This is a genomic window from Grimontia indica (genome assembly GCF_000333895.2).
In the GTDB taxonomy this organism is placed as follows: Bacteria; Pseudomonadota; Gammaproteobacteria; order Enterobacterales; family Vibrionaceae; genus Enterovibrio; species Enterovibrio indicus.
Map to the genome: position 1 here is coordinate 1 of NZ_ANFM02000031.1, position 57671 is coordinate 57671.

41 protein-coding genes and 1 riboswitch (1 of these 42 running past the window's edge) are annotated in these 57671 nt (G+C 48.7%); of the genes, 19 read left to right on the top strand and 22 right to left on the bottom strand.

Going from position 1 to position 57671, the window contains the following annotated elements:
• Nucleotides 1–155 precede the first annotated feature (155 nt).
• The 12 genes from D515_RS16800 to D515_RS16850 all read right to left on the bottom strand — a co-directional run bounded on the left by D515_RS16800 (nucleotide 156) and on the right by D515_RS16850 (nucleotide 13509).
• Nucleotides 156–1133, bottom strand: a complete 978-nt coding sequence (locus D515_RS16800) for a LysR family transcriptional regulator (protein WP_002540225.1) — start codon at nucleotides 1131–1133, stop codon at nucleotides 156–158.
• Between the two features lie 133 nt (nucleotides 1134–1266).
• Nucleotides 1267–2910: a pyridoxal-dependent aspartate 1-decarboxylase PanP gene (panP, locus tag D515_RS16805; protein WP_002540226.1), complete on the bottom strand. Its 1644-nt coding sequence runs from the start codon at nucleotides 2908–2910 to the stop codon at nucleotides 1267–1269.
• A gap of 163 nt (nucleotides 2911–3073) precedes the next feature.
• Nucleotides 3074–3607 (bottom strand): hypothetical protein, encoded by a 534-nt coding sequence (locus D515_RS16810; RefSeq protein WP_002540227.1) that lies wholly within the window; start codon nucleotides 3605–3607, stop codon nucleotides 3074–3076.
• A 194-nt stretch (nucleotides 3608–3801) separates the two neighbouring features.
• Nucleotides 3802–4869 (bottom strand): sn-glycerol-3-phosphate import ATP-binding protein UgpC, encoded by a 1068-nt coding sequence (locus D515_RS16815; protein ID WP_002540228.1) that lies wholly within the window; start codon nucleotides 4867–4869, stop codon nucleotides 3802–3804.
• A gap of 33 nt (nucleotides 4870–4902) precedes the next feature.
• Nucleotides 4903–5751: a sn-glycerol-3-phosphate ABC transporter permease UgpE gene (gene ugpE, locus D515_RS16820; RefSeq protein WP_002540229.1), complete on the bottom strand. Its 849-nt coding sequence runs from the start codon at nucleotides 5749–5751 to the stop codon at nucleotides 4903–4905.
• Entirely contained in the window at nucleotides 5751–6632 is an 882-nt protein-coding gene (gene ugpA / locus D515_RS16825) for a sn-glycerol-3-phosphate ABC transporter permease UgpA (protein ID WP_002540230.1), read from the bottom strand. The genes ugpE and ugpA overlap by 1 nt, the downstream gene beginning before the upstream one ends.
• 69 nt (nucleotides 6633–6701) lie before the next feature.
• On the bottom strand, nucleotides 6702–8006 hold the full coding sequence (ugpB, locus tag D515_RS16830) for a sn-glycerol-3-phosphate ABC transporter substrate-binding protein UgpB (protein ID WP_002540231.1): 1305 nt from the start codon (nucleotides 8004–8006) through the stop codon (nucleotides 6702–6704).
• 320 nt (nucleotides 8007–8326) lie between these two features.
• Nucleotides 8327–9580, bottom strand: coding sequence for an ABC transporter substrate-binding protein (locus tag D515_RS16835; protein ID WP_002540233.1), 1254 nt, complete (start codon nucleotides 9578–9580; stop codon nucleotides 8327–8329).
• 3 nt (nucleotides 9581–9583) lie between these two features.
• Nucleotides 9584–11026, bottom strand: a complete 1443-nt coding sequence (locus tag D515_RS16840; protein WP_039850251.1) for an ATP-binding protein — start codon at nucleotides 11024–11026, stop codon at nucleotides 9584–9586.
• Entirely contained in the window at nucleotides 11016–11738 is a 723-nt protein-coding gene (locus D515_RS16845; protein WP_002540235.1) for a response regulator, read from the bottom strand. The genes D515_RS16840 and D515_RS16845 overlap by 11 nt, the downstream gene beginning before the upstream one ends.
• A 170-nt stretch (nucleotides 11739–11908) precedes the next feature.
• Nucleotides 11909–12007, bottom strand: coding sequence for a MetS family NSS transporter small subunit (locus D515_RS25730; RefSeq protein ID WP_152442386.1), 99 nt, complete (start codon nucleotides 12005–12007; stop codon nucleotides 11909–11911).
• A complete protein-coding gene (locus D515_RS16850) occupies nucleotides 12004–13509 on the bottom strand; it encodes a sodium-dependent transporter (protein WP_002540236.1) in 1506 nt (501 codons plus the stop codon). Before D515_RS16850 ends, D515_RS25730 begins: the two co-directional genes overlap by 4 nt.
• A 923-nt stretch (nucleotides 13510–14432) precedes the next feature.
• Between D515_RS16850 and cydH the strand changes: the two genes are divergently transcribed.
• The 7 genes from cydH (at nucleotide 14433) to D515_RS16880 (ending at nucleotide 23519) form a co-directional block, all read left to right on the top strand.
• A complete protein-coding gene (gene cydH / locus D515_RS25735; protein ID WP_152442387.1) occupies nucleotides 14433–14525 on the top strand; it encodes a cytochrome bd-I oxidase subunit CydH in 93 nt (30 codons plus the stop codon).
• An 85-nt stretch (nucleotides 14526–14610) separates the two neighbouring features.
• On the top strand, nucleotides 14611–15828 hold the full coding sequence (locus D515_RS16855; protein ID WP_002540237.1) for a patatin-like phospholipase family protein: 1218 nt from the start codon (nucleotides 14611–14613) through the stop codon (nucleotides 15826–15828).
• Between the two features lie 35 nt (nucleotides 15829–15863).
• Complete coding sequence (locus D515_RS16860; protein ID WP_002540238.1) at nucleotides 15864–16421, top strand: sugar O-acetyltransferase; 558 nt, start codon at nucleotides 15864–15866, stop codon at nucleotides 16419–16421.
• Between the two features lie 182 nt (nucleotides 16422–16603).
• Nucleotides 16604–17203 (top strand): GTP cyclohydrolase II, encoded by a 600-nt coding sequence (locus tag D515_RS16865; RefSeq protein ID WP_002540239.1) that lies wholly within the window; start codon nucleotides 16604–16606, stop codon nucleotides 17201–17203.
• A gap of 316 nt (nucleotides 17204–17519) precedes the next feature.
• Nucleotides 17520–18731: a multidrug efflux MFS transporter EmrD gene (emrD, locus tag D515_RS16870; RefSeq protein ID WP_002540241.1), complete on the top strand. Its 1212-nt coding sequence runs from the start codon at nucleotides 17520–17522 to the stop codon at nucleotides 18729–18731.
• A gap of 249 nt (nucleotides 18732–18980) precedes the next feature.
• Nucleotides 18981–20378 carry a peptide MFS transporter gene (locus D515_RS16875; protein WP_002540242.1) on the top strand — a complete coding sequence of 466 codons (1398 nt, stop codon included), beginning with the start codon at nucleotides 18981–18983 and terminating at the stop codon, nucleotides 20376–20378.
• Nucleotides 20379–20727: 349 nt separating this feature from the next.
• Nucleotides 20728–20816: riboswitch (cyclic di-GMP riboswitch) on the top strand.
• 30 nt (nucleotides 20817–20846) lie between these two features.
• Nucleotides 20847–23519, top strand: a complete 2673-nt coding sequence (locus D515_RS16880) for a calcium-binding protein (protein WP_002540243.1) — start codon at nucleotides 20847–20849, stop codon at nucleotides 23517–23519.
• 55 nt (nucleotides 23520–23574) lie between these two features.
• Here D515_RS16880 and D515_RS16885 read toward each other — a convergent pair whose 3' ends face one another.
• Both D515_RS16885 and narQ read right to left on the bottom strand, forming a co-directional pair.
• Complete coding sequence (locus tag D515_RS16885; protein WP_002540244.1) at nucleotides 23575–24204, bottom strand: response regulator; 630 nt, start codon at nucleotides 24202–24204, stop codon at nucleotides 23575–23577.
• Between the two features lie 17 nt (nucleotides 24205–24221).
• The gene (gene narQ, locus D515_RS16890; RefSeq protein ID WP_002540245.1) at nucleotides 24222–25925 is read right to left on the bottom strand and encodes a nitrate/nitrite two-component system sensor histidine kinase NarQ; all 1704 of its coding nucleotides are present in this window, start codon (nucleotides 25923–25925) and stop codon (nucleotides 24222–24224) included.
• A gap of 186 nt (nucleotides 25926–26111) precedes the next feature.
• Here narQ and napF point away from each other — a divergent pair, with 186 nt between their 5' ends.
• From napF to napC, 5 genes are all read left to right on the top strand, one after another.
• Nucleotides 26112–26597, top strand: coding sequence for a ferredoxin-type protein NapF (gene napF / locus D515_RS16895; RefSeq protein ID WP_039850252.1), 486 nt, complete (start codon nucleotides 26112–26114; stop codon nucleotides 26595–26597).
• Nucleotides 26590–26865 (top strand): chaperone NapD, encoded by a 276-nt coding sequence (locus tag D515_RS16900; RefSeq protein ID WP_002540248.1) that lies wholly within the window; start codon nucleotides 26590–26592, stop codon nucleotides 26863–26865. The genes napF and D515_RS16900 overlap by 8 nt, the downstream gene beginning before the upstream one ends.
• Nucleotides 26862–29348: a nitrate reductase catalytic subunit NapA gene (gene napA, locus D515_RS16905; protein WP_002540249.1), complete on the top strand. Its 2487-nt coding sequence runs from the start codon at nucleotides 26862–26864 to the stop codon at nucleotides 29346–29348. Before D515_RS16900 ends, napA begins: the two co-directional genes overlap by 4 nt.
• Before the next feature lie 72 nt (nucleotides 29349–29420).
• The gene (locus D515_RS16910) at nucleotides 29421–29855 is read left to right on the top strand and encodes a nitrate reductase cytochrome c-type subunit (protein ID WP_002540250.1); all 435 of its coding nucleotides are present in this window, start codon (nucleotides 29421–29423) and stop codon (nucleotides 29853–29855) included.
• Between the two features lie 9 nt (nucleotides 29856–29864).
• Complete coding sequence (napC, locus tag D515_RS16915) at nucleotides 29865–30461, top strand: cytochrome c-type protein NapC (RefSeq protein WP_002540251.1); 597 nt, start codon at nucleotides 29865–29867, stop codon at nucleotides 30459–30461.
• 49 nt (nucleotides 30462–30510) lie between these two features.
• Here napC and D515_RS16920 read toward each other — a convergent pair whose 3' ends face one another.
• Nucleotides 30511–30834: an HI1450 family dsDNA-mimic protein gene (locus D515_RS16920; protein ID WP_002540252.1), complete on the bottom strand. Its 324-nt coding sequence runs from the start codon at nucleotides 30832–30834 to the stop codon at nucleotides 30511–30513.
• A 181-nt stretch (nucleotides 30835–31015) separates the two neighbouring features.
• On the opposite strand from D515_RS16920, the gene D515_RS16925 reads away from it, so the two are divergent.
• Nucleotides 31016–31813, top strand: coding sequence for a hypothetical protein (locus D515_RS16925; RefSeq protein WP_239643991.1), 798 nt, complete (start codon nucleotides 31016–31018; stop codon nucleotides 31811–31813).
• 338 nt (nucleotides 31814–32151) lie between these two features.
• Complete coding sequence (locus D515_RS16930; protein WP_002540255.1) at nucleotides 32152–33468, top strand: YjiH family protein; 1317 nt, start codon at nucleotides 32152–32154, stop codon at nucleotides 33466–33468.
• Nucleotides 33469–33527: 59 nt separating this feature from the next.
• Here D515_RS16930 and D515_RS16935 read toward each other — a convergent pair whose 3' ends face one another.
• On the bottom strand, nucleotides 33528–33770 hold the full coding sequence (locus D515_RS16935; protein WP_002540256.1) for a hypothetical protein: 243 nt from the start codon (nucleotides 33768–33770) through the stop codon (nucleotides 33528–33530).
• 198 nt (nucleotides 33771–33968) lie between these two features.
• Entirely contained in the window at nucleotides 33969–34331 is a 363-nt protein-coding gene (locus D515_RS16940) for a hypothetical protein (RefSeq protein ID WP_002540257.1), read from the bottom strand.
• 196 nt (nucleotides 34332–34527) lie between these two features.
• Between D515_RS16940 and D515_RS16945 the strand changes: the two genes are divergently transcribed.
• Both D515_RS16945 and D515_RS25390 read left to right on the top strand, forming a co-directional pair.
• Entirely contained in the window at nucleotides 34528–35121 is a 594-nt protein-coding gene (locus D515_RS16945) for a PGAP1-like alpha/beta domain-containing protein (protein WP_039850257.1), read from the top strand.
• A gap of 87 nt (nucleotides 35122–35208) precedes the next feature.
• Nucleotides 35209–35574: a GFA family protein gene (locus D515_RS25390; RefSeq protein ID WP_083939920.1), complete on the top strand. Its 366-nt coding sequence runs from the start codon at nucleotides 35209–35211 to the stop codon at nucleotides 35572–35574.
• Between the two features lie 65 nt (nucleotides 35575–35639).
• On the opposite strand, the gene D515_RS16955 is transcribed toward D515_RS25390, so the two are convergent.
• Complete coding sequence (locus D515_RS16955; protein ID WP_002540260.1) at nucleotides 35640–36923, bottom strand: DASH family cryptochrome; 1284 nt, start codon at nucleotides 36921–36923, stop codon at nucleotides 35640–35642.
• A gap of 453 nt (nucleotides 36924–37376) precedes the next feature.
• Here D515_RS16955 and D515_RS16960 point away from each other — a divergent pair, with 453 nt between their 5' ends.
• Nucleotides 37377–37718, top strand: a complete 342-nt coding sequence (locus D515_RS16960) for a hypothetical protein (protein ID WP_002540261.1) — start codon at nucleotides 37377–37379, stop codon at nucleotides 37716–37718.
• 88 nt (nucleotides 37719–37806) lie between these two features.
• On the opposite strand, the gene D515_RS16965 is transcribed toward D515_RS16960, so the two are convergent.
• The gene (locus D515_RS16965) at nucleotides 37807–38445 is read right to left on the bottom strand and encodes an OmpA family protein (protein ID WP_002540263.1); all 639 of its coding nucleotides are present in this window, start codon (nucleotides 38443–38445) and stop codon (nucleotides 37807–37809) included.
• Nucleotides 38442–39848, bottom strand: a complete 1407-nt coding sequence (locus D515_RS16970) for a TolC family outer membrane protein (protein WP_002540264.1) — start codon at nucleotides 39846–39848, stop codon at nucleotides 38442–38444. The genes D515_RS16965 and D515_RS16970 overlap by 4 nt, the downstream gene beginning before the upstream one ends.
• 458 nt (nucleotides 39849–40306) lie before the next feature.
• On the opposite strand from D515_RS16970, the gene D515_RS16975 reads away from it, so the two are divergent.
• Nucleotides 40307–53485 carry a retention module-containing protein gene (locus D515_RS16975; RefSeq protein WP_002540265.1) on the top strand — a complete coding sequence of 4393 codons (13179 nt, stop codon included), beginning with the start codon at nucleotides 40307–40309 and terminating at the stop codon, nucleotides 53483–53485.
• A 153-nt stretch (nucleotides 53486–53638) separates the two neighbouring features.
• Entirely contained in the window at nucleotides 53639–54622 is a 984-nt protein-coding gene (locus D515_RS16980) for a chemotaxis protein CheV (protein WP_002540266.1), read from the top strand.
• A 69-nt stretch (nucleotides 54623–54691) separates the two neighbouring features.
• On the opposite strand, the gene D515_RS16985 is transcribed toward D515_RS16980, so the two are convergent.
• Nucleotides 54692–56827, bottom strand: a complete 2136-nt coding sequence (locus D515_RS16985) for a TRAP transporter permease (protein WP_002540267.1) — start codon at nucleotides 56825–56827, stop codon at nucleotides 54692–54694.
• A gap of 92 nt (nucleotides 56828–56919) precedes the next feature.
• Nucleotides 56920–57671 carry the 3' portion of a TAXI family TRAP transporter solute-binding subunit gene (locus tag D515_RS16990; protein WP_002540268.1) on the bottom strand. 262 nt of this gene lie beyond the right edge of the window, so 752 of the gene's 1014 nt are visible here — the last part of the coding sequence; its start codon lies off the right edge, out of view; the stop codon is at nucleotides 56920–56922.

The window sequence follows — 57671 nt, forward strand, 5'->3', positions numbered from 1 at the left end:
GAATTGAACGCATTGATGACCTCTGAATGCGAGCATCTTCAGGTCGTTTGGGTATTACTTTAAGGTAGGAGAGAGTGAAAAACTTTTACCACCACAATCACACAGGGTGGGATAACACTATTAGGAATTTTAATAGTGTGAATTTGAACGGCTTGTTAGGTGTACTTTCCAATGCGTATTTTTCCATCCAGCCAGGGGTAATGTTGGCGGATTTTGGCAAGGAAATGTTGGCGTAGGATTTTGCAACTTCCATCGGCGAGTTTTTCCGGTAAATCACCCAACTCATTGCGTCTTGCAATCAGGGTTAAGTACCTGAAAAAAGAATCCTTTTCCGGAAGTGGAATACAGCTTATCTGGTTGCGGAAAACTTCACCCTGAAGAAGACACAATGGTGTGGTTAATGCCCAGCCAAGTCCTTGAGCTACCGCAGAAAGTACGGCAAATGTGTTATCGAGTTGCATGCGGTCTGGCACGGTTAACCCTTGGTGATGTAGGTAGGTTTCGATGGATTGGCTGATAAGGCTTTGTTCACTGTAGCGAATCATATCCAAATGTTGACTCAATGCGACAAGCGAGTGGCAGGTGTCGGGATACTTTTGCTGGAACTGCTTGGGAACAACCAGAACAAAGGGTTCCTTCAGAATCTGCAGACGGCGAAGGTCGTCCTGCCTTTCGAGGACATCATCAGAAATAATAATATCAATGCTACGGCTGAGAAGACCTTGCTGATGAAGGTGAGAGTAGCCCGTCATCATGGTCCAGTTTTCGGTGTGCGCTTTTATCACTTCAATCAGCGGTTGTCCTACGGTGGCAGCCAGTGAATCCACCATAGCAATTCGCACCAAGTGCAGACTGTTAAAACTCCCTTTGGTGATGACTTGCTGGGTTTTATAGGCTTGTTCGAGCAGGTGGACGGATTGGTCGTAGAAATAGCGTCCAGCGACAGTAAGCTCAACGGGGCGCACACTGCGATCAAGGAGCTTCACGCCGAGGCTACTTTCCAGATTGGCAAGAATTTGTGAGACCGAAGATTGAGAAATATCCAGATGCTGAGAAGCGGCGGTCATGTTGCCGGTTTTGGCGGTTGCCACAAACACTTCCAGCGATTTCAGCTCAAAGCCTAATGTCCCCATCTCACATTCCCTATGATTTCAATCTTCCTTATTGATCAGCTTAGCCAAGCGATTTGAAATCAGCATGTTGCAGCAATGAGTCGTAAGCAGTGAGAAACAAAAAAGCCGCTTTCGCGGCTTTCTTTTATGAAGATTAATGCAGGATTTGTTCGGCAAGTTCCAGAAGCTTGGGATACGCGATTGTGCTTTGTTTCGCCAGTGCTCTCTGTTCCTCTAACACTTCTTCTAGGATGTTTTTGGTGGTAAGCGGGTTGGCTAAAACCACACGGAATACGATAGTGGCGCGATTGTCCAATTGGACGGGCGTTAACGTGGTTCGGGAGACGAAAGTGTTTCCGGCTTCGCGTTGGTGCTTCTGAATGAAAATAGTTAGGTCGTTCAAATGCTGGTGGAGTTTTTCGCGCTGCGTATCATTGGCGATTTCGAACGCTTTCGTAACTACTTCAGGAACAAATCGGTAGGTGAGCAGGCAAAGCTCGGGCTTGCTCACCACCTCAAAATCAGACTGCTCTGCAATCAATGAAGCAAAGTACTCGGCTTTATCGACGCTTTGATCTATCAGCAGTTCGTAACCTTCACGTCCGATGATGTTCAGGCTGGCGTATAGCAACATCGCCATGCCACTGCGAGAGCCTTCGAGTGTGTGGCTGCCGAGGTCTTTAGAACCTTTGCGCAGAATGTAGTTGGCGTGATGCTCAATCGCAGAGACCATAGAAGGGTCTTTGAAAATCACCATGCCTGCACCCATTGGCACGTACAGCTGCTTGTGAGCATCAATGGTCACCGAATCTGCTCGTTCAATGCCTTTGAGTTTGTGTCGCTGGTTGCTGGACATCAAACTCGCACCGCCCCAGGCAGCATCCACATGAAAATGAATGCCTTCACGCTCAGCAATTTCTGCCATGGCGTCAAGCGGGTCGATATTCCCGGTTTCGGTTGTGCCAGCGACGCCAACCAGTGCAAATACCTTGGTGCTTTTCGCTTTCAGCTCAGCAACTTTCTCTTCGAGCTTATCGATGCGGATGCGGTTGTTTTCGTCAGTTGGGATAGCAATCAAGGATTGTCGGCCAATGCCAAGGACGTCAGCGGATTTTTTAAGAGAGTAATGGCCGCGATCGGAGACGAGAATGGCTAAGTCGTCATAGCCGTAATGGCGCATGGCGCGGAACAGGCCTTCTTCCGCCACGCCTTTGAAATCGCCATCCGCTTTCAGTGCAGCATTGCGCGCTACCCACAAAGCCGTGATATTGGCGATTGTCCCGCCGGAGCAAAATGCCCCAAGGGAGTGTTCAGCGCTGTGCATCCAGCTTTCATAAAACGGGTCATCACGGCCGTAAATCAGGTTGTGGAGCATGCCCAGCACCTGACGCTCGAGTGGCGTGAAGGCCTTTGAGGTTTCGATTTTGACCGTGTTTTGGTTAAGGCCAATCATGATTTTGGACAGCGGCATCAGGAAGTAGGGAAGCGCTGATGTCATGTGACCAATAAAGCGTGGCGATGAGGTATGAACCGATTGGGCAACCAGTTTATCCAGCAAAAACTCGGTGTGTTCGGAAACGAAGGTTGGTTTTTCGGGGATCAACGGGTTGCTGAAATCTTTTTCGATATCAGTGAGAGATGAATCTGTCGCAGCAATATGATTCTGCAAAAAGCGATTCAGGTTTTGGGAAATTTCCTGCTCGATTTTGCCCAAGGTGGAATCGGGCGCTTCGGGCACGGTAAAAATACGGTGGAGGCTTTCCAGGGACGCTTCCGCCGTCTTAGTTTCTGTAACCATCCGAGGTTCTTTATTTTCTAATAATGGGCTTTTCTACACGATGTTCGCCGAAGTTACAACACAGGAAAAACGTGGGCTTGGTCGATGTCAAAGGGTAGAAATCTTGGGGGTTGAGACAAAAGCCACCATTTAGGTGGCTTTTGTAAAGCTTGGCGCGAGGCTGTTATTGCTTGTCGCAGCTGGTTTCGGCCAGTTTCAACATCGCATCGTTGTACTGAGTCAACGGTACATCGATTTCTTTAGGGTGGCTGAGCAGAGAGGCGAGGGCAGAGCGAAGATCGTAGTTACCTTCGTGTGCTTTACCCTGACGGAATTCGAATACTTTCTTCGCTGCATCCGCGAGTTCGCCTTGTGAGCTACTAAGTGTCTTTACGTCCTCTTGAGACAAATTCAACCAAGATTCCACAGGGGCATCAAAGTTAAGTTTGCTTGGGTCGTTTTCCAGATAGTAGTCAAACGCTTCTTCGTTAAGCGTGAAGTGGTTACGGCGACCTTCAAGGAACCAACCCGCAACGCCTTCCAGTTTAGGGTCTTTCTTAATGGTCAGGTCTACGAGGTTTTCGTACCAAGTGATCGAAGCATCCACATAGTTGTGATACTTCTGGCTAACACAGAGCTTGTCCAGTTGTTCGATGTCTTTCGCAAACGAAATGCCAGGCACCAAAGTGGCAATGAGGATCAGGGCTAAACGACGCATTTTTAAATCCTTTTGGTCGAAGGTTGTTTCTGTGGCGTTCTTTCTTTGGCATTGACGCTACAGATATTTTTTATAGTCGTAATGGTAATGTTAGCGACCGAAGAATAAAAACGAAAATTTTCTCTGGAATTAGTGGATTGTCACAATCCAAGCGAGAGATCTCTCAGTTGCTCAGATTGTGACAAATAGAGGGGTTAGCTTTCGATGCGTTTTTCAGTTTCTCTATCGAACAGGTGAATGTTTTTAGTGTCGATAGTCAGAGGTAACGATGCGCCATCTTCAACCACCACATGACCTTCAACGCGCAGCGTCATTTGCTGGTCAGAGTCACCCAGCGTACCGTAAACCAGCAAGTCTGCACCTAAAGATTCGGTTAGCGTGACCTTCATGGTGAGTTGCTTGTTGTCCGGGTTCTCAGCAATCTGGAGATGCTCAGGACGCAACCCGATGTAAAGGCTACGATCTTCAAGATTCGAATCCGCAATGGATTCACCATTGCTCAAGGTCAGCTTTCCGCCATTCACTGAGCCCTCAAGAATGTTCATCGACGGGCTACCAATAAATGTCGCTACGAACAGAGAGGCAGGGGTGTCATAAACTTCCAGCGGTGTGCCAACCTGTTCGACGTTGCCCGCACTTAGTACCACCAGACGATCCGCCAGCGTCATGGCTTCCACTTGATCATGGGTCACGTAGATGGAGGTGGTATTCAGCGAGCGCTGAAGCTTTTTGATTTCCAAGCGCATTTGCACACGCAGCTTTGCGTCGAGGTTGGAAAGCGGTTCATCAAACAAAAACGCTTTTGGACGACGCACAATGGCGCGCCCCATCGCCACACGTTGACGCTGACCACCGGAAAGCTGAGACGGTCTGCGTGTCAGCAGATGATCGAGCTCCAGCATCTTAGCGACTTCGTTAACGGATGTTTCTATTTTATCTTTCGGTACGCCACGGTTTCTTAGGCCATACGCCATGTTGTTGAACACTGTCATATGCGGATACAGCGCGTAGTTCTGAAAGACCATGGCGATATCACGTTCACCCGGTTCTTTCTCATTAACGCGGTCTCCACCTATTGATAAGGCGCCGTCCGATATGGTTTCTAACCCTGCAATCATGCGGAGTAGAGTGGATTTGCCGCAGCCACTTGGGCCTACCAGTACAATCATTTCGCCATCTGCGATGTCTAAATCTACCCCGTGGATCGCTTTAAAACCGTTGGGGTAAACTTTTTTAATTTGGTCGAGTGTCATTGTCGCCATTCACGCATCCTCTGTGTGAAGCTTAATTCTTTATTATTTTTCAGTTTCTACCAGGCCTTTCACGAACAGCCTTTGCATGCCAAGAACCACGAGTACAGGCGGGATCATGGCGAGCAGTGTCGTTGCCATCACCTTGTTCCATTCCACTTCGCCATCACCGACAGCCAACATGCGTTGGATACTCATCACGATGGTGTAGTAGTTATCTTCGGTGGTGATCAGCAGAGGCCATAGATATTGGTTCCAGCCGTAAATGAACGTAATCACGAATAAAGCTGCGATATTTGTTCTTGAGAGCGGCAGGAGAATATCAAAGAAGAATTTGATTGGGCCTGCGCCATCAATTCGAGCTGCTTCCAATAGCTCGCCCGGTACCGTCAGGAAGAACTGGCGGAATAGGAAAGTCGCGGTCGCACTGGCGATTAGCGGGATAGTCAGGCCGGACATAGTGTTGAGCATGCTGAGATCGGCAATGACCTGGAAAGTCGGCATAATGCGAACTTCTACAGGCAGCATCAAAGTCATGAATATCACCCAAAACGCCAGCATGCGGCCAGGGAAACGGAAATACACCACGGCATACGCGGACAAAATGGAAATGGAAAGCTTGCCAAAGGCGATACCAAGCGCCATCAACGTCGAGTTCCATAGCATGCCGGCCACGCTGATTTTTAGTTCACGCGATGTGCCTTCGGTCAGAATTTCATGGAACACTTCAAAGCCACGGTCGCCAAACCAAAGCGGTGTCATTCCACTCACAAACTCTTTACTGTCGTGTGTCGCTGCTGTCAGTGCCAGCCAGACAGGCAGGGCAACAGCAAGGACGCCCAGAATAAGTACTAAGTGGCTGAAAAGTGTCAGTAAGGGTCTTCTTTCTACCATCAGTAAGCCACCTTCTTCTCAACGTATTTAAACTGGATAACGGTCAACACACCCACCAGAATCATCAGCAGTACTGACTGAGCGGCGGAGGAGCCCATATTCAGTCCGACGAATCCATCGGCGTAAACCTTGTAAACCAGTGTGGTGGTTGAGTCGCCCGGGCCACCTTGTGTCATTGCATGGATAACGCCGAAGGTGTCAAAGAAGGCATAAACCAAGTTCACGACCAGAAGGAAGAACGAGGTTGGCGAAAGCAGTGGGAACACAATGGTAAAGAATCGTTTCGCTGGGCCTGCGCCATCAATCGCTGCCGCTTCAATCAGTGAACGGGGAATGGACTGCAATCCGGCGAGGAAGAACAGGAAGTTGTAACTTATCTGCTTCCAGGTTGCCGCGACGATAACCATAAACATGCCATCGCCCCCATTGATAAACGGGTTCCAATCTATCCCCACTGCTGCCATGGCGTGCGCCAATACGCCCACCGTTGGGTTAAACATAAACAGCCAAAGCACACCGGCAACCGCGGGAGCAACCGCATATGGCCAGATCAATAAGGTTTTATAGGCGGTAGCGCCTTTGATGATGTGGTCAGCCATCACCGCCAGCAGCAAAGAGACGAAAAGCGCTAATGCTGCGACTGCGAAGCTGAAGAATAAGGTGGTGCCAAATGACGAGAAGTAAGCACTGTCTTCAAGAAGCTCAAAGAAATTCTCTAAGCCAACGAATTCTGTACTTAAGCCGAAGGGATCTTCCAGTAGCGTGGATTGCCATACTGCTTGTCCCGCTGGCCATAGGAAAAAAATAAAAGTGATGACCAGCTGGGGGGCGAGCAGCAGTACGGGTAACCAGACGTTGTGAAAGACGGGTTTGTTATCCATAACAACCTGCTTATTGTAATTGTGTGGATCAGCGGGGGGATGTTTCCCCCCGGTTTTACGGTGAGCGTATTACTTGTTCGCTTTTGCGAACTTCGCCAGAAGCACGTTACCGCGCTTAACGGCTTTATCCATCGCATCTTGTGCAGAGGCTTCGCCAGACCAAACGTTTTCCAACTCTTCGTTGATCACGTCACGGATCTGAACAAAGTTACCGAGGCGAATACCTTTAGAAGCAGGAGTCGGTTCAACAGATGTCATCTGAACAATCGCTACGTCAGTACCTGGGTTTTCGTTGTAGAAACCTTGTTTCTTACTCAGGTCGTAAGCTGCGTGAGTGATTGGCAGATAGCCAGTGAACTGGTGCCAGTCAGCTTGGTTTTCCGCGCTGGACATGAATTTGAAGAACTTAGCGACACCGTCGTAGTCTTTCTTGTCATGGCCTTGCAGTACCCACAGTGTTGCACCACCAATGATGGAGTTCTGTGGGGTTTTGATCTTAGAGGCGTAGTAAGGCAATGGTGATACGCCAAACTCAAAATCTTTCACGTTGCCTTTTATGCCCGCGTAAGACGCCGAAGAGTTGATGTACATGGCACACTCACCGCTGTAAAACAGTGGCGCACTGTCTGAACGGCGGCCGCCGTATTTGAACGTACCGTCTTTTTGCCATTCTGCCAGTTGAGCGATGTGGTCAACGAAGATTTTGTCATTAATGAGTAGCTTGGCATCAGTGCTGTCGAAACCATTGTTGGCGGTTGCGATAGGAGCGTTGTGGCGAGCACCGAAGTTCTCGATTTGTGTCCAGGATTGCCAGCCTGTGGTGAAACCACATTTCGCACCGTTTGCCAGCAGTTTATCTGCTACGGCATCCATTTCTTCCCACGTTTTTGGTGGCTCGACACCGGCTTTAGCGAACAGATCTTTGTTGTAGTAAAGCACAGGTGTGGAGCTGTTAAACGGCATGGAAAGCATGTTGCCGTCGCTGTCGGTGTAATAACCGGTTACTGATGCTAGGTAAGCAGAAGGGTCGAATTCTGTTTTGGTGTCTTCCATCAATTGGTAGACAGGATAGATAGCACCTTTTGCGCCCATCATGGTCGCAGTACCTACCTCAAAAACCTGAACAATTTCCGGTTGCTGTTTTGCACGGAATGCGGCAACAGCACCTGTCATGGTTTCTGTGTAGTTGCCTTTGTAGACAGGCTTAACAACGTAGTCGCTTTGGCTTGCATTAAACTTCTCTGCAATCTCGTTCACTTTTTCACCGAGATTACCACCCATCGCGTGCCACCACTCGATTTCTGTTGCAGCGTAAGATGGGGATGCCAGCAGCAGTGATACAGAGGTGAGTGCTGCTAATTGACCTAGCTTCATGGTTTACTCCTTGTCTGACGAACTTCTATTGCCTTTTTTGGCTTTCCATTTCGAAAGTGTGCTCGCTCGTTCGAGCGGGAAGGTAGAGCATATGAGTGCTATGTTACAAATTTGTTATATCACCGTCGACATTGTGTGTCTTTAGTCGCAAATAAAATGTGTGATTTCCCGCTAACTTAGAGAGCACTGCAAAGAGTAGATAATTGAATTGACAGGATTATTAATTTTCGATTTCGAAAATGCGAATTGTGAGCGAGACGCTCGAATCAACAGATTGGGGGAATTGCGCCCTCAGAGTTGAGGGCGCAATAGAGTCACAATTAGAGTTTATCAGCGAGCACTGCGGCGCGAATATGTCGCATGGTCTCGTCGATATCAACGTTATCGTCATTGAAGAAACGACTGATCACATCGAACAGCGCGAATTGGGAAGCTCGGCCAATGGCCATATTGTGGGACAAGCTGGCAACGAGATTATCCGTTGCTGCAGCACGCAGAAACGCCTGCATTGATTCCTGAGCACAGGGATCGAAGTCTTGCATATCAATATCAACGCGGACTGGGATGGAACCTTTACTGAGATTAAACTCCCGCTGGAACTCTGGTTCCAGGATCAGTCTGGCTAGCATCTTCTGCGACTCTGAGGTCTCAGAGGCACCATTTTTGAAGAACACGAAGCTGTCGATGTTGAACGAAAATTGGTTGGCGGTTCCCGGCGCAGGAATGCAAAGAAAGTCTTTTCCTGCCTTCTTGTCTGCTGCGAGAAATTCGCCTTTTGCCCAGTCGCCCATCATTTGCATCGCCGCTTTACCATCGATCACTAAAGACGTGGTATCGCTCCAACTGCGTCCCGGCGAATTAATGTCTGTGTATTGCTTCATCTTACGGAACACGTGAAGTGTTTCCCGCATTTTGTCACTGGTTAACGCGTCGCTGTCTTGTTCGATAAAGGCTTTGTGAAAATCTTCTGTACCTAAAATAGCGAGTGCAATCAGCTCGAACAAAGTGGCTTCTTGCCAAGGCTCGTTACCCAGCGCGAGCGGAATGTAACCTGCCGCTTTGATCTTCTCCGCAGCGTTGAAAAACTCATCCAGCGTTTTAGGAGGCTCAACGCCCGCTTTCTTTAATACGTCTGCATTGGCCCATAGCCAGTTTACGCGGTGGATATTAAAAGGTACCGCCACATAGTGATCATCGACTTTCAGAAAATCGCTGACACGACGAGGCACTAACTCGTTCCAATGCTGTTCTTTAGCGACATCATCCAGTGTGGCGAGAAAACCCAGTTTTCCCCACTCCTGAATTTCTGGACCTTTGATTTGCGCAGCATCCGGTGGATTACCGGAAAGGGCGCGGATGCGAAGCGTATTGATAGCACTTTCGCCGGCACGCCCCGCAACGGCGAAGTCTGTCCAAACGTGGCCTTCGCGTTTCATCATTTCTTTGAGTGTATCGACGGAGCGTGCTTCGCCGCCACTTGTCCACCAGTGCAGCACTTCGACGTTATTGGTTTCGTTAGCCTGAACAGAGAAAGCGAGGGCTGAGGCAAACAAAAGGGATGGAAAACATTTCATGAATCAGGTCCTGGGGAATGCGATGTCAATTTGCAGACCGCCTTCCTTGCGGTTGGACAGAATAATTTCACCACCATGTGCGCGAATGATGTTTTTGGCAATACCCAAGCCGAGACCTGTGCCATGTAAATCAGTATGCAAACGGAAATAAGGGTCGAAAACTTTCTTTAGAAAATCTTCAGGGATGCCGGGACCTTTGTCCATCAGGGTGATATCCAGTGATTTTTCACCGTCATGGACATACACCATGACTTCATCACCGTATTTCACACCGTTGTCGATGAGGTTGGTCAGGCAGCGCTTGAATGCAAGAGGTTTGCAGTAGAACGGGCGTAACTGCTCGCCGGTAATGTTCACACGCAGGCGCTGCTGGTTGTGAACCTCTGCAATACTGCTAAGGATTTGGAGCACATCCAACGCGGTGACGTTTTCATGAATATCGGTATCTTTTACCGTTTGCAGCGCACCTTTTACCATGATCTCGAGTTCGTCGAGATCTTTGTTGATTTTCACAGCCTGCACTTCGTCATCAATGAGCTCTGCACGAAGACGCAATCGGGTGATTGGCGTTTTCAAATCGTGGGAAATGGAACCAAACAGTTTTTCCCTGTCGTGCATATAACGCTGAAGTCGCTTTTGCATCAGGTTAAAAGCGCGGGTTACTGTGGTGATTTCACTGGCACCTTCTTCCACCAGTTCTGGCTGTTCTATGTCGGTACTCAGGCGGTTTGCTGCTCGTGCGAGCCGCTTTAATGGTCGGGTCTGATTGCGTATCAACGTAAAGGTAAAGACCAGTAACAGGGTGGTGATCGCAAACAGGAAGACGATTTGGTCTGCGTTAATCAGATCGTTTTCCAGGGTGACATAAGGCGCAGGCAAAATAGCGGCGATGTATACCCATTGCCCTTCGGTGAGCTCTATCTGCACGACGAGAATCGGCGGGTTTAAGGGTTCCAAGCTAAGTGTGTGGTGCGCCCAAGACTTCGGAAGATCAGACAGCAATAAGCTGTTGTTCAGCACGCGCAAGGTTTCAGGGCGGGAAAAATCCACTTTGATTTGATCAACATTGGGCAATTCTTTTTTTAGCACGCTTTCGATGGTGCTAATCGCCTCGAGTTTTGAACGTGTATCCGGAATTGGTGTAATACGAATTTCTTCCGTGTTAAATGACACGAAAAAGCGTGCACCACCCATATTACGGAGTTGGTCCAGAGCGATATGTCGATATTCGAGGGGCAATGACTGGAAGAAGGTAGTGGTGGAAGCAAACATCTGCGCCATGCTTTCAGACGCCGATTTCAAACCTTCCACTTCGCGTTCCTTGGACTGGGTGTACCAGAAGAAACTGGCCACACTTTGTGCAAGGATCACCGACAGTACCGTGAGTAACAAGGTCCGCGAAAGCAGCGAACGCGGCCAGAAGTAAGATTTTAAGTTAAGACTCATAGGTAATGTCTGCGACAAACATGTAGCCGTTACCACGAACGGTTTTGATGATGGTGGATTGGCGGCCGTTATCTTTCAGTCTTTGGCGTAGTCGACTGACCTGAACATCAATGCCGCGTTCTTGAGGTTGTGCGTCGCGCCCGCGGGTCGCGTTAGAAATCGCGTTTCTGTCCATCAGCGAATTGGGGTTTTCAATAAACAGCATCAGCAGGGTAAAATCTGCTGAGGTCATTTCTACTTCCTGACCGGTAACCTGATGATTGAGCCGCTGTGTGACGGGGTCCAAGCGCCACTGTGCGAAGCGAATCGCTTTTGGCTTGGACATGGTGGTTTCCTGCAATTGCTGGGTGCGGCGAAGCAGGGCGCGAATTCGGGCAACCAATTGGCGAGGGCTGAACGGTTTGGCGATATAGTCATCCGCACCGAGTTCCAGACCGATGATCTGGTCGGTTTCATCGGAAACCGCAGTGAGCATGATGATTGGAACGCTCGAGTCTTGTCGAACATATTTACACAGCGTGAATCCATCATCACCGGGCAGCATAATGTCGAGAAGGATGAGGTCCGGGTATTGAACGGCGAGTTTCGCTTTCATTTCCTGCCCGTTTTGCGCGGTCATGACATCGTATCCCGCTTTGGACAGATACTCTTGAAGCAGTTCGCGGATTTCTAAATCGTCATCCACCACCAGGATCCGCTTCTGATTAACCATGAAAGGTCTTCCCCTTATTCTCGACAAATATCACGTTATTATCTTAGAGAAAATGTCTTGATTCTAGCGAGGCACGCCCAAATTGAGTGGATGGGATCAAACAAATGGTTGATTTGGACAAAAAAAGAACCCCGGCATTGGCCGGGGTTCTGTACTTTTCTGGGTTCGGATTATTTATCCGAGTTCATTGCGCGGCTGATGCAGTATGCTGCGCCGCCCCAGGTAATGCCGAAACCAATCAGCATCATAATGATTGCACCTGTTGTCATGCGTTTGCCTCCTGTGCGTCTTCTTCTGCTGAATCCTTAGCAGGACGAGATACGATATTTACGATGATACCTACGATAACCAGTGCTGCTGTCAGGCCCCAGCCCAGCATCAGCAGGTCGCTTTGCTCGTAGCCGCCGTAACCTTCTTTGAACGTGTTAACCAGGTTAGTACCGACGATCCAAGCCAGCATCAGTGGGCTTACGAAACGTACACACACTTCCAGCCAAGCACCTACAGAGAACTCAGAGACTTTGTTCACGTGGTCACGGATGTCAGACACTTTGATCAACCAGCCCAGGATAACCAGCTCAATCAGACAGCTTGCCAGCAGAGCGACGTTGTTCATGAAGTAGTCAACCAGATCCAGCAGTAGCAGACCGCCGTTGGTTGCAAACGCCATAGAAACAACGAAGCCAGTACCACAAACAACAGAGGCAGCGACTTTACGGCTGATGTTCAGCTTGTCGATAATCGCTGACGTCACCGCTTCAATAATTGAAATGTGTGAGCTCAGACCCGCAACAACCAGTGCCAGGAATAATAGTGGACCAATGATGTAAGGTGCCGGTAGCAGGTTGATAGCCTGAGGCAGCGTAATAAACGCCAAACCTACACCGCCACTAACCACTTCAGTGACCGCTTTACCTTGCTCTTGTGCCATGTAGCCCAAGATAGAGAAGATAAGTACACCGGCCAGAATAGAGAAACCACAGTTGATCAGAACGGTCATGAACGCATTGTTCGTGACGTCAGATTTCTTCGGCAGGTAGCTCGAGTAAGCCAGCATGATGGCAAAGCCAACAGACAGTGTGAAGAAGATCTGGCCGTAAGCCGCTGACCAAACTTTCGCGTCAGTCAATTTGCTGAAATCAGGCGTGAACAGGTAGTTCAGACCTTCAACAGCACCTGGCAGGAACGCAACGCGTGCAATCAGCAACAGAACCATGATGAAGAGTACAGGCATCAAAATCTTGTTTGCGCGCTCGATACCGCCTTTGATGCCGGTAAATACTGCAGCAAAAGTGATCGCCCATGCGATAGTCATAGGAATTGCGATGTGAAGCTGCCAGCTACCCAGATTACTTGGTGAGTTTTCGCCCAGCTTCAGGTATTCGCTGAAGAAGAAGGCGTTAGTGTCTGTACCCCAGCTTTGATCAAATGCAAAACCGACGTAAGACATTGCCCAGCCGATAACCGCGACGTAGTAAACTGCGATAACAGCAGCAATACCAACCTGGAACCAGCCCAGCCATTCGAACTTAGTGTTCAGTTTTGAAAAGACAACCGGTGCAGAACCACGAAGTTTATGGCCAAGGCCAAACTCCATGATCATAAATGGAATACCCGCGGTCAGCATGGCGAAGAGGTAAGGAACAAAAAATGCGCCGCCGCCGTTTTCGTAAGCCATATATGGGAAACGCCAGATGTTCCCCAAGCCGATTGCGGAGCCTACTGCCGCGAGGATAAATCCAGCGCGAGAGCCCCAGACTTCTCTAGTCATAACTTCTCCTTGTTGGTGATAACACCCGTCCTTTTATGTACGCAGACAACGTCTTGTTGTGCTGCGCTGTGTTATCAGCGTCGACGTGAACAGATTTGAATGGTTTTGTTACTGCTCTGGAAGCGCTTGGTTGCGGGTGCTGATTCAACCATGTTGTGTTTGGAATTTTTTCCCATCACGATTTGGCAAAATAATCTTCTGCCTGTGAGGTTAAAGGCAGATTAAGCATTGGTTTCAACTAAATCAATAGCGTGAATCTCTTATGATCGTGCTGTTTTGATAGTTATCATTCCGCGTAAACGCATACGGATGGTGTGTTTCTGGATGTAAATGACGTATTAATAGTGATATGAACTATTGATGATGTTTCTGTTAGCAGAAAGTTGCGATCTATTTCCCGTGTTTGTTTGAGTGAAAAATGAACAAAAATGCGTATTGGTTCGAATTTGAAGTTTAAACCTTAAAAAGTCGTTAAAACTGCACAAGGTCTTATTGATCACCGATTGGTAATATCAAGGTTGACGCGTTTTATCTAAATCTAATTCACTAAAAAATAGGGTTAATTTGCAACTGTTTTCAAAATGATTCCAATAGTTATAGTTAATGGTCTGTTAAATAAAGTGTGGTGGTAAAATGAAGTTTACTGTTCTTTTTTTAGCCAATTGGTGGAGTTTAAGTTCAAATTTTTTCAATCCACCCTTGAGGAAGAAGATGTTTCTATGTGTTTGCTAAGTCTCTCGCAAATACAGCGAAAGATTCTGTAGAGGCTTTGTAGGCAGGGGTTTTGCTTTGTGTCACATAATGAAACATTTGCTTCAATGACTTAACGATCTTAGATAGGAAACTGAATATTTGGCCTTGCAGTGATAATCTCCCTACATTATGTATATGTAACGTAAGTGTTATCGTTAAGGGGTCGGAGAATGGACACTAATTTAAAAATCGCGCTGGTTACCGTTTTTTGTGCATTGAGCGGCATCATTACTTTCGCGACTGTAGCTATCGTTTTCTCATAGCGTTCAGTTGTATAAAAACATTGGCTCTTGGCAAGTGAGAAGGCGTAAGATAACGCCTATTCAATGATGACACCGAGAGGTGCTTGTGAAGAGCCCTAAAGACACTGCCTTTTCAGCGTCTTATCCATCCAACAGCGTTTCCGCTACTCCTGTGAATGACCACACCCTTAAACGCAAAAAGCGCATTGCTTTGGTTGCGCAAGGTGGGGGACAGAAAGGCGTCTTCACAGCAGGTGTATTAGACAGTTTTCTCGATGCAGGTTTCGACCCATTTGAAATCTATATTGGTACTTCTGCCGGTGCACTCAACCTCGCTTCTTATATCACCCGTCAACGTGGGTTCGGGCATCATTTCATTACTCAGTACACCACGCACGATCGCTTCTTCAACCTGATGAAGTATGTGCGTCGCCAGCAATTTATGGACTTGGACTGGGCGTTGGAAATGGCAAGCCCAAGCCACCCGGAAGGGCTACGTTTAGAAAATGCACTGACTACCTTGTCTAACCGAAGTGCTTACGCCTGCGCGACGAATACGCACACCCTCGAGCCACAATTCTTCCGTATGTTTGAAGACAACTGGCTTGATGTCATGAAAGCCACTTGTGCGATCCCCATGTTGTATCCCTCAGCGGTGGGCATTAAAGATCAATTCTTTGTTGATGGCGGTGTCACGGGCGCGATTCCCGCAAGAGAAGCGTTCAACCGTGGCGCTGATATTATTGTGGTGATCCGCACTGAGCCTGTTGCTGAAGACAAATCGCCAATGAGTTCTGCTTTTGCAGAAAACTTACGCGGAAGAATGGAAAAGCGGCTTCCTGAATATCTTGCGAGATTGAACATTGAAGATCGCATGGAGAAACTTTCAGAATTCCATGACCAGCTTTCACACCGGTTGGAAGAAATCAGGGAAAGGTATAGGGAAAAGACGCCAGAACCGATTTGGCATCGACTCAAAGACATGATGCCAAAGCACAAAAGCCAGAATGGTGGCCGTTGGCTATTTGGTGGTGATGCGATTTATCGTCTTCATGCTCTGTCTGGCCAGAAGTTGAATGCGGATATGCTGGAAATGCTAACCCGGCATTTTCAAACCTATCAGGAAGCGATTGAATTTATGTCCCATCCTCCCGTCCGGACAGAACTTATTCAACTCGCGCCAAAACAGCCTCTTTCAAGCAGTGCGTTATTGAGTAAGCCTTTCCAACTGGAACACGATTACCAGGATGGTCTCGAAGCGGGACGACATTTCGTTGACCAATATGCAGCGGCGTTCAATGACGTATCATCAGTAACGGGCTAACTTTAAAAAATCACAATGTTTTCAAGGAAGAAAGATTGACTGAATTTGAAAAGATGCAGCAGGGAATGCCTTATAGTCCCGCAGACCCGGAACTTACTCAATTCCGCTATGCATCCAGACGGCTTTGCCAGCAATTCAACACCATTGACCCGGCAGACGTTGATGCCAATGAAATGGTGATTACTAAGCTGTTTGCCATTCGCGGCAAAGGCGTGGTGGTAGAGGCTCCGTTTACCTGCACCTACGGCATGAACGTCAATGTGGGTAACAACGTGGCCTTTGGTCCAAACTGCACCATCATCGACAGTGGACACGTAGAAATAGGGAACAATGTCCTCGTCGGCCCTGGCGTGGGCATATACACCATTACCCAAAGTCTCCTGCCCTTGGAGGTACTGAATGGTGAGATGGAAATTTCATTGCCTATAATTATCGGCAACAACGTTGTTATTGGTGGCAACAGTGTTATCAAAGCCGGGGTATCGATTGGCGAAGGGGTTGTGGTTGAAGCGGGTTCCGTGGTCGAAGGTGATATCGAACCGTTTTCCGTGGTGTCTGGAAACCCTGCAAGCGTGATACGCCGCCTCCGCTGAGAGGTTGGCAGTCCTGTTAGAGTTCTGATACGATTGCCCGCCACAGCGTTAGAATTGTTATATTATAACAATTGCAGTACGAGTATTTTGATATGTATCCGGCGCTTAACACTAAGCGGCTCAACCCGGATAAACAGGGCAGTACCATTCAGCGAAGCTGAATAAAAAGAGAATTGCAGTCGATGGCAAAAGTTAGAGCAAGAGTTCCATTGAACGTGGGTGTAGGTAGTAAGATCCCTGCAGAGATTCTTTCGTTCGAAGGTTTGGGCTCAGATAAAGAGCACGTCGCTATTATCTTCAAAAGTGCAGATCAGCAGCAGGACGCACCGCTGGTCAGAATGCATTCAGAATGCCTGACAGGCGATGTATTCCATTCCTCTCGCTGTGATTGCGGCGAACAACTGGAAGAAACCATTCAGAAAATGGGTGAAGAAGGCGGGGTCATTCTCTATCTTCGCCAGGAAGGTCGTGGAATTGGTCTATACAACAAGCTGGATGCCTATAAGCTGCAAAGCGAAGGCATGAACACTTATGAAGCCAACAATCATCTTGGGTTTCCCGATGATTTGCGTTCCTTTGAAGACGCGGCAGCGATGCTGAAGGCGCTTGATGTTGATACCATCCGCCTTATCACAAACAATCCGAAGAAAATCCGTGAGATTCAGGAGCACGGCATCGAGTTAGAAGATGTCGTTGGTACACAAGCTCATATTAAAGATGGCAATGAAATGTACCTGAAAGCCAAAGTATCACATGGTAAGCATAAGCTGACCATTGATTGATTCCCTGCCGGGTGATGGGTGTAAAAGCAGCGCATTGTCGCTGCTTTTTTGATCTTGAAGATCTATTCTTAGTTGGCGAATAATCAGGCAAACCAATGGTTGCAAATAAGCATTAGTAAAACTAATCCTTTCTATGATTTCTTATCGTGCTTGAATGACGTTTAATTGGTTGTTTGAAGCCTCTCACGACACTAAACTCTGCGAAAAATTAGAGGTGGTGGCGTACTATTCAACGAAAGCGTTAAATATCCCTTTTATCGTCCACTTCCTCGCATAAAAGATTCTTAGTGATTATTTGCTTCCGGGAGTGCTGGTGATGTCATCGACAACGCCTTTATCCAAAATTTTACTCATGATTATCATTCTGGCTGCTGTTGGTCAGATGACCCAGACCATGTATGTGCCTTCCATGGCCATGATGGCTGACAGTTTTGCTGTGCCGCCAGCGTGGCTGCAAGCTGTCATGGCGTGCTACTTGATCCCTTACGGACTCTCCCAGTTTATCTATGGTCCGCTGTCTGATCGCTTTGGTCGTAAACCCATCATTCTTGTCGGTTTGGCGATTTATCTTGTTGGTACCATCGTGGCACTCATGGCTCCAAGCTTTAGCATTTTCTTGCTGGGTAGCGTGATTCAAGGTGCTGGTATTGGTTGTGGTGGCGCTATGGCGCGTACCCTGACCCGAGACTGTTTTGACGGTAGCCGTCTTCACAAAGCGAACAGTTTGGTCAGCATTGGCCTGATTTTTTCTCCACTGATGGCACCCGTGATTGGGGGCTTACTGAGCACCTATTTTGGCTGGCAGGCGAGTTATGGATTCTTGTTCGTGTTGGCAGCCGTGGTGTACTTGATCATGTCGCTGTATTTTCAGGAAACATTGCCGCCTGAAGCACGTCGCCAAGATTCCGTGTTGAAGAGCTATCACCATGTAATGAGTAACCGCCAGTTTCAGGGTTACTTAATCTGTTTGATAGCGGTTTTCTCTGGTATCTCAGTGTTTGAAGCGGCAGCTGGGGTGCTGTTAGGAAGCACTCTGGGTCTGAGTGCGACGACAGTAAGCCTGTTATTCGTGATGCCTTTACCGGGTTTTATGGCGGGCTCTTGGCTTTCAAGCGTGATCGAGCAGCGAAAGTCATCAGGGAAATCTCTGCTGGTAGGCTCGGTGATCTTGTTAGCGGGCGCGTTGACCGTTGTGATCCCTGGTTATTTTGTCACCGTGACCGTTGAAACCCTGATTGGCGGTGCATTTATTTACTTCATGGGTGCGGGTGTCCTTTTCCCAGCGGCAACCACAGGTGCTATCTCGCCGTTTCCACGTCATGCAGGCACGGCGGGTGCGGTGATGGGCGGGGTTCAAAACATGGGTGCAGGTTTGTTTACCTTGCTGGCGGCACAGATGAACGTGAATGATCAGTTCTCGCTGGGTGCAATTTTGCTGGCTATGGCAGTGGTATCAGGACTGGGCTTGCTGCTGTGTCGTCGCCAGAATATGGCACCGGATACACCAGTGACGGCGCTATCAGACTAGGGAGCTGTAAAGTAGAAAATACAGACGAAATTGATAAAAAGGCAGGAAATCCAACAGGATCTCCTGCCTTTTTCTGTTTTAAGCTCTCCTGATAGAGATCAAAGCAAATATGGAAATATTAGATTTGTTTATTTAGTAATTGCGACGAACATCAAATTGGTGCAATGTGTACCGCCTGTAGCGGAGTCATAGAGGAAAAGGAGGACCTGAAACTCCCGCTTTGATAACGATAAAGGCGGTAAACACACAATGAATGCAAGCAGACAGTCTGAGTGGCTGGGTCATCCTCGCGGTCTGTTCCTCCTCTGTGGTACAGAGCTTTGGGAACGCTTCTCCTTTTACGCAATGCGCGCCATTCTGGTGCTTTACCTCACAGATAAAACCATTAACGGCGGTCTCGGATGGACAACACAAGACGCGCTGAATCTCTACGGTATTTACACCGGACTTGTTTACCTGACGCCAGTGCTTGGCGGCTGGATTGCAGATAATTTTCTTGGTCAACGCCGATCCATCATTATTGGTGGCGCACTTATGGCGATTGGACAGTTCACGTTAGCTTTGCCAAACAGCGTGATCGACCCGTTTGAACTGCAGGCTTTTTATGTTGGCCTTGCCTTCCTGATCATCGGTAACGGCCTATTTAAGCCCAACATTTCAACCATGGTGGGACACCTCTATAAAGATGGGGATAACCGTCGCGATGGCGCATTCACCATCTTCTATATGGGTATTAACCTGGGTTCGCTGCTTGCGGGTATTATTGCCGGCACCGCATCTTTGCATTACGGATGGAAAGCTGGCTTCCTTTGCGCGGGTATCGGGATGTTGCTGTCACTGGTTATCCAGTTGTTTTTTGCAAACCGCTATTTGGGCAACATCGGTATTGAACCCGCGGCAAAAGTACATCGTGACAAGAGTGGCAGCCAAGGAAAACAACCGCTGACAAAGATTGAGCGCGATCGCCTGAAAGTGATTGTCGTGATGAGCCTGTTTGTCATCATCTTCTGGGCAGGCTTTGAACAAGCGGGCGGCCTGATGAACATCTATTCGCAGGAATACACCAACCGAATGCTGGGTAGCTTTGAAGTGCCTGCGGCCTGGTTCCAGTCGTTGAACCCAATGTTCATCATCATTCTTGCACCTTTGCTGGCAGTATTCTGGCGTCGACTGGGTGCCAACGAGCCGAGCTCGCCAATCAAATTCGCGATGGCTATGGGCTTTTTGTCGCTGGGCTTTGTCTGCATGGTGGGTGCGGCAATGCAGCAGGGCGGCGATATGTCAGTAAAAGCCTCAATGTGGTGGCTGGTAGGGGCATATTTCTTCCACACGCTGGGTGAGCTGTGTCTGTCTCCAATTGGTCTTTCCCTGATCACTAAACTGGCGCCGCTTCGCCTGATGTCTGTAATGATGGGAACCTGGTTCTGTGCGAACGCAGTGGCTAACTATGTGGCAGGTTTTATTGGCAGCCATGTGGGTGACGCTGGCCCATTGGCTATTTTCGGCGGTATTGCAGCGACATCTGCCATTGCGGGTTTGCTGCTTATCCTATGTTCAAACAAGCTGGTGGACTGGATGCATGGTGCGGAAGGAAACATACAGGATTCTGACATAAGTTTGACAGAAGATGATGCAACCATCGCCTAGTATTTACTAAGTCATTCGTATGTCTGAAAAAGCCATCTTATGATGGCTTTTTTGTATGTGTCCTCTTACAGGCCAGCAAAAACGTCACATACAGCATACGGTATCATACCAATTTCCCTCGACAGTACTGCTTTTTACGTAGTGCTTTTCTAATGCCTGTTCATTTTTTTTTAAACGTAGGCTCATCCCTCGTCCGCCCCTAGCCTTATATTCTGACTAATTCCCTTTGCAACGCTTGATGAGTGGTCATCTTTCAGCCAACCTGACTACGCATTTGCAATAGTGGTGCCGATGATTTTGTTGTGCACAAGGCGCCCATTTTTTCATACCTATCAATAGGACAACTATTCGGAGTTAAAGCCAAACCTGTTGTGAAACAGGGACGGAAAGTTACGGGTCTCAGGTTTATGGTGGTACTGAGATGGCTGGACCGCCTCTAAGCTTGGTTAGCTAAAAGAGGGACAGACAATGTCGGATTTTATCGGAACAAATAACGCAGACACCATCAACGGCACACTTGGAGATGATTACATCGAAGGTAGAGACGGCAACGACGTTATCTACGGTGATGTGGGTGATTCAACGGGTACGGGTTATGTTGGTGCTGTTTTTGTCATGGGAGCGGATTTTTCTGCATCCAGCGGTGAGTTTCATACGTTTAACTTTCCACCAACACTCAATTTCTCTGGTTCAACGACAACCGCGACATTTAATGATGACGACGGAAAATTGAACGGCGATGACAACTGTAATGAGTATTCAGATGATTCAACTCAGTCGGTAGAAATTGGTGGCCAAGAGTTCAACGTAAACGTCGACTACCAACTCCAATATTGTGATTCTGCAGGCAACATCTATACCTTCGCAGTGGTTGATATCGATGCGGACAATTCTGGTAATCACTACAACAACGTTGGTGAAAACGGCAAGATCCTGATTCAAACCGATGGCCCAGAAATCACTTCGTCTACTGATCTTACTTTGGTACCTAACTCTTACCAAAACATCAGCAGCCTGGATTACTCTTCTTTCACTTCTCCAGAAACTGTCGATCCAAGCGTTGGTGGTGATGACGTTATCACTGCGGGTAATGGCGATGACACCGTTTATGGCCAAGGCGGTAATGACTACATCGAAGGTGATAACGGCCAGGACGAGATTTACGGCGGTGATGGTGATGACATCATCTACGGAAACACAGCGGCTCCAAACTTCAGCGATGACCCATGCGTCAATGTTTTCCAGATGGGTGCTGATTTCACCATGCCGAATGGTGGTGAGTTCCATACTTTCTGTTTCCCACCAAAGCTGTCTTTCGACGGTGGCTCAACGAAAGTCACTTTCCAGGATGATGATGGTTACCTGAATGGCGATGATTACTGCAATGAGTACTCTGATGACAAATCTCAGACCGTAACCATTGACGGTAATACCTATGCGGTCAATCTGGATTACACCCTGCAGTACTGTGATTCTGAAGGCAACATTTACCAGTTCGCTATTCTGGATGTGGACTTGGATGGCAACGGCCACCACTACAACAACCTGAACGAAAATGGCAACCTGCTGCTGCAATTGAGCGGTCCAGCTATCACAGACATGACTGACCTGTCTCTGGTGCCGAACTCTTACTGCAACATCAGCTACATCGATTACAACAGCATCTCAGAAGACACCACTCAGGTTTCCAACGATGAAGATTACATCGACGGCGGTGCAGGTAACGACACTATCTACGGCCAGTGGGGCGACGATGTTATCTACGGTGGCGAAGGTGATGACGTTATCTACGGCGGTACTTATGGCCATCAAACCATTGAACTGGATCGTGGCCAAGATGGCTACTGGGATATCAGTAGTGGTGACGCTGTCACGCTGGATCTGTCCAGTATCACTTCAAGCGCGTCATACAACAACAGCGTGGGTTACTACGTGTTGGATGAAAATGGCAACGTGCTGAAAGCGGTGATTATGGCGGATAACGCCAAGCTGGATAACGAAGCGCAAGCGATTATCGACGTGGAAGGCGCAGATCGTCTTGGTCTGTTCATCATCCCGGATGGCGACACCAAAGGGTTTAACGAAGGTGAAGTAACACTGAGTTTTGCTAGCGGCAGCCCAGTCTTTGGTCAGGGTAGTCTGTCTGCCGGCGGCTATGTGTCGGAACAAGGTAAAAACGGCGACCGTCAGGATCATGAAATCAACTCGGGCGAGAATTCTTGCTGGGAAGATCTGTGGTGTCTGGGCGACAAAGACTACAATGACGTGGTCATGAAAGTTAACGCGACTCAAGTTATTGAAGAGAGCGACGCTGATACCATCTACGGTGGTGAAGGTAACGACACGATTTTTGGTGGTGACGACGACGACCACATCATGGGTGGCGTTGGTGATGACCTTCTTTACGGTGGCGAAGGCGACGACGTGATTGAAGGTGGTGAAGGTAACGACCAACTGTTTGGTGGTTTGGGCAAAGATACGCTGTTGGGCGGTGCGGGTGATGACCTCCTGCACGGTGGTCCAGGTAACGACGTCACTATCGATGGTGGTGAAGGTGTTGACTCTTATCGTGGTAGCAACGGTGATGATGTGCTCATCTTCGGTCAGGACGACTTTGTTGGTTTGACCACTACTGCCAATGGTGAAGTGATCAACCAGCACATGTACTACGGTGATACCGGCTTCGATACCATGCTGGTCAACGGCGATGCCATTGTTGACTTCACGGGTGTGGCTTATCAGTCAGATTCAAGCGTTACCGGCAACGTGATGGCGCAGATTGAAGCAGTGATTGGTGATGAAGGTAACCAAATTCTGACTATCAATCCAAATGCTATCGAGGCGCAGTCTGACGTACCAGCTGGCGAAGACTTGGGCACACCTGACGATTGGGACGGCTTCATTGCTCACTTGGGCGCTGGTGATGACGTTTTCGACGTATCTGGTGTTCCTTGGAACTTTGTTGAAGACGGTACAGTGAACGCACCGATTTCAGCAGAGATGATCAGCTTGATGGGCCTGACCGATACCCAGGTTGGTGAGTTGAATGCGTACGTGTTCGAGCATGATTACCTGGATCGCACCATCACTATCTGGACAGATGCAGAGACAGTAACCCTTAACGGTAACGATCTGTTCTAAGTTGTACGGTTAAACGGAAAGGGCGGCCTTATGGCCGCCCTTTTTTATTGCAATGTCAGATGCCAGGTTCGTTTTCCAGATACAACACGGTGGCAGCAACACGGGATTCCACCCCCAACTTCTTCAAAAGGTTCTTCAGGTGCACTTTGACTGTCGCTTCTGAGATATACAACGTTTCCGCTATTTGCTTGTTCCTGAGCCCTTTTGCTACCTGATGAAGGATTTGCATCTCGCGTTCAGTCAGTACGCTGAGTGGTGAAGTCTGATCACGACTCTGGTTGAGAAATTGACGAACTTGGTCGCTGTAAGCTTTTTCGCCGGTCATGGCGAGTTTTAGCTGATCGACCAACTCTTCCGGCTCACCGTCTTTGAGAAGGTAACCATCTGCGCCGGCCTGCACAATGGCGTGAATATCGCTGGGGCTATCAGAAACCGTGAGAATAACGATGATAGAAGTACAACCGTCGTTCCTCAGCGCTTTCAGCGTATCGAGACCAGAGAGACCTTTCATGTTGAGATCGAGAATAACAAGATCTGGTTCATTGCGCAGGACTTCGGCAATGGCGTCTGCGCCATTGCTGGCTTCCGAAATAGCAGAAAATTCCGGTTCAAATTTCAGTAGCTGCGAAAGACCCTTTCTCATCAGAGGGTGGTCATCGACCAGCAATACGCTCCATGTTTCCATGTGAAAGTCACTCCGTGTTAGTTAAGGTCAAAGGTCAGTGTGACCTGACACCCCTGGGAAGGTGCCGTAGTAATTTTTAGTTCGCCACCCAGCATCTCCGAACGTTCCTGCATGATATTCAGCCCGTAATGATCAGGCTTTTCTTCCCGCAATGAAAACCCAACGCCATCATCCATGATTTCGACACAGGCTTGATGATTGTGTTGGAAGCAACGCACCTGTATGTGCTGTGCATTGGCATGCTTGATGGCGTTTGAGCACGCCTCACGGATGATTTGAAGTATATGCATCTGGCGCTGCGCATCCATCGACAGCGTATCCATGTCCGCTTTCACCGTCAGTTTTGCATCGGTTTGCCCCTGTAAGGCATCAATCATTTCCCGCAGGGCAAGGCCAAAATCCGCATGTGTTAAAGAGAGTCGGAAGGCGTTCAGAAGCTCACGCAGTTGGTCGTAAGCAATACGCAGTTGCTCACTAATGTCGTCTGCAATCTCTTTGCAGTCTGGTGCATCAACCGCTTTAAGGTGACGTTTCAGTAAACTGGTTTGAATTTTTAAGTAAGACAGGGATTGAGCAATGGAGTCGTGTAGCTCCCGAGCCAAAGTGGCGCGCTCTTCCATCACGGCCAAATGCATCGCCTGTTTCTGGGCGTGATTGTAGTAAACGCCACGGGCGAGAATTGAGGCCAAATTGGCAAGCAGGGCATGGTCAACAAGTGTCTTATCACCTTGCCATCTGAGCGTTCCCAGTTTGTCTCCATCCAGCTCTAGTGGCAGAGCATGCCATTCAAGCCCGGTAGGCGTTCCGGCGGAGAGTTCCCAGTCTGTCTGGTTTTCGTTGTGAGCTTGCAATGCCAGTGCTTCTACCCCGTCAGCTTTCAACGTGATGGCTAAGATTTTCTCGAAGCTCTCCCGCGTAAGGAAGGTGGAAGAAAGTTGGGTTGAACAATCATAAAGCACATTGAGTGACTGGTTGGCCTTGGTGATCTTTTGGGTTTTGCTCTCAATTTTCTGCTCTAGGTTGCTATACAGGCCTTTTAGTTCGTTAGCCATCAAGGCGAAGCTGTTGGAAAGCACACCCAATTCGTTGTTCTTAACAGGCGGTAATTCGGCATCAAACTCGCGGTTTTGAATCTTCTGGCTGGCTTTCACCAACATGTTGAGAGGATTCACGATATGACGTTGAGTGTAGTGAATCAGAAACAACACCAACGCCAGAATCAGCCCAAGACCAACACTTCCGACCATGGCGAGCACTTGCAGTTTGTTTTCTGAGTGCTGCTGAAGGGCATATACAAAACGGTCGATATCATTCACAAATAAACCGACTTGCTCAACGTAGAAGCCTCTATCTTGGCTCTCCAGCTCTGGGCGGAGTAGAACCCAGCGAGAAATGAGCGAGTTATAACGTTCTCGGATTTCCATGGGCACGGCGAAGTTATCCAGAATAACGAGTTCCGGAGAAAGCAGTGACGCTTCGAAGCTTTCGATATGCTCAGGCAGGCGAGGGGAGTCCAATACGATGTCGTAAGCAATTCGGTAGCTTTGCATTCGCAATGAACCAGAGGTATTGATGGCCGCAGCGTCATTCAGGCTGGAAGCAAAGGTAAAGATTGCAAAACCCGTGATAATCACCGCGAGGAAGAGTATGCCAATAAGAGAACGGGCGACGATAGTGGTAACGGATTGTTTTACAGCTATATCTTTCTTTTGAGCATTCATTTTAAGATTCAAGCGTACGGTTTTGATTTCATAATGTGAGCTATATCAATTCGATAAATTGATCTAGCGCAATACCACCCCCTATATACCCCCTAAGAGGTATATATACACCTCTCATTTCTTCATAACGTGGCCTTAATTAAGAAGTAGCTCATGAAATATGAGCTTTAAGGATTAAGGTCCAAGATGGTCGATACTCGTCGCCTATTCTTTCTGAGAAGCACCGCCAAAGCAAAGGTTCAGCCTTTGCCATGGATTGCTGACCGCGACAATTTCACTGATCAATGTACCCGCTGTGGTGAATGTCACCTCGTGTGTGAGGAACAAGTGATCGTGAATGGCGATGGCGGTTTCCCTTCTATCGATTTCTCAAAAGGCGAATGCACCTTCTGCTATGCCTGCGCTGACCACTGCCCGGAGAAACTATTCCGCTCAGAAAATGAGAAGCCGTGGGAGCAGGTCATCACCATCAAGGATACCTGTCTTACCTACAAAGGCGTGGAATGTCGCAGCTGCAGTGATGTGTGTGATACGCGCGCCATCCGATTCCAACTGACAAAAGGGCAAGTCGCCCAACCTCAATTTAACCTACAGGACTGCTCTGGCTGTGGTGCATGCATCTCGCCTTGTCCTGTCAACGCCATCGCCATGGAGAACACTGGCAATGAATGAATATCACGTAAGCAGTCTGGTGGTTCACGCTGCGGCTGATCAAATAGAAAGCGTTACCTCAGAGATTGAAAAGATCCCCGGCGCGGAAGTGCCAGCTTCCAGTGAAGTTGGAAAGCTGGTCGTGGTGATTGAAGGCGAAAGCCGTGGCGGTTTACTGGATAAATTTGAACAGATTAAAGCGTTGCCTGGCGTACTGGCAGCGACACTGGTTTTTCATCAGGTCGAGGAAGAAGAGCCTGAGAATGCATTGGAAGGAGTGGGACAATGAACCTAACACGACGTAAATTTTTAAAAGCAAACGCCGCTGCTGCGGCTGCAAGCGCAGCAGGCGTGACCTTGCCCGTTTCAATCGCGCAAGCGGCGGGATCTGATGAGCAGGTAAAATGGGATAAAGCGCCTTGCCGATTTTGCGGCACTGGCTGTGGCGTATTAGTAGGCACTCAGAATGGGCGTGTTGTTGCGTCTCAAGGTGATCCGGAAGCCCCGGTTAACCGAGGCTTGAGCTGCGTGAAGGGCTATTTCCTGCCAAAAATCATGTACGGAAGCGACCGTCTGACCCAGCCTTTGCTGCGTAAAAAAGACGGCGTTTACGACAAAGACGGTGAATTCACCCCGGTCAGTTGGGATGAAGCACTGGATCTCATGGCAGACAAGTTCAAAACTGCCATTCAGCAAAACGGCCCAACCACAGTGGGTATGTTTGGCTCAGGTCAGTGGACAGTTTGGGAAGGTTATGCCGCAGCCAAACTGATGAAAGCGGGCTTCCTTTCTAACAACATTGACCCGAATGCACGCCACTGTATGGCATCCGCGGTAGTGGGCTTTATGCGTACCTTTGGTATGGATGAGCCAATGGGTTGTTATGACGACATCGAGCAAGCCGATGCATTCGTGCTTTGGGGCTCAAACATGGCGGAGATGCACCCAATCTTATGGACGCGTCTGGCGGATCGTCGCTTGTCCGCTGATCATGTTAAAGTCGCTGTGCTTTCCACCTATGAACACCGCAGTTTTGAGCTGGCAGACAACGGCATTATCTTCACGCCGCAGACAGACCTTGCGATTCTGAACTTTATCGCCAACTACATTATTAAAAACGATAAAGTCGACAAATCCTTCGTTGAAAAACACGTGAACTTCCGCCAGGGCGCGACCGATATCGGTTATGGCTTGCGCCCAACGCACCCACTCGAGAAATCCGCAGCGAATGCAGGCAGTGGTGCGTCGGAAGCAATCGACTTTGACACCTTTGCTAAATTTGTTGCTGATTACGACGTGAAGTCGGTTTCTGAGCTATCAGGTGTGCCGGAAGATCAACTGATCGCACTGGCTGAACTCTATGCCAACCCGGAAACCAAGGTGGTCTCTTACTGGACCATGGGCTTCAACCAGCACACCCGCGGTGTATGGGCAAACAACCTTTGCTACAACATCCACCTGCTAACCGGAAAAATCTCGAAGCCAGGTTGTGGTCCGTTCTCACTTACTGGCCAGCCTTCTGCTTGTGGCACCGCGCGTGAAGTGGGGACTTTTGCTCACCGTCTACCTGCGGACATGGTGGTCGCGAATCCTAAGCACCGCGCCATGGCTGAGAAAATCTGGAAACTGCCGGAAGGTACCATTCCACCGAAGCCGGGCTATCACGCGGTTCTGCAAGATCGCATGCTCAAAGACGGAAAGCTGAATGTGTACTGGGTAATGTGTAACAACAACATGCAGGCAGGCCCGAACATTAACGAAGAACGTCTGCCGGGCTATCGCGACCCTCGCAACTTCATCATCACGTCAGACCCATACCCAACGGTAACGGCAATGGCGTCTGACCTTATTCTGCCTACGGCAATGTGGGTAGAAAAAGAAGGTGCCTACGGTAACGCAGAGCGTCGTACTCAATTCTGGTACCAGCAAATCAAAGCGCCGGGTGAGGCTAAGTCTGATCTTTGGCAAATTGTTGAGCTGTCTAAACGCATCAAGGTTGGCGAAGTGTGGCCTGCAGATCTGGTCGCGAAAATGCCGGAGTACAAAGACAAGACTCTGTTCGACATCCTGTTTGCTAACGGTCAGGTCAACGAATACAAACTGGATGAAATCCCGGCTGACCGCCTGAACGACGACGCGCGTGATGCTGGCTTCTACATACAAAAAGGTTTGTTTGAAGAGTATGCGGCGTTTGGCCGTGGTAAAGCACATGACCTTGCACCGTTTGAGACTTACCACCAAGCCCGTGGTCTGCGTTGGCCTGTGGTCGATGGTAAAGAAACCCTGTGGCGATATGCAGAAGGTCATGACCCATACGTGAATGCTGGAGAAGGTTTTGCGTTTTACGGCAAACCTGACAAGAAAGCAGTCATCTTCGCACTGCCTTTCGAGCCTGCTGCAGAAGAGCCGGATGAAGAATACGACCTGTGGCTGTCAACCGGACGTGTGTTGGAACACTGGCATACAGGCACCATGACACGCCGTGTCCCTGAGCTCTATAAAGCCTATCCGGATGCCGTGGTTTACATGCACCCGTTGGATGCAAAACGTCGCGGTCTGCGTCGTGGCGATTCGGTGAAAGTGATTTCCCGTCGTGGCGAGGTGGCAACGCATGTGGAAACACGCGGACGTAACCGTGTGCCGGAAGGACTGGTATTCATGCCGTTCTTCGACGCCGGACAGCTCGTTAACAAGCTGACATTGGATGCAACTGACCCGCTTTCTAAAGAAACCGACTTCAAGAAAGCGGCTGTGAAGATTGTAAAGGCGTAACGACTTATCCGGGCAGTGCTGTGGGAACGCCCCGCAGCACACTGAAAGAATTTGATTCGAAAGGATCCGACAATGAAAAAGAAAATCTCCATTTCCCTGATTGTTGCGGCATTGCTCAGTTCTGTCGCCATCGCTGAAGTCACATCACTACGTGGCGATCAGGAGATAGGCGCGAACAATGAAGTGCCAAAAATCAAAGCGGTACCTAAACATCAGGAACGCTTTGCGCTGAACTATGTAAACCAGCCGCCGATGGTTCCCCATTCGGTCGACGGTTATCAGGTCAATCAATCCAACAACGCGTGCCTGCAGTGCCATGACGTGGATGTTTACCGTAAAACGGGTGCGCCGCGTGTTAGTCCAACCCACTTTATGGATCGTGACAACAAGGTGCTGACGGAAGTGTCACCACGCCGTTATTTCTGTCTTCAGTGCCATGTTCCACAAGTGCAGGCTGAAGCGCTGGTTGAGAACGAGTTTGTTCCAGCCGGTAAGTTTGGCCAGTAGGAGGTGATGATGAAACTACCGGGATTCATCACCAAATTCTGGACCTGGTTCAGAACGCCGAGCGGCTTGGCTATCGGCACGGTGCTGACACTGGGCTTTGTTGCGGGGATCATTTTCTGGGGCGGCTTTAATACCGGCATGGAAATGACTAACCGCGAAGAGTTCTGTATCGGCTGTCATGAGATGCAAGACAATGTGTATCAGGAATATGTCGGTACCATTCACTACAGCAACCGAAGCGGTGTAAGGGCGACGTGTCCTGACTGCCACGTGCCTAAAGAATGGGGTCCGAAAATGGTGCGAAAAATCCAAGCGAGTAAGGAGCTTTATGCAAAAGCGTTTGGTATTGTTGATACACCTCAAAAATTTGAAGATCACCGACTGGAAATGGCAACCCGAGAGTGGAACCGAATGAAGGCAAACGACTCTCAAGAATGTAGAAACTGCCACAATTTCGAGTTTATGGATTTCAGCGCCCAGAAATCAGTGGCGGCGAGTGTGCACGACAAGGCGGAAGAAGCAGGGCAGACTTGCATTGACTGTCACAAGGGCATTGCGCACAAGCTGCCAAGGAACCACGACGCGTCAAAAGATTTTCAGTTTTAACTTGCCAACGGGCCAGCGGTCGTTTTTGCTGGCCCCCATTTTTTCCCAATTATTCTGCTGCACGCTTCCAAAGCATATGACAGAACTTCTGCTCTGGGTCTCGGCTGATCAGCATGCGAACCAATACATCGTCCAACGTATCGCCTGATGTCAGGCCAATACGGATTTCAACAAACACTTCGCGGTCTACTTCAAACGCAACGTGTCCTTCCCAGTCACTTTCAGCTTCTACGGCAACACCAGCGCCTTCTTCGTCGAAGCGTTCTTGATAAGCCAGCATGTCATCGTAGTCGAGATTGTCTTCTGCCATTTCGTAGAAGATTTCAAAGGCAGTATCGAGGGTTTCGTCAATTGACAGTAAAGGCGTTTCCATGGAGGTCTCTCAGGATGTCTGAATTTGTGTCATTACACCACGGTGTCGAAGATTTCCCAATCACCACAAACACCAATTGGCGATAAAGGCAGCGATAAGTCACTCGATTTCATATTGATACCAGCATCTTGAACCTCATTGGGTATAGAATAGAGAAAACTAAAGCTGCCCGAACGAGGACATGCCTTTGTACAAGAACAAGCCGCGTGGTGGCCTGTTACCTGAGTTGGATAACGAAAGACCATTTCAAGCTGATTATGTTGAACCGATAGCGGCTTCTGTCCGCCAGATTAAGTCAGCGATGGGTGACGAACTTTTTCATAGCCTTTATCTGTCTGGCGATGTGGCTAGAAGAGAAGCAGGGGAGACTGCTGACCTCACCTTGCTGTTGGTCTGCACACGCGCTTTAAATGTGCAGGAGTATGCAGCGCTGAACACTGTTCGTTGGCGTATTGAACAATCCAGCGATGCCTTAAAGCGTGTGCTTATTGATGTCGTACCACTAAAAGATGTGACCAATCTAGCCAATATTTTTCGCTGGGGGTTCTTCCTGAAACATTGCTCGGTGAACTTGGCAGGAGAAAACCTCAGCAAGAGCTTTGGACACTTTGAAGTGAGTTGGGAAGTGTCGAAGGCAATGAATGATGATTTGGCCCCGAGACTCAAAGATTTACGGCAGAAAATTGCGGTCGCAACCAAATGGGGGACGCAACTCGACGCCGCTCAGGAAGCCGCCGAGCGGTTAATCAAAGCCAGCTTTGGGTTGGTCGCACATAAAGAGCAGAACTGGCAGTTTGAATTGAAGCCCGCTTCTGAGGCTTTTCTTCAACATTACCCTAATAAATCGCTAGAAATAGAGCGACTTTTCTATTTGATCGAACGTAAGCCCGTGAAAAAACGCGCTGTCGTTGCCCTGATGGACAGCTTCGGTGCATGGGTTGAATCCGAATATGCAAAGATCGATCGTAAAATAGGGTAGTTATTCACTTTTGTGACTAGGGGAAGCCCATCATAAACCGGCTATTTAAAGCCGGTTTTTTTATGCGTCCGATTAGGTATATTTACATGCTATTAACACTTAATGTGTTAAATATATACAATATTTGAATTCATAATAGTCAATTGAGCTAATGTGGTGAAATTATTCAAAACAAATGACTATTTATTGTTTACATGGAAAACGGGTTGCATTAATCTTGCGCTCAATTAGTCACTTTTAGTGAATATCTATTTCGCCCAACGCATTGCTCAGGAAGTATTGCCATGCAAAAAACAGAAGAACTAAAAACATCGTCTTCATCAACACGGAATCTGTTGATGTTCTTGATCCCATCACTGCTGGGCGTACTGCTGTTTATGACGCCAATTATGATCGATGGTGGCTTTACGATCCCTATTGCCGTGCTTGCGAAGTCACTTTTGGGGCTTCTTGGTCAGAGCGCGACCATCGTGGTGACTAGTATCATCCTCATTAGTGCATTGGGTTCAGTGCTGGCGCTGGCGACAAAGCCACGCTTCATTACAGAATCAAAGTTCCTGTCAGGCTTGTTTTTGGCAACACCTGTTTGGCTGACAGTGCGTTTGTTGGGGGCTGCGTTTGTCGTCATGTCGTTTTTCGGTTTTGGTCCTGAACACGTGATTGGCGGTGCTACCGGCGGTTTCGTCCTGGGCGATCTGCTTCCGACTCTGCTTTCTGTCTTCGTTTTTGCAGGTCTGTTCCTGCCGTTGCTGACCAACTTTGGCCTTCTTGAACTGATTGGTACCTTCATGACCAAAATCATGCGTCCACTGTTTGGTTTGCCTGGCCGCTCCGCGGTGGACTGTGCCAGCTCTTGGCTGGGTGATGGCAGTGTGGCAATCCTGATGTCGAGCAAGCAATACGAGCAGGGTTACTACACCGAACGCGAAGCAGCCATTGTTGGCACAACTTTCTCTGTTGTTTCAATCAGCTTTAGCTTGGTGGTCATTGCACAGGTCGGTCTGGAACACATGTTTGTCCCATTCTACCTGACAGTGTGTCTGGCGGGATTTGTGGCTGCGGTTGTTGTGCCGCGTCTACCTCCACTTTGTTGGAAAAAGAACACCCTGGTGAATGGCGAAGAGAAAACCTTTGAGCATGAATCTCTTCCAGAAGGCGAAACCCTGTTCTCGTTCGGTGTGAAAAGTGCCGTCAACCGCGCTTCTCATATCCGCTCTTTGAGTGATGTACTGAAAGAAGGCTTCCAGAACGCTGCTGATATGGTGTTTGGTGTTCTGCCTGTGGTGATGGCGATTGGTACTTCTGCACTGATCATCGCTGAATACACGCCAGTATTCACCATTCTGGGTATGCCATTTGTTCCTCTGCTGGAATTGCTGCAAATCCCTGAAGCGGTAGCTGCATCTGAAACCATGCTGATTGGTATAGCAGACATGTTCATTCCAGCGGTTCTGGCGGCGAACATTGACAACGAAATGACCCGTTTTGTTGTAGCAACCCTATCTGTGACCCAGCTGATTTATATGTCTGAAGTTGGCGCACTGCTGCTGGGCAGTAAGATCCCGGTGAAGGTTTGGGAATTGGTGATGATTTTCATCCTGCGTACTTTAGTGACTCTGCCAGTCATCGCCGGTGTCGCGCACCTTATCTTCTAAAAACCCAATAAATCAGTAAGAAGGCGGTCGGTTGACCGCCTTTTTGTTTCTTTGCAATACTACTCACTGACCGCTTCTTTTGCGTCTTTCTCTGCGTCTTCGGTCATCGCTTCCGTCTCTTTTTTGGTTTCCTCTAACAACAACTTTGCTTCGGATTCGGCAGAGTCGGCTACCGCTTCCATTTGGGCTACGCGTTCCTGTGCGACTTGTTCAGCCTGTTGTCCGGCAGTTTCTGTGGCTTGAGAGCCAAACGGAGCGACAACAAACAGCATGCTGAGAAGGGCCAATTTGGATGATTTCATTGTGACGTTCTCCATGTGAGATATTTATGCAGCCAGATATACCCAAACAACCTGAATCCAGCACCTTAAGGTTGTTTGGGTATAAGAATATGCAGCGAGCGGAATATCAGAGCGTCTCATTGTCGGCAATCCCACTCAAATTAGGGCGAAAAAAAGCGACCGCGTTGTGGGTCGCTTTTTCATCTTCAAGAAGTAGGTTTAACTTACGTTTTCGCAGGCTTTTTCTTTGCCTTTACACTTCGCCTTGTTTTTCAGGTGCTCACGTTTCTTTTCGGCTTCTTTTTTCATCATTTCGCGTTTTTGCTCGGCGGCTTTCTTTTTATTTTCAACCATTTCTTCTTGAGATTGTTTCTGCGCTTCGCGCTCCATTTCAGAAATGTCTTTAGCCGACTCCCGCTCAATTTCCGCCAGATCACGCTTTGCAGCTTCTTCAAGTTTTTTCAGTTCATGAACTCGCGCTTGTTCAATTTTTGCCGCTTCTTTTGACGCATCGTCTGCGCTCGCGGTAAAAGGTAAAGCAACAAAAACTGATGAAATGAGGAGGAGGTGTCGTAAATCCATTATGTCGGTCCTTCAAAGTGTTAATACATTGCCCGTGGACGATGTTTGTCGATATAAAGTACCTATTCAAAGAGTGTACGCAGCGTCTCAGTTGAAAGACTTGTTCTGAGGTTATGATGAATCTGGTGTTCCGTTTGATGATTACCTCGCGGGTATGACGGACAATGACTGGTTCAATGAGAATAAGAAGAACATTATGAAAATCATTCTATTACACGGACTGTACATGCATGGTGTTGCCATGTTGCCCTTGGAAAAACGCTTGGAAAGTGCAGGTCATAAGGTTTTGAATTTGTCTTATAACACCATCATGCCCGATCTGAGCGGGTTGTTCAGGGCGATGGACAACTTTATTGATGGTGATGACATCGCGATTGTTGCGCACTCCATGGGAGGTGTTATTACGCGGGCTTATCTCGAAAATGGCAGCGACATGTCTAAGTGTGTAAAAACGGTTATTACCTTGGGCACTCCACACAAAGGCTCAAAGGTCGCCGCGTTTTTTAAAGACATAGGGATCGGTGACTTTATGTTTCAGGAGTCCAGCCGCTTTCTGATGCCGGAACAAGAACCCACATGGCCGGAGGGCTCAACGCTTTATAGTATTGCCGGGGATATGCGTATTGGCCCAGCAACGGTGTTGGTTCGCGATGAAGAGTCAGATGGCACTGTGCTTGTAGAAGAAACGAAAATAGACGGAATGACCAGCCATGAAGTTTTTCCATTAACCCATTCAGCACTGATTTTTGCCAAGCGGGTGAGTGAGCGCATTTTGGAAATTCTCGAGTAAAGAGAAACGCTCAATAAAGGGACGTTTATTCATTGTTTCGGTTGCTATCGTGTCAATGTCAGTTAGCGAATGGATGCATGAATAGATATGGAACCGAAACGTCAGGTCAATACATACAGGGGCAGTTGCCACTGTCAGGCAGTACAGTTTGAAATAGATTCCGATTTTCCTGAGCTCACAACCTGTGATTGTTCAATCTGTATCAGGAAAAATGCCTTGATGGTGAAAGTGCATGAATCGTCGATGCGTATTCTTAGCGGAGAAGACGCACTGACGGCTTATCAATTTCATACTCACACAGCGACACATTACTTTTGCAAAGTCTGCGGTATTTATCCGTTCCACCGAAAGCGTGTGACGCCTGACCATTTTGGTGTGAATGTATTCTGTCTGGAAGGATTTGATCCGGATGGAATTCCGGCTCGGGCCACGGTAGGCAAGGGCATGGCTTAGTCATCTCTGGTTTCTGTTGGCAAAGAAAAAGGCGACATAAAGTCGCCTTGCACATTCTTTGAGATTCAATACTTCAACAAGCTTTCTGACGATTTCGAGTTGGCCCATTTTTCAACGAAAGTACCCTCAGGATCATAAATCTCTGTTTGCTTCTCCAGATTGAAATGACGTTGACCACGGGGATCTGCGCCAACACCTGCCAGGTATTGCCAGTTGCCGTAATTGGTCGCAACGTCAAAGTCTATCAACTGTTGTTCGAAGTAAGCTGCACCGAATCGCCAATCCACACCCAGCTCATTGACCAGACATGAAGCGACAATCTGACGTCCGCGATTCGACATGTACCCGGTCTGGTTCAGTTGACGCATGCAGGCATTCACAATGGGATATTCTGTGGTGCCTTGTTCCCAGGCCTTGTAGTTTTGACAATAGTAAGTGGTAAGAGGGCGTTTGTTCTTAATGCCCTCAAATGCAAACATGCTGGCGCCATGGTAATGCATCATCCATTGGAAGTATTCGCGCCACAGCAGCTCAGCATACATGGATTCGGTGGAATCAGACCGTCCGTGACGATACTCGTAGTTGTCCAATTCCGCAGCGACAATACGGGGAGATATTGAACCGTTTGCCAACCATGCGGATAGACGGGACGAGAACTGCCAGCCATCCAATCCGTTGCGGGTTTCTTTGTAATTTTTCAGCCCTTGGGTTTTCCAGAAAAATTGGTTCAGTTGGACCATGCCGGAATCTTCACCGCCATGATACGGCGTCAGGTCGTAAACAAACTCTTGGCCACCCCAGATGTCACGACGCTCATCAATGTGCTTAGGCAGTGATTCGGGTGCGCTAATAGGAATGCAGGGGAGGATGTTCTGCTTTTCTACGTGTTTTCTGAACTGGCTGAAAGTTTGCGGGAAAGTGGTTTTATCAAAAGTGAGTTGGCTACGAAGAAAAAGTGAGAAGCTTTCGCTGACACTGACCTCACAACCGAGAGTTCGTGATAAGTAAGCCACTTGCTGGCGTTCATAAACACCGGGATGGTCAGTCACAGCCAGAAGATCGATACCGTGCTTTTTGCAAAGGTCTGGTATCACTTGAAGGGGATTCCCCACTTTAACAACCAGACGTTGTTTACGCTTTTTGAGTTCACGTTCCAGTGCACGTAGAGATTGGTATAAGAACTCTTCCCTGAATCTTCCCAAGTGACGCGATTGAAAATGAGCGGGTCTAAACCATTCTGGGTCAATCACGTAAACCATGAGGGCTTGGTCACAGCGCCGGGAGAGGGCGACGAGTGCAGGGTTGTCTGCCAATCGTAAATCATGTCTAAACCATAGAAGCCCTTTCATACCGTCTCTCCTTTGTAATTGGTCATTGCGAACAGAAGGGTGGTTTCTAGTTGTCGATTCACCTCCTAAATCATGAGTACGCAATTAAACGTCAACGGAGTGCAGACGATTAAACAGGTGAGATGCATGTCTCACAGTTAAAGCGTAGCCCAGCATTGATAAAGTCAAGAAGCCTTGAGAATGAAATGTGTGCGAGATCAACCTGATGCTTATAGCGGGTTAATGCCCCAATGCCGCATTGCGCGGTGACTTGGATTGAGAGGGTTTAGTACTCAAGCCTGATACTTTTTTCAAAACACAGGATATTTATGAGTACAGTTTTACGAAGTTGATTATAAGTCTGTCAGACTTTTTAACGGTTTTCGTCCCAATGTGCGCCCCTTAGGATTAACAGATCGTTTCATATCACTATATTGGGAATGATTATCGTTGAAGTTAATACGGAACAATCCAATGAGTGTGACTGGTCAAGATTTATCGGGCTTCGTTCGCCGGGCGCTGCTAGGCATTTCAGGTATTCGGGAAGAAGTCGACAATGAACGCATTTACTTTTTCCAGCATGATAGACTGTTCAGCATCGTAGATGATGACGGCTTGCAGTTCATTGTTGGCGATGAGTGCATGAAAGAAGCACTGCGAAGACCTGGAGCGTTGCTTGAACAGCCAAGCGGCAAGCGCTGTAAAGGCGTTATTCGGGTTACCCCCGACAAGTGTACCGAGACAGATTTGGATTTCTGGTTGTTGTTGGCGTTACCTACCAACCAAGGAACGCTTGATCCGGTTGTCCTGCATTAAAAGCAGTGAATGAGCCAATCAGCGATAAAGAAATAAGTGATAAAAGAAAAGGGCCGAATCGGCCCTTTTTCTGTTTCTAAACGTCGCATCATTTTGCGGATGATGACGTGTAAATCGTCCATTTGTTAACGACTTCGGTTTCCGATACTTTCACACTCGCCGTCACGCGGCGACTGAGTATGTCCGACTGCTCCTGAGACTGGGCAAGAACGGGGTCGGATTCGCCAAAACCGATGATTCGAACCCGATCCGGCCTAATGCCTTGTTTGATCAGCGCGCTTTTTACGGCATTGGCTCGGCGTTCTGAAAGCGCTAGGTTGTAATCTGGGTTGCCCACCACACTCGCGTAACCGTTAAGCTCAACCACGATGTAAGTGAAAGACTTCATGAAGCGGGCGAGGTCATTCACTTCGGTGACAAAGCTTGCTGGGATCTTTGCTGAATCGTTAGCAAACAGAATATGCAGGTCATCACGGGCGCTGATTTCCAGTTCTTCGGAACAACCATCATTATTAATGATTGCACCAAGAGGGGTGCCTTCACAGGCATCCCGGGCGTTAATCACACCATCACTGTCATCATCCAACAAATCGGCATGCTGTTTGGCAACAGGGGCTTGCGAAGCGCTGGTGGAACAACCCGCCAGCACCAGAGCCGCGATGATCAGAAATACACTGCTGAGAGCTTGCCGAGACAGGCCAGCGTATCGCTGAAAAGCGTTCATCATTCGGTGTCTCCTTGTTTATCTTTGCCGTCCTTGCCGTAGACCGAAGTTTGCCACTCTTCTGGTGTATCAACGCGCAGTTCATCAAGCAGCAGGCCAGTGGCGTTCAAGACGCGGTACTTTGAATAAATACCGGTGTAATGAGAATCAATGTATGAGCGGCGCGCATCAAACAACTCGTTTTCTGTGTTGAGCAGATCAAGCAATGTGCGTCGGCCAATCAAATATTGCTTTTCGTATGCTTCAAGCGTCTTAGAGGCTGAATCAACATGTTGTTGTAGGAACTGTGTTTGTTTCTCTGCCAACTCTTTCGCTGTCCATGCCAGACGCGTACTTTCATCCAACAGACGATGTGCGTTGTGGCGAATGTTCTTCGCTTTGTTTATTTGGTAAGCGGCACTGCGTGCTTCCGCCGCGTCGGTGCCACCGTTATACAGGTTGTAGCGCATGCGCAGCATGGCCTGAAACTCGTCGGTATCACCTGGCTGACCATCTAACTCTTCACCCCATTCCTGAGAGGCTTCAATGCTAAACGTTGGGAAAAAGTCGCCTTTAGCCTGTTTGTACTGACGGTGTGCGGCTTCTACATCATTCGTTGCAACCTGAATAACGGGGTTGTTTTCTTTTGCGATGGTCAGTGCTTCAACCAGTGTTGGCGGAATGAAAAGTGCATCGACTTCTGGCAGAACCAAATCGAGAGGAGATGCGCCCACAACGCGTTCAAACTCGATAACAGCGTCATCGAGATTGCTCATCGCAGACAACAAATTGGTTTGTGCCTGTGCCAGACGACCTTGAGCCTGAGAAAGATCCGCGGTGGAACTGATGCCCGAATCCGCGCGCTTTTTGATATCACCAAAGATACGCTCATGGGTTTCCAGGTTCTTTTGGGAAAGATCCGTAATCGCCTGAGTGCGCAAAACCTCAATATAGGCCTCTGTCACGCTAAGTGCGGTGTCTTGAGCATCTGCTAACAGTTGAAAGCGCTGAGCTTCAGCTTCTGCTTTAGTGCGTTTGATGTCGTTATAAGTAATGGAGCCGTCCCAGATTAACTGGCGAAGACTCAACCTTACGTCCCTGGGATGATAAGTCCCATCGTTGTTGTCACTGTCGTATTCGGAATAACCAATACCAGCGTCGAGATCGACAGAAGGCAGATAACCACCTTCCGATGCATCGATATCCGCTTCACGACTTTTGAACTCGTTATAGGCTTCTCTGATTGTCGGGTTTTGTGAAAGTGTCGTTGCAACGGCTTGCTCCAATGATTGTGCATGCACGGTTGCTGCTAAACCGGTGCTACAAAGTGCAAATGCAATAACACTTAATGTCGGTTTCCAAGCTTTAGGGAAACGTGATGTTCTTGCCAAAAACCGCAGTCTAGAGTGGGTGTTACGTTGCTTCATGAATGCTCCCTCAAAGCGAAATTAGACCCTGCGTAAAATTTGAAAAGTCAAAACGCTAAAATGTGGAAAGAAAACTGGAGCCAACTGCCATTTTTTCACCTGTTTTTCTTCTCCTGAAACTGCTCGGATGCATTGATATATGGACAGGTGTGTGACCACAAATTGCGATAAATTACATGTTCGACTTAACAACGTAAAAAGTAGGGCATGTTCGAAAATAATTGACCCCCTAAAACGGGCTTTATCGCTTTTCTATCGTAAATGAGACAGGTCAAAGCAAACTTCTAAAGGCCAAACTGTCTGGGAGGCATTAATTTTTTACCAATTTGATCGATTAATACTTCTCACCAAATCCGATAGGCAAACAATTTCGAAAACCCGTCTCACTGCAATTTAGTTGGTAAATCTAGACAGTAAGGCAACTGGCTGGGTGATTCGTAAACGTTATAGGTATATCGATGAAGACAGCAAATACCGGCTCAGAAACGTCGGAAAACATAGAAAAATTATCAACGTCACTCACCGTAGAAGAAGGCAAGGTCTACCTTGTTCAGAACAATCTGGCAGCGCCATTGACCGGCAGCGCAAATGTGGGTGCTGAAGGTATAGTTATCGCGTCACCCAACGCTCGCTACATTGTTATTAAAGATGGCGAACCCGTGTTGGTTTCAGAGCCCTGTGCCACCTGTATCAAGCTCGATGATGAGGGCATTCAGATCATTGGGCTGGATGAAAACGTCACGCTGGCAGAGAGTGAAGACGCAATCGCGCTGCTAGATGGTGACATCGCTGCGTTGCAGGAAGCTATTCTTGCCGGTGTTGACCCGACGCAGGAATTTGAAGCGGCGGCGGCGGGAGCTGCAGGTGGAACCAGTTCCTCTATCGGTGATTTTGCGGTTATTCAGTACAACAATACCAGCGTGCTGGCACAGGCCGGGTTCGATACTACTTTTTCCCCAAACGCAGCCGCTCCAGCCGATGACGATCCACTTCCTATTCTTCCCCCTTCGGGTGGTGAGTCTCTGTCTCTCACCATCACCGAGAGCGACCTACAGCCAGATCAGTACCCGGTAAACACGGTTTCCAGTGTATTGATAACAGCAAGCTCTTTACCGTTGGATGCGACCAGCTTTGTGATTGAGCCGACGGCAGCGGAAGCGATAATCACCGAGCTGACCGCAGATACACTAAGCGGCGGTGAGCCACTGGATTATGTTCTTTCTGCAGATGGCAAAACCATCACAGGGAGCCTAAATGGCGAAACCGTTGTCATTATTGAAGTGACAGGCGAACAGGTTGGCAGGGATGTGTCATTGACGGTCTCTGTTACCTTGAATTCACCTCTGGACCACAATGCGGAGGGTAGTAGCGCGGGTTTGGTGACAGTGACGGGGGATTCCATCAACATATCGATGGAGATCCAAGGGCAAGACGTTAGCGGTAATGCGCTGGATGCGCCCGTCAGTACCACGGTAACCGTGTTAGATGGTGCGGATCCAACACTCAGTCCTGACAGCATCACCATTGATGAAAACAACGTGGAGTATGTTTCCGAGCCCATTCCCATCAATCTGGATGTAAACAGTGATGCACTGGCATTGATTCGTTTTGTCGAGACCCCTGAGCTTTCCGATGCCTTGAGTGCGATCACCAGCAATGGTGCTTCGACCTCCTTTGTTGTTGAAGACAACGAAATCCGCGTTAGCCTCGACAGCGATCCTTCTTCCATTGTACTTAGTATCACCCTCCAACCTGTCGCGGGGGCGACAGATCAATATGCCTACGTTGTCGCCCAAAATGCCACGATTGATGAGTCAGAAGCGAGCAATGACACCTTGATTCCGGTGACCGTTGAAGCAACAGACAGGGACGGGGACAGCGGCGTTGGCACCTTTACCGTCACGTTTGAAGATGGTGATAACGCATCGGGAGAAAACGCAACCATAGAAGGGCAGTATGAACTCACGGAAGACCAGCTGGAAGAACCTGCTTTGGTCGCAAATGGCACAATAACGCTAGATGCAGCGGCAGACAGATTGGTTCCTGACTCCCTTGAAATTGCAAATCTCACTGGCCTTCAAACCGAGCTTAATAAGCTGGCTTCAGGCGGAGAGGCTCTGTCCTTCCAGTTAACTAAAACGGGTAATGTAGTCGAAATTACCGGAACTAAGCCGGACGGCACCGAAATCGTCAATATCACGTTAACGGCCAGTCAAACCTCTGGTACGGGCGCGCAGGGTATTTCCATTGCGTCAGTCTTTACCTTGGATGGTCCGTTGGATCACCTCGACCCAGGCCAGTTTGCGGATAACCAATGGGTCACTATTTCATCGGCTTCGGGTACGAGCGAGGAAATCTTCGACATCAAAGTTGAGCTGCAGGTACAGGATACGGATGGGGACCCACTCGATGCGCCAATTAGCGTGACCTATAAAGTGGAAGATGGGACAACGCCACTTATCGACGCAGCAGATTCAACCCTGATTGACCCGATGGTTGGCGAGCCTGCTTCAACCACCTCAGAATCACTGGGATTAGAGGTTGGCAGTGATGATATTGCCTCACTCACATGGCAACTCGACAGCAGTTTCCAAACCTTGATTGAAAGCCTCACCAGTAACGGGAATCCCTTGTCATTGCTGACACCCTTAAGTGAGCTCAACGCCGATGGTGAGCCCATTCAGGTTGGCTACACCGAATCTGGCACTACGATTACCGTGCTCACTATCGAACTCGATCAAACCAGCAATGAATATAAGGTGACGTTGGCGCAACCGATTGATGAGCCAACCGATGATAAGGTCGAATTGCCATTAACGGTTAAAGTGACAGACGACGATGGGGACAGCACTACCTCTGAGTTCACCCTCACGATTAACGATGCAGGCAATGCATCTGGTGAGTCTGCGATGGAGAGTGGCGGATTTGAAATCACAGAAAATCAGTTGAATGAACCGGCGCAAACCGCAAACGGCACGATTACGCTGGATGCGAAAACTGACCGTCTGCAACCTGATTCCCTCTCTATTGCCAATCTGTCGGAATTACAGTCCGAGCTTAATGAACTGACGTCTGGTGGCGATGCGCTGACTTTCTCGATAGAGCCAGGCACGGCAGGGAACGTTATCGAATTGGTGGGTAAAAAAGCCGATGGCACGGAAGTGGTCAGTCTGACGTTGACTACCACGCAACAGCCGGGTTCCGGCGCACAGGGGATCTCGATTGCTTCTGCTTTTACACTCAACGAACCGCTAGACCACATTGAAGACAGCAAATTTGCCGACAATAAGTGGGTCACGATTAATCCTGCATCCGGTAGCAGCGAAGAAATCTTCGACATCAAGCTTCAGCTTCAGGTGCTTGATACAGATAATGATGCGTTAGATGCACCCATTGAAGTGACGTATTCGATTGAGGATGGCATTCATCCGGTGATTGATGCCGCTGACGTAGAACTTGTCGATCCGCTTAAAGGGGGAAGTGCATCAACGGCGTCGGGTTCGCTTGGCCTTACCATTGGCAGTGATGATATTGAATCGCTGGTTTGGCAGCTGGATAGCGCATTCCAGACCACCATCGAAGGATTCACCAGCAATGGCAATGCACTTTCGCTGTTAACACCACTCGGCGACATCAATGATTCAAACCAACCCATTGAGATTGGTTATGTTGACGGCACTGGCACCACTGGCACCACAATCACAGTCATGACTCTCACGCTGGATCAGGTGAATAATGATTACGATGTAGTGCTGTCCCAGCCAATCGATCAAACCACCAGTAACGACAAAATCGACATTCCACTTTCCGTGAAGGTGACGGACAAAGATGGTGACACCGCAGATTCTGCTTTCACGGTGACCATTGAAGACAATGACAACGCCAACGGCGTCAATGTCAGTGTCTCCGGTAATTACGATTTAGTTGAAGACCAGCTGAATGAACCTGCTCAAACCGCCAACGGCTCCATTACATTAGATGCCACCACAGACAGGCTTGAGCCGGATTCTGTATTTATCGCCAACTTGTCGGCTCTTCAAAGCGAACTTAACGAACTGACTTCCGGCGGTGATGCACTGACTTTCACCATACAGCCGGGCACTGCTGATAACGTCATTGAGCTTGTCGGTAAAAAAGCGGATGGCACCGAGGTGGTTAGCCTTACGCTGACTACCACACAAATTTCGGGTAGCGGTGCGCAGGGCATCACGATTGACTCAGTCTTCACGCTCAACCTCCCGCTCGACCATGCAGACCCAGACAAGTTTGCTGATAATCAGTGGGTTACCATCAAATCTGCATCTGGCACCAGCGAAGAGATTTTTGATATCAAGCTTCAACTGCAAGCGAAAGATACCGATGATGATTTGCTGGATGCGCCGATAGAAGTGACGTATTCGGTTGAAGATGGCATCCATCCAGAAATCGATGTTCAGGATGCCAGTGTGACTGACCCTAATTCCGGTTCAACGGCAACAGAAACTCGTTCGCTGGGACTGGATATCGGGAGTGATGATATTGAATCACTAGTTTGGCAGTTGGACGGTGGTTTTCAGACCATCGTTGAAGGGCTAACCAGCAATGGCAATGCTTTGTCATTGCTGAGTCCAGTCAGCGATTTAAATGATTCTGATAATCCGATAGAGATTGGCTATACCGATGGCTCTGGTGCAACAGTGACCGTGATGACGATTGCGCTGGATGCGGGTAATAATCAATATGCAGTGACACTGTCACAATCTATCGACCAGCCATCAGATGAAAAGGTTGAGCTGCCACTTTCTGTGAAAGTCACGGATCACGACGGTGACAGTGATTCCTCTGACTTTACCGTCACCGTCAATGATGGCAGTGACGCGTCGGGCGAATCAGCGACAGTGAGTGGTGAGTATGAAATCACCGAGGATAAACTTAACGAACCTGCTCAAACCGTCAACGGCACGATCACATTAGATGCCGCTGCGGATAGGCTGCTGCCCAATTCCGTCTCCATCGCCAATCTGACTGCATTGATTGAAGAATTGAATGAACTGACTTCAGGTGGTGATGCGCTGACATTCCGCATTGAGGCGGGCACCGCAGATAACGTCATCACGCTGGTGGGTGAAAAAGGCGATGGTACTGAAGTTGCCAGTATAACCTTGACCACGACACAGTCGGCAGGTACGGGTGCGCAAGGTCTGTCTATCGCTTCTGTCTTTACGCTCAGCGAACCACTTGATCATATTGAAGAAAGCAAGTTTGCTGACAACCAATGGGTGACGGTTAAGCCAGCCTCTGGTAGCGATGACGAAATCTTCGATATCAAGGTTCAACTTCAGGCACGCGATACGGATAACGACCCGCTTGATACACCTATAGAAGTCACTTACTCAGTGGAAGATGGCATTAATGCGATTATGGAGGTCGTGGATGCGGAGCTCACTGAACCTGCCAATGGCGACACCCCAGTTTCGACGACAGAATCTCTGGGTCTGGAGGTAGGAAGTGATGACATCACCTCGCTGGTTTGGGATCTAGATGCTTCTTTGGCTACCCAAATAGAAGGGCTAACCAGCGAAGGTAATGCGCTGACTTTGCTAACACCATTGAACGAACTCAATGGCTCAAACAAAACCATCGAAGTGGGGTATATCGACGGGTCTGGCGCCACTATAACTGTGCTGACGGTAGCGATCGATCAAGCGAACAACCAATACACCGCAACCGTAAACCGTCCGATTGAACAGCCAGACAGTGAGTCGGTAGAGTTGCCGCTCTCACTTAAAGTCACGGATGATGACGGTGACACAACGACATCTGATTTCACGCTCACCATAAAGGATGGTGCGCCGCCGAGTGTCGATCCTGTCGATTCAACACTCATTGACCCCATTATTGGCAGCACGCGCTCGCAAGAGAATATCAGCCTCGGCATTACCCAAGGCACAGATGCGATTCAGTCCATCGAGTTCTATGCGCCATCAGGATTGGAAGCAGCACTTAATGCTATTACCAGCAGTGGTTACCAAACCAGTGTTCAACCACAGCCGTTTTCTTCGCTGACTAACGAAATCGTCATCGTTATCGATGATCCAAGCCTGTCAGCCTCCTCTTCACCTGCGAATGGTGACACGGTGTTGACCATCAAACTTGATACTGATGCTTCGGGTAAGCCAACAGGAGAATACTCCGTTGTGTTGGATTTGGCTGTTGATCAGGCTGGTAGCGACCTTGAGCTACCCATCGGCGTGAAGGTGACGGATATTGATGGCGATGAAGTGACAGGTGAGTTTACCGTCACGATTCAGGATGATGACTCAGCGATCATTCCGTCTACTGACAAAACCTTGCCGATCACTGAGCCAGATTTAACCCCTGATGGCGCTCAAGTTGGCTATCCCGACACCTCAACCGTGAGTTTGACGGTCAATGCAAGGACTGACCGATTGATCCCGGACGACGTGAGAATCAGCAGTGCTCAGTTGGATGACTTGATCAAAGACATGGAAGAGGTACTCACCAGTAACGGTAAACCCATCGACTTCGAATACGATCAGACGACAGGTGTTCTGTCTGGGCGGGTTGATGGTGAGTTGGTCATGACGCTGAGCTTTCCTGCTACCCAAGGCGTCGATGGATATGGTTTGGTCATCGAACCTTCTATCACGCTATTCAAACCTGTTGACCACAATGCAGATGCAACATCAAACACGCGGGTAACGATTAATGGCGATCGCATTGTTATTTCCGTCTCTCTCGACACCAAGGATTCTGATGGTGATGTGATAAGTGGCATTGCAGCGATTAGCGTTGATATTCAGGATGGTGAAGCGCCGGTGATTACCAACGCCCCTGCGTTGAATGTCGAAGAAAGCGATATTAACGCTAACGGCTCTAGCCCCAATCAGAACCGACCCGGTACCACGCCTGGTGGTGTGGGCACTGATCAGGATACAGCGACCGGGCAACTGGAAATCAATAGCGGCAGTGATGAAATTGCTGATGTAGCGATAAACGTTGGCGGCTTTGCCTCAGTAAATAGCGACAATAGTGAAGATGCGGGTGGTACTGCCATTCCACTGAGTTCTAAGGGCACCGCAGTCACGCTGGAGCTGACCAGTGATACATCTGCCAATAAGGTTTACACCGGTATGGCAGGCGCAAGAGAAGTCTTTACGCTAACCGTATTTCCGAATGGCACTTATACCTTTGCATTGCTTGGTGCTCTTGACCACCCACGAGGTGAAGAGAAAAACTCTCTCGCGATTAACTTCCCTGTCGAAGTGACTGATGCTGATGGCGACAAAGCGACAGCCAATATCGTCGTAAATGTCCTTGATGATGTGCCATTTTCGTTGGAGACCGACGGCGTAGGAACAGGCGGCGGTAGTTTGGTAACGGAAGAAGGGAATTCATCTTCACGCATTACCATTCTGCCTGCGCGCAATCGTGGCGCTGATGATGCAACCATCAAGTCAGTCACCATCAATGGCGAACAGCATGAACTGACACCGGGCATTAATAACCGGTTTACGGTCACCGAAGGGAGTGGCGGGCAAGAGCTCGGCACCTTGGTGATTCATAGCCGCGGTACGGTGGAGTTCATCGCCAACGATGACATCACACACAGGGGCTCAACCAGTAACCGCATCACAGAATCTTTTAGCTACGAAATTCTCGACGGCGATGGAGACATCGTTGTCGGCACCACGGAAATTGTGGTTGTCGATGCCCAACCGCAACTTGTCGTCCAAAACGCATCTGGTTTGGAAGACCAGGGCAGGGAGCCAGATCCTAACGATGATTTGGTCGGCAATCCTGCGGATGGTATAGCCATTAATATGACGGTTGACGTCGGTGATAACGACCAAAGTGAAACGGTTGATCGCGTTTTGATTACCTTGCCATCCAACGCTCACGGCACTTTCTATGCGAACGGTGCGGAGCTTCCCATCACTGGTAACCAAATTGAGTTGGCGGGCAACTTGTTCACGCCCAATGCTTCCAATGAACTTTGGACACTGCAAGGTGTGACCTTTGTCCCTGATCAGGATTACTCCGCATCTAACGGTGTGCCTACGTTTACCGTGACGGGATTTGTGGCCAACGGAGATGGCTCAGAACGTCAGTTAGATAACCAAACCTTCTCCATCACCGTTGAGGGTATTGCTGATGTGCCGATTTGGGAAAATTCAACGACAACGCTTTACTACCGAATTGATGAAGACAGTGACGGTGCAACACTCAACCTGAACGCAGAATTGGAAGACAGGGATGATTCGGAAGAACTGAACTACATCCTGACACTCGACGCTGGCAGCGCCACCTTGTTGCTCAATGGCGCAGAGTTGACGCCGACAGGTGGCAAATACATCGTCGCAGCGGCGGATATCAACAATGTGGTAGTGAAACCTGACGAGAATTTCTCTGGTGACATAACGCTAACAGCGATTGCCCAAAGTAAAGAGAAAGACAACTTCGCGTCCGGTCAGCAAACGGCGGATTCAGAACCTCAAACCATCACGATTGCGGTTGACCCAATTGCGGATACCACCACCCTCAAAGTGACCCGAGCCAGTGGGCTGGAAGACGAGCTTATCGACCTCGCACCGCATATCTCACTGACAGATTCAGTAGATACAGACGGTTCTGAAGCGCTTTATGTCTGGATCACCGGCGTGCCAACAGGTGCGAAATTACTCTTGAGTGATGGGACCGAGGTGCCGGAAAGTGGCGGTCTCTATGAGTTTGCGTATGCAGATATCAGTGGTTTGAAGCTTCAGCCACCACCAGAAAGCAATGTGGATTTCGCCTTGAATGTCAGAGGCGTGGTGAAAGACACGATCACAGTCACCAATGCCAGTGGTGTCGCCGAGACGGTGACTGATGTTTACGAGACTGGCGCAAAAATCCTCAACGTGGCTTTGAAAGGCGTGGCTGATGTGCCAGATATTGAAGCAGATTTAGGTAATGTTTGGCAGCCAGTCATCGAAGATGGCGTGGAGACGGGGATTGAAACCACCATTCCGGAAGATGGAGAAGTTTCACTTTTGTTTACCATTAAATCTGGTGAGAAAGGGAGTTCTCTGCCTGACGATGACTCTGAAACACTGTCTACGCTGGTCACCAATATTCCCAAAGGCGTGACCTTATTAGATACCAATGATGACGAAATCAACCTAGTTTATGCTGGCCTGGGTGCTAATGGTGAACCCCAATATCAGGCCAAGGTAGATGGGCTTTCAGACGTTAAACTGGTTCCTCCTCCTGGCAGCACAGATGATATCACGCTGACTGTCACCATTATCGTCACTGAAGATGATGGCGATTCTTTGACCGTCGATAAAGATGTCATTGTCCATATTGAACCGGAAATTGATGCGCAAGATTACACGCTCAACAGCCGTGGATTTGAAGACCAGAATGTGGTCGTTAATTGGCGTCCAAATACGGATGAAGGATTCACTGATAACAACGAATCTATTACCGCTATTACCTTTTCGATGGCTCAGGCAGCGATTGACGCTGGTTATACGCTGACAATTGCCGGTGAATCAACGCCTATTACCTTCTCCGGAGGCGAAGCGGTGCTCTCCACTGATCAAGTGAGTAAGCTCTTATCGGGCAGTAATCTTTTACTTAGAGCCCCAGTAAACTCTGACCTCGACCGGGATCTTGATCTAAGCGTGAAGCTAACTGTTGAACAGAAAGACACTGACTCTTCGGCTATTGATACCAAAGAGATCACTGGTGATCTGAATGTCCTCATCATCGCGACCGTAGAGAATACTGGAGACATCGAGCTAATTGATGCTTCCGATAATATTCTTTCGACGACCATTGTCGGGGAGGGTACTGGCTCAATATCACTTTCCAGTCCTGATAGACGTTTGGCATTTATAACACCTGAAGGCGTAAACACAGACGGAAGCAGCGAGGAAATTATTACCCAGGTCGTGGTCACTTTTGTCGCTGATGCCAGTGGAACACCACTGACAGAGGAACAGCTTGAACTCTATGACCAGTTCTACGTGACAGGTGGGATCAATAATGGTGACGGCAGTTGGACTGTTCCTGCGAATGCATTAGATACATTGGCCATTACGACGTCTGCTAAAACAACGGCGCCTGTATATGCGCAAATCACAGCGCAGGTTCAGGATCAGGGGGACGGAACTGAAGGAGACGTAAGTACTCCCGTCGAGCAGAAGCCCATTGTGCTGACACTGGACTTTCAGGGTGAGACAGATCAGACCGAGTTGGCAGGTGATATATCGGTCAACTTGCAGAATGTGACAGGTGCTGAAGATAAATCGATTACATTTGGAGAGCAAATTGGCGACTTTATCCAGATAAATGCTGTGGATGCACCCAATGATGAGTTATCACTGGTTATTGATTCTTCAGCGCTGTCGGCGATTGGCGCAGTGGCTTCTGGGATGTCGTTCAACTACGAAACCGGTGAATATGTTACCAAAGTACCAGTGGCCGCGGATGGGTCTGTTGATCTTTCCGCCATCGCTTTATTACTGCCCAGACATTTTGCCGGTGACGCAATACTTCCTATCAAACTAGTCACGACAGACAAACTAAGCGGCGACATCAAAGAGCTTGATACGTCTATCTCCATTGTTATTGCTCCGGTGGTAGATGGTGTTACGACCGAAGTGAAAGTGATTCAAACTGACGGTTTGAACAGTGAAGAACAGCCCGTCGAGGATGAATCAGAATGGGTGCCAGTCGCCAACAAAGCCCTTGAAGATGGCATCATAGAGCTGGATTTTACGTCGAAATTAATCGACCCCGATACGTCGCCCAATTCCGGTGTTGAAACCATCACTCAGGCTGTATTGACCGTTGACAGCTCCGTAGGTTTTTTTGTTGATGAAAGTGGTGAGAACCCGCAAAGCACCATCACTGTTTCCAGTGCTGATCTTTCCAAGGTTTACTTCAAGCCGATAGCGGATTTCAGTGGTGATGTCAGCATTAAAGTCGATACAACGGTCGAAGATAGGGCAGTGAATGATCAGACGAGCTTACCTGACTCTGTCACCGTTAAAACCATCTCAACCAATGTGTCCTTCGAAGTCTTGCCAGTTAACGATCCGGTTACCTTCAGTGGTAATACTTCAGCGATTGCGGGCAACGAAGATGAGCAAATCGCACTAACAGGAGTCACGGCAACGCTGCAGGACACTGATGGTTCTGAGAAGATTGTTTCGGTGAAACTCACCGGTGTGCCTGATGATTTCCAGTTGGTTTCGAATGGAAGCCAGTTGGTGCAGAACAGTGGCGGCGGCGACTGGACCATCAGTGTGCCACCTAACAGCCAAAGTTTCTCTCTTGATGATATTGCGTTTATTCCACCCAAAAACTTCAGTGGTTCAATGACGGTCGTCATGGTGGTTTACGCCAAAGAGAATTTACTCAGCACACCGAAAGAATACAGCACCACCATCGACGTTGTGGTTAACCCCATTGGCGATGGAGTAGACACTGAAATCACCACGTCGGTCTCCGGCACGGAAGACGAGAACATTGAGTTGCCTTTGGATGTCACGGTGATAGATAAAGCATCGTCATATGATGGCTCGGGATTGTCTGTGACTGAGAATGGGCCAGAAGTGGTGAAAGTGGTGCTGACCAATGTGCCGGATTCCGCAACGATCAGCCTGCCGCCGGGTGTTGCCAGTGGGAGCAGTGCGGAAAAACAACCCGATGGAAGTTGGGTCGTTATCGCCAATCAAACCACGCTGTCTTCGCTTATTTTCACACCGGGAGATGCCAATGAAAATAACTGGGATGGGCAGCTTGAAGTGTCGATTCGCGCGGTAGATAACGGCGTAGAAGCAGACAGTTCTCTGTGGGTGAATCAGGTGATCGATGTCACCGTCACACCAGTCAATGACGAGCCAGAGTTAACCTTGCCAACTTCACTGGAAGCGGAAGAAGAAACGACCTTACTGATTGAATCTATACAGGTGAAAGATGTCGATGCGAATGAAACGGCTGGTGGCGTTATTTCTATTCGCTTGAGTGCTATTGATGGTGTGATTGGTTTACCGGACTCACCACCATTGCCTTCAGGCGTGACTGTGAGTGGGCAGGGCACCAACAATATGACTTTGGAAGGGCCGTTGGATGCCATTAATGACGCTTTGGGTAATGGCGTCACCTACACGGGAGATACTAATTTCAGTGGTGAAGATACTCTGACCGTGACGGTCAACGATAACGGCAATTCCGGTGACGGAGGGGCGAAGACAGATACGGATTCGGTCAGCATCAATGTACTGCCAAAACCAGACATTCCCACACTGACTCTGAATACGCCACAAACCGCTGCGGTTGCGGGGAGTGTCGCTTCCGTGATTCCTCTGCTTGGGCTGGCAGCTGCATTGACGGACCCGTCTGAAACGCTTTCGATCGAAATTCGAAATGTGCCTGCGGGACTAACATTCGTTGATGCTGATGGCGCAGCCATGGGGACAGGCCCTATTGGTGGTGTTGTGACGCTAACGCCGGCAGAACTCGCACAACTGCACGTAACGGGATCGTCTGTGCTGTCGAACACCGTTGAAGTGGTTGCTATTTCAACGACAACGACGGGGGAATCGGCAGAATCTGATTCCATCGAACTTTCTATCAACGTGACTAACGCAGGCGAAGGGGCGATTGCAGCTGCAGATCCTGCCGTCGACAATGTTGTGGTATCGGGAACGGAAGATGCCACTCTGGAAGGTGGCGCTGGTGACGATACCTTGATTGGCGGGCTTGGTGCAGACATCCTCAGTGGCGGTGCTGGTGATGACAGCTTGTGGGGTGGTAAAGAAGGTGATGCGGACAACAGCATCGATAGGTTTGTTTGGAATGCAGCAGATTTTGGCACCGCCGGCAGCCCTGCGACAGATACCATCGAAGATTTCGACACTGCAACGGATGTGGTGGATCTCAGCGGTGCGTTAAGCCTGCAAAACCTGAGTGGCCTTTCGGCGCTGACTGATATCCTCGCATTAACCGAAAGCGGTGGCAGCGCAACTCTGAGTGTTTCAGTTGGCGGAGATAAAGTTCAGGACATCGTTTTCAACGGCGTCAGTTTGGATGAAATGATTAATGGCATGGCTTCTGGGATGACCCAGGAAGAGCTCCTGACCTCTGTCATCGATAGCGGTCAGTTATATCTCGGTGACAATATCGGTAATGGAGAAAGCAATACGTTGGTCGCCGATGACGCAGGAGAAAGTCTGTTTGGTATGGGGGGCAATGACACCCTGCAAGCGGGTAAAGGCGATGACATTCTCACTGGCGGTGAAGGAGAAGATCTGTTCGTTTGGCTGGAGTCGTCTTTGACCAATCCAGCGAATACAGACAGGGTGACTGATCTGACGTTGGGGCAGGACAAACTGGATATCTCTGACTTGCTGACAGGGTTAAGCTCAACACCGGATGCATCTGATTTATTGCCATTTTTTGATGATGCAACCGTCGCTAACGATGGCACGATCACGCTTGCCTTGATTTCAAATGGGCAAACGCAAAACATCGTGCTGGAAAGCATGGATATATCGAGTTCAGGGCTTAGTCTGGCTGCAGGATCCAGTACTTCAGAAATCATTAACGCCCTTTACGACCAACAGGTTTTTAAAGTGGATTAACAGGAGAGCTAAGTTTGCTCATTGAGTGGTCTTTGTTCAAGGTATTGAATTTGGACATAACTATTTTCGTCAATTGAGTCATCTGTCGATAGATTAAGACTATGCTGTTAGAGGACGTTATTGTTTTTGCCTTCACATGCATTGAGATCTGGTATGAGCACAGAACCTAAAACTTCAATCTTGACAGAAAGCGGTACAAACGAACTCGAGATTATTGAATTTCGTTTAGAGAAAATTTTGCCTGATGGCTCTAAAAAGATCTGTTATTACGGTATCAACGTCGCCAAAGTAAGAGAGGTTATCCGCGTTCCCGATACCACGGACTACCCCAATGCACAGCCTAACGTGCTGGGGGTGTTCTCTCTTCGTGGCAAGTTGATTCCTTTGGTGGATTTAGCTCGCTGGCTTGGCGTGCCAACCAAGGATTGTGTCGAAGAAAAAGTCGTTATCGTTACTGACTTCAATAAGATGTCGAACGGTTTCTTGGTAGACAGTGTCAGCCGGATTCACAGAATATCCTGGGAAGAGGTGGAATCTCCCAGCCAGTTCCTCGAAGCCTCAGATCAAGATTGTGTCGTGGCGGTAGTGCGTCAGGAATCCAATCTCATCATGATCCTCGACTTCGAGAAAATCATTGCTGACATCAATCCAGAACTTAGCATGGAAAAATACGATGTCACCAAAGACAAAACGGTGGTTATCGATGATGCCATGGTGGCAAGGCGCGAAGCTAAAACCATCCTTGTTGTCGATGACTCGGCGTTTATTAGGCGTTTGATTGAAAACACGTTGAGATCGGCGGGTTACAATGTGATCACCGCAAAAGACGGTCAGGAAGGGCTGGACAACATGATTGAGTTTGTCCGTCTGTGTACCGAAGAACAGCTGCCCATTACTGAATTCGTCGACGGTGTGGTCTCTGACGTGGAAATGCCGAAAATGGACGGCTTGCATCTGGTAAAAAGGCTGCGTGATATCGGTGAATACAAAGACATTCCGATTGTCATGTTCTCTTCCTTGATGAGTGAGGACAACCGCCGTAAAGCGCTGGATCTTGGTGCTAACGACACCATCACTAAACCAGAAATTGGCCGTATGGTTGGCTTGATGGATAGTTTGGTATTGAAAGAAGGTTAGTCGGCTGCCAACAGAAGTGAAAAGCGCCAAATAGGCGCTTTTCTTCTTTTAAGCGATTGAGCATTGAAGCTAGGCAGTCGCCAGCGGTGGCGGTTTCTTGTATGAGTGCACTACCAGTGCGATAAACAGCCCTGCACCCAGTAAGCGAAGCCAAATATCCAAACCTGGCCACATCATCAAAGCTGCCATACCGAATGTTGCTGCGCGGAAAAGCGGATTAATCGGACCTTCAAGATAACCCTCTAAGCCAGCTACAAGCGCCCAAGTACCCAAAATGGCAAACAGGGTCACAATAACAACCTGCTGAAAATCTCCCGCTACCAATGGTGTATACGCCATGAGTAGTGGCACTAAATAAAGTCCTTTCGCGATTTTCCAGGCTTTGAAGCCTGTAGCCATTGGAGGTGTGCGCGCAATGGTAGCGGCAGCAAAAGCAGTTAAGCACACAGGTGGCGTCACGTTACTGTCTTGCGATAACCAGAAAATGATCAGGTGTGCGGCCAACAGGGCTAATCCAACGGTAACTGGGCCCAGAGATTGCTCCAGAAGCGTCGCTTTAAAATCATCCGGTACCTTGCCTACTAAATCGACGGCCATTTCAAATGACATGGGTGAGCCTAAAGCGGCGAGCTGCTCCGGTGCTATCAGCATAAATATGGTCTTGGCTTCTTCTGGCAACTGACCGGTAGTAAGAAGCTCAAGCAATTGCTGCTCGGCAATCAAGCCATAAAGGGCAGGCGCAGAAAGGGTGCCAAGCACAATGTAGGACGCGGTGACAGGCAATCCCATTCCCAAAATCAGCGATGCCAGCGCGACCAATACAATCATGATGAACAGGCTGCCACCTGCCCAGTCATTGATCATCAGGGAGAAGGTATTGCCAATCCCTGTGGTGCTGATGACGTTGACCACTAAGCCAATACCAGTAAGCAATACCGCTGTGGTCGCCATGTTACGGGCGCCTTGGGCGAGCGCATCAAAGATATCCGCGATGCCCATCCTGTTTGGTGATAACCAAGACGACACAACCACTGAAATGATCGAGATACCCGCCGCATAGGTTGGTGTGAAGTCCATGACCAACAAAGCGACAAGCACAGCGAGTGGAATGAGGTAGTGCCAACCCGACGCCAATACTTTCAGCATGGATGGCGTTTCGGTTTCTAGCTGATGCACACCGGAGCGTTTGGCTTCTATGCGCACGAAGAAGGCCACAGACAGAAAATAAATCAGAGCAGGTGCAAACGATACTGCGATGATTTCGACATAGGGAATTTGGGTGTATGACGCCATGATAAACGCGCCTGCGCCCATTACAGGAGGCATGAGCTGCCCGCCTGTCGATGCTGCTGCTTCCACCCCTGCAGCAAACTTGGGAGGAAACCCGGCTTTCTTCATTAAGGGAATGGTGATCACCCCAGTAGATACGGTGTTTGCCACGCTGGAACCGGATACTGAGCCCATCAACCCTGAACCCAATACGGCGACAAAACCGGGGCCGCCAATGATCTTACCCGCGGCAGCACGGGAGACATTGATGATGTAATCACCCGCGCCGGATTTCACCAAAAATGCCCCAAACAAGATGAACATGAAGACATAGCTCCATGAAATTCTTGAGATAGGGCCAAACATGCCTTCTGAGCTGTAGAAAGCACGATAGAGCATGGTTTCTGCGGAAAGTCCCGGGAAAGCGAATATGCCATCGAGCCAACTTCCCCACCAAACCACATAAGTGAGCGCCACGACAATCAGGCATGGAATAAACCAGCCCATGGTTCGGCGAATCAATTCAAGAGCGATCAAAATGGCGATGACAGAAAACACCCAGTCGGTGGTGACGAAAGTTACGCCACGATCATACAGCGCATCTTCAGCGAAAATGATGTAAACAAGACAGGCGATAGCGGCGACGGCGATACCAATGTCGATGGCCAATGCAAAACGGCTATTTCGCCATTTGGCTGCAGCAGGGTAGGTCAATGCACACATTACTGAAAAGCCAGCGAAATGTGCAGCAGACACCCATAGCTCTGGCAGTGTAGCGAACGTATTAAACCAAATGTGAACAAGTGAAAGCGCGATACCGAAAATGGTGACAATACGAGTGATTAACGGGAAATCTGTTCGCTGCGTCAGTTCAAATTGGGAGAGTTCGGTTTCGATTTCCTGAGACGAATCAGCACTGGAAGATTTATCGGTCATATTCCCTCTAGCGTGCAAAAGAAGACACGACGTCCTGTTGGGCTGGAAATGAAGAAGCGGCGCTGACGGGGTCAGCGCCTTGGGTTTAGCCGTTAGTTGCTAACAAGGTGATCAGGAATCGTCAAACCTTGTTCTTTGTAGTAGCGAGCCGCACCTGGGTGTAGTGGCACAGGTAGGCCATCAATGGCTTTTTGTAGCGACATCGCTTTAGTGGCTTTGTGAATACCATTCAGGAAAGCCAGGTTTTCGTAGATGGTTTTTGTCAGCAGGTATACGTCTTCGTCACTGATGTCACTGCGTACTGCCAGGAAGTTAGGCTGAGCGATGGTTTCAACCGCTTCGGTTTGACCTGGGTAAGTATTGGCTTCAATCACGTAACGGGTCCATAGGTTATAGCTGCCATTGGCTTCTTTAACCTGCTCGTCGGTGAAGTTGAGGATTTTGATTTTATCGCCCATTGCCGCATAAGCACGGGTCACAGCGCTGACTGGGACACCTGCAGGCGTGTTCATGCCATCAATGTTGCCGTTTTGCAGGGCATCAGCACTGGCGCCGTAGCCGAGGTACGCCATATTGAATTTGTTAGTGTTGATATCCAAACCATTCAGAATTTGCAGGCCAGAGCCTTCTGTTCCTGAGTTTTTCTTACCGATAGAGAACTTCTTACCGTCCATAGCCTTCATGTCTGCCATGGTGCCAGTTTTGGCCAAATCGCTTAGCATGATGAAGTGCTCAACGTTTTGCCAAAGCATGGAAACAGAACGCAGTTCTTTCTGTGGGCCTGCCTGCTCAACTTTGCCTTCACCATTCCACGCCCATGCACCATAGAGACCCTGTAGGATTG

What these genes read in the sequence shown, in the direction of transcription:
- D515_RS16800 (WP_002540225.1), bottom strand. Translation starts at nt 1,133, where the DNA reads ATGGGGACATTAGGCTTTGAGCTGAAATCGCTGGAAGTGTTTGTGGCA.
- panP (WP_002540226.1), bottom strand. Translation starts at nt 2,910, where the DNA reads ATGGTTACAGAAACTAAGACGGCGGAAGCGTCCCTGGAAAGCCTCCAC.
- D515_RS16810 (WP_002540227.1), bottom strand. Translation starts at nt 3,607, where the DNA reads ATGCGTCGTTTAGCCCTGATCCTCATTGCCACTTTGGTGCCTGGCATT.
- D515_RS16815 (WP_002540228.1), bottom strand. Translation starts at nt 4,869, where the DNA reads ATGGCGACAATGACACTCGACCAAATTAAAAAAGTTTACCCCAACGGT.
- ugpE (WP_002540229.1), bottom strand. Translation starts at nt 5,751, where the DNA reads ATGGTAGAAAGAAGACCCTTACTGACACTTTTCAGCCACTTAGTACTT.
- ugpA (WP_002540230.1), bottom strand. Translation starts at nt 6,632, where the DNA reads ATGGATAACAAACCCGTCTTTCACAACGTCTGGTTACCCGTACTGCTG.
- ugpB (WP_002540231.1), bottom strand. Translation starts at nt 8,006, where the DNA reads ATGAAGCTAGGTCAATTAGCAGCACTCACCTCTGTATCACTGCTGCTG.
- D515_RS16835 (WP_002540233.1), bottom strand. Translation starts at nt 9,580, where the DNA reads ATGAAATGTTTTCCATCCCTTTTGTTTGCCTCAGCCCTCGCTTTCTCT.
- D515_RS16840 (WP_039850251.1), bottom strand. Translation starts at nt 11,026, where the DNA reads ATGAGTCTTAACTTAAAATCTTACTTCTGGCCGCGTTCGCTGCTTTCG.
- D515_RS16845 (WP_002540235.1), bottom strand. Translation starts at nt 11,738, where the DNA reads ATGGTTAATCAGAAGCGGATCCTGGTGGTGGATGACGATTTAGAAATC.
- D515_RS25730 (WP_152442386.1), bottom strand. Translation starts at nt 12,007, where the DNA reads ATGACAACAGGTGCAATCATTATGATGCTGATTGGTTTCGGCATTACC.
- D515_RS16850 (WP_002540236.1), bottom strand. Translation starts at nt 13,509, where the DNA reads ATGACTAGAGAAGTCTGGGGCTCTCGCGCTGGATTTATCCTCGCGGCA.
- cydH (WP_152442387.1), top strand. Translation starts at nt 14,433, where the DNA reads ATGGACACTAATTTAAAAATCGCGCTGGTTACCGTTTTTTGTGCATTG.
- D515_RS16865 (WP_002540239.1), top strand. Translation starts at nt 16,604, where the DNA reads ATGGCAAAAGTTAGAGCAAGAGTTCCATTGAACGTGGGTGTAGGTAGT.
- emrD (WP_002540241.1), top strand. Translation starts at nt 17,520, where the DNA reads ATGTCATCGACAACGCCTTTATCCAAAATTTTACTCATGATTATCATT.
- D515_RS16875 (WP_002540242.1), top strand. Translation starts at nt 18,981, where the DNA reads ATGAATGCAAGCAGACAGTCTGAGTGGCTGGGTCATCCTCGCGGTCTG.
- D515_RS16880 (WP_002540243.1), top strand. Translation starts at nt 20,847, where the DNA reads ATGTCGGATTTTATCGGAACAAATAACGCAGACACCATCAACGGCACA.
- D515_RS16885 (WP_002540244.1), bottom strand. Translation starts at nt 24,204, where the DNA reads ATGGAAACATGGAGCGTATTGCTGGTCGATGACCACCCTCTGATGAGA.
- narQ (WP_002540245.1), bottom strand. Translation starts at nt 25,925, where the DNA reads ATGAATGCTCAAAAGAAAGATATAGCTGTAAAACAATCCGTTACCACT.
- napF (WP_039850252.1), top strand. Translation starts at nt 26,112, where the DNA reads ATGGTCGATACTCGTCGCCTATTCTTTCTGAGAAGCACCGCCAAAGCA.
- D515_RS16900 (WP_002540248.1), top strand. Translation starts at nt 26,590, where the DNA reads ATGAATGAATATCACGTAAGCAGTCTGGTGGTTCACGCTGCGGCTGAT.
- napA (WP_002540249.1), top strand. Translation starts at nt 26,862, where the DNA reads ATGAACCTAACACGACGTAAATTTTTAAAAGCAAACGCCGCTGCTGCG.
- D515_RS16910 (WP_002540250.1), top strand. Translation starts at nt 29,421, where the DNA reads ATGAAAAAGAAAATCTCCATTTCCCTGATTGTTGCGGCATTGCTCAGT.
- napC (WP_002540251.1), top strand. Translation starts at nt 29,865, where the DNA reads ATGAAACTACCGGGATTCATCACCAAATTCTGGACCTGGTTCAGAACG.
- D515_RS16920 (WP_002540252.1), bottom strand. Translation starts at nt 30,834, where the DNA reads ATGGAAACGCCTTTACTGTCAATTGACGAAACCCTCGATACTGCCTTT.
- D515_RS16925 (WP_239643991.1), top strand. Translation starts at nt 31,016, where the DNA reads ATGCCTTTGTACAAGAACAAGCCGCGTGGTGGCCTGTTACCTGAGTTG.
- D515_RS16930 (WP_002540255.1), top strand. Translation starts at nt 32,152, where the DNA reads ATGTTCTTGATCCCATCACTGCTGGGCGTACTGCTGTTTATGACGCCA.
- D515_RS16935 (WP_002540256.1), bottom strand. Translation starts at nt 33,770, where the DNA reads ATGAAATCATCCAAATTGGCCCTTCTCAGCATGCTGTTTGTTGTCGCT.
- D515_RS16940 (WP_002540257.1), bottom strand. Translation starts at nt 34,331, where the DNA reads ATGGATTTACGACACCTCCTCCTCATTTCATCAGTTTTTGTTGCTTTA.
- D515_RS16945 (WP_039850257.1), top strand. Translation starts at nt 34,528, where the DNA reads ATGAAAATCATTCTATTACACGGACTGTACATGCATGGTGTTGCCATG.
- D515_RS25390 (WP_083939920.1), top strand. Translation starts at nt 35,209, where the DNA reads ATGGAACCGAAACGTCAGGTCAATACATACAGGGGCAGTTGCCACTGT.
- D515_RS16955 (WP_002540260.1), bottom strand. Translation starts at nt 36,923, where the DNA reads ATGAAAGGGCTTCTATGGTTTAGACATGATTTACGATTGGCAGACAAC.
- D515_RS16960 (WP_002540261.1), top strand. Translation starts at nt 37,377, where the DNA reads ATGAGTGTGACTGGTCAAGATTTATCGGGCTTCGTTCGCCGGGCGCTG.
- D515_RS16965 (WP_002540263.1), bottom strand. Translation starts at nt 38,445, where the DNA reads ATGATGAACGCTTTTCAGCGATACGCTGGCCTGTCTCGGCAAGCTCTC.
- D515_RS16970 (WP_002540264.1), bottom strand. Translation starts at nt 39,848, where the DNA reads ATGAAGCAACGTAACACCCACTCTAGACTGCGGTTTTTGGCAAGAACA.
- D515_RS16975 (WP_002540265.1), top strand. Translation starts at nt 40,307, where the DNA reads ATGAAGACAGCAAATACCGGCTCAGAAACGTCGGAAAACATAGAAAAA.
- D515_RS16980 (WP_002540266.1), top strand. Translation starts at nt 53,639, where the DNA reads ATGAGCACAGAACCTAAAACTTCAATCTTGACAGAAAGCGGTACAAAC.
- D515_RS16985 (WP_002540267.1), bottom strand. Translation starts at nt 56,827, where the DNA reads ATGACCGATAAATCTTCCAGTGCTGATTCGTCTCAGGAAATCGAAACC.